General features: G+C 74.5%; 60 protein-coding genes and 1 tRNA gene (1 of these 61 running past the window's edge). 26 read left to right on the top strand and 35 right to left on the bottom strand.

Translation table 11 applies throughout. From position 1 onward, the window contains the following. Positions 1-152: 152 nt before the first annotated feature. Entirely contained in the window at positions 153-911 is a 759-nt protein-coding gene (locus AB0I11_RS15985; protein ID WP_357319936.1) for a hypothetical protein, read from the top strand. A 33-nt stretch (positions 912-944) separates the two neighbouring features. On the opposite strand, the gene AB0I11_RS15980 is transcribed toward AB0I11_RS15985, so the two are convergent. Further along, the gene (locus AB0I11_RS15980; protein WP_357319933.1) at positions 945-1,715 is read right to left on the bottom strand and encodes a GNAT family N-acetyltransferase; all 771 of its coding nucleotides are present in this window, start codon (positions 1,713-1,715) and stop codon (positions 945-947) included. Positions 1,716-1,778: 63 nt separating this feature from the next. Between AB0I11_RS15980 and AB0I11_RS15975 the strand changes: the two genes are divergently transcribed. Next, complete coding sequence (locus tag AB0I11_RS15975) at positions 1,779-2,561, top strand: methyltransferase domain-containing protein (RefSeq protein WP_357319930.1); 783 nt, start codon at positions 1,779-1,781, stop codon at positions 2,559-2,561. Positions 2,562-2,574: 13 nt separating this feature from the next. On the opposite strand, the gene AB0I11_RS15970 is transcribed toward AB0I11_RS15975, so the two are convergent. The 8 genes from AB0I11_RS15970 to AB0I11_RS15935 all read right to left on the bottom strand — a co-directional run bounded on the left by AB0I11_RS15970 (position 2,575) and on the right by AB0I11_RS15935 (position 10,027). Next, entirely contained in the window at positions 2,575-3,048 is a 474-nt protein-coding gene (locus AB0I11_RS15970; protein ID WP_357320078.1) for a DUF4279 domain-containing protein, read from the bottom strand. Positions 3,049-3,167: 119 nt separating this feature from the next. Then, a tRNA-Ala gene (locus AB0I11_RS15965) sits at positions 3,168-3,241 on the bottom strand. A 204-nt stretch (positions 3,242-3,445) separates the two neighbouring features. Next, complete coding sequence (locus tag AB0I11_RS15960) at positions 3,446-3,736, bottom strand: dihydrofolate reductase family protein (RefSeq protein ID WP_357319927.1); 291 nt, start codon at positions 3,734-3,736, stop codon at positions 3,446-3,448. A gap of 41 nt (positions 3,737-3,777) precedes the next feature. Then, positions 3,778-4,560, bottom strand: coding sequence for a hypothetical protein (locus tag AB0I11_RS15955; protein ID WP_357319924.1), 783 nt, complete (start codon positions 4,558-4,560; stop codon positions 3,778-3,780). Positions 4,561-4,738: 178 nt separating this feature from the next. Next, positions 4,739-5,377, bottom strand: coding sequence for a GNAT family protein (locus tag AB0I11_RS15950; RefSeq protein ID WP_357319921.1), 639 nt, complete (start codon positions 5,375-5,377; stop codon positions 4,739-4,741). A 55-nt stretch (positions 5,378-5,432) separates the two neighbouring features. Beyond that, a complete protein-coding gene (glp, locus tag AB0I11_RS15945; RefSeq protein WP_357319919.1) occupies positions 5,433-6,746 on the bottom strand; it encodes a gephyrin-like molybdotransferase Glp in 1,314 nt (437 codons plus the stop codon). After that, positions 6,743-7,738, bottom strand: coding sequence for a UTP--glucose-1-phosphate uridylyltransferase (locus AB0I11_RS15940; protein ID WP_357319914.1), 996 nt, complete (start codon positions 7,736-7,738; stop codon positions 6,743-6,745). Before AB0I11_RS15940 ends, glp begins: the two co-directional genes overlap by 4 nt. Before the next feature lie 9 nt (positions 7,739-7,747). After that, positions 7,748-10,027 carry a diguanylate cyclase gene (locus tag AB0I11_RS15935; protein WP_357319911.1) on the bottom strand — a complete coding sequence of 760 codons (2,280 nt, stop codon included), beginning with the start codon at positions 10,025-10,027 and terminating at the stop codon, positions 7,748-7,750. Positions 10,028-10,109: 82 nt separating this feature from the next. Between AB0I11_RS15935 and AB0I11_RS15930 the strand changes: the two genes are divergently transcribed. The 3 genes from AB0I11_RS15930 (at position 10,110) to AB0I11_RS15920 (ending at position 12,042) form a co-directional block, all read left to right on the top strand. Next, positions 10,110-10,766 carry a 5-formyltetrahydrofolate cyclo-ligase gene (locus AB0I11_RS15930; protein ID WP_357319908.1) on the top strand — a complete coding sequence of 219 codons (657 nt, stop codon included), beginning with the start codon at positions 10,110-10,112 and terminating at the stop codon, positions 10,764-10,766. Positions 10,767-10,806: 40 nt separating this feature from the next. Further along, positions 10,807-11,184: an FmdB family zinc ribbon protein gene (locus AB0I11_RS15925; protein ID WP_357319905.1), complete on the top strand. Its 378-nt coding sequence runs from the start codon at positions 10,807-10,809 to the stop codon at positions 11,182-11,184. Positions 11,185-11,511: 327 nt separating this feature from the next. Continuing rightward, positions 11,512-12,042: a flagellar biosynthesis protein FlgA gene (locus tag AB0I11_RS15920; protein ID WP_357319902.1), complete on the top strand. Its 531-nt coding sequence runs from the start codon at positions 11,512-11,514 to the stop codon at positions 12,040-12,042. 264 nt (positions 12,043-12,306) lie between these two features. On the opposite strand, the gene AB0I11_RS15915 is transcribed toward AB0I11_RS15920, so the two are convergent. Both AB0I11_RS15915 and AB0I11_RS15910 read right to left on the bottom strand, forming a co-directional pair. Then, a complete protein-coding gene (locus AB0I11_RS15915) occupies positions 12,307-12,474 on the bottom strand; it encodes a hypothetical protein (protein WP_156313036.1) in 168 nt (55 codons plus the stop codon). 1,240 nt (positions 12,475-13,714) lie between these two features. Then, entirely contained in the window at positions 13,715-14,197 is a 483-nt protein-coding gene (locus tag AB0I11_RS15910) for a DUF2231 domain-containing protein (protein ID WP_357319899.1), read from the bottom strand. A gap of 193 nt (positions 14,198-14,390) precedes the next feature. On the opposite strand from AB0I11_RS15910, the gene AB0I11_RS15905 reads away from it, so the two are divergent. Together AB0I11_RS15905 and AB0I11_RS15900 are read left to right on the top strand one after the other, a co-directional pair. After that, complete coding sequence (locus AB0I11_RS15905; protein WP_357319896.1) at positions 14,391-14,819, top strand: Fur family transcriptional regulator; 429 nt, start codon at positions 14,391-14,393, stop codon at positions 14,817-14,819. 31 nt (positions 14,820-14,850) lie between these two features. Beyond that, the gene (locus tag AB0I11_RS15900) at positions 14,851-15,705 is read left to right on the top strand and encodes an oxygenase MpaB family protein (RefSeq protein WP_357319893.1); all 855 of its coding nucleotides are present in this window, start codon (positions 14,851-14,853) and stop codon (positions 15,703-15,705) included. A gap of 63 nt (positions 15,706-15,768) precedes the next feature. On the opposite strand, the gene AB0I11_RS15895 is transcribed toward AB0I11_RS15900, so the two are convergent. From AB0I11_RS15895 to AB0I11_RS15845, 11 genes are all read right to left on the bottom strand, one after another. After that, entirely contained in the window at positions 15,769-16,614 is an 846-nt protein-coding gene (locus AB0I11_RS15895) for a PD-(D/E)XK nuclease family protein (RefSeq protein WP_357320075.1), read from the bottom strand. Between the two features lie 243 nt (positions 16,615-16,857). Then, positions 16,858-17,472 (bottom strand): MarC family protein, encoded by a 615-nt coding sequence (locus AB0I11_RS15890; protein ID WP_357319890.1) that lies wholly within the window; start codon positions 17,470-17,472, stop codon positions 16,858-16,860. A 31-nt stretch (positions 17,473-17,503) separates the two neighbouring features. Beyond that, entirely contained in the window at positions 17,504-18,364 is an 861-nt protein-coding gene (locus tag AB0I11_RS15885; protein ID WP_357319887.1) for a PHP domain-containing protein, read from the bottom strand. A 39-nt stretch (positions 18,365-18,403) separates the two neighbouring features. Further along, positions 18,404-19,600 (bottom strand): hypothetical protein, encoded by a 1,197-nt coding sequence (locus AB0I11_RS15880; protein WP_357319884.1) that lies wholly within the window; start codon positions 19,598-19,600, stop codon positions 18,404-18,406. Positions 19,601-19,659: 59 nt separating this feature from the next. Then, the gene (locus tag AB0I11_RS15875; RefSeq protein WP_357319881.1) at positions 19,660-20,424 is read right to left on the bottom strand and encodes a SigE family RNA polymerase sigma factor; all 765 of its coding nucleotides are present in this window, start codon (positions 20,422-20,424) and stop codon (positions 19,660-19,662) included. A gap of 105 nt (positions 20,425-20,529) precedes the next feature. Then, complete coding sequence (locus AB0I11_RS15870; protein ID WP_357319878.1) at positions 20,530-21,405, bottom strand: PH domain-containing protein; 876 nt, start codon at positions 21,403-21,405, stop codon at positions 20,530-20,532. A 6-nt stretch (positions 21,406-21,411) separates the two neighbouring features. Further along, entirely contained in the window at positions 21,412-21,570 is a 159-nt protein-coding gene (locus AB0I11_RS15865) for a hypothetical protein (protein ID WP_007455302.1), read from the bottom strand. Between the two features lie 117 nt (positions 21,571-21,687). Further along, complete coding sequence (locus AB0I11_RS15860) at positions 21,688-22,374, bottom strand: DUF6758 family protein (RefSeq protein WP_357320072.1); 687 nt, start codon at positions 22,372-22,374, stop codon at positions 21,688-21,690. Between the two features lie 140 nt (positions 22,375-22,514). After that, on the bottom strand, positions 22,515-23,138 hold the full coding sequence (locus tag AB0I11_RS15855; protein WP_357319876.1) for an RNA methyltransferase: 624 nt from the start codon (positions 23,136-23,138) through the stop codon (positions 22,515-22,517). A 49-nt stretch (positions 23,139-23,187) separates the two neighbouring features. Then, positions 23,188-23,676, bottom strand: coding sequence for a hypothetical protein (locus AB0I11_RS15850; RefSeq protein ID WP_357319873.1), 489 nt, complete (start codon positions 23,674-23,676; stop codon positions 23,188-23,190). A gap of 173 nt (positions 23,677-23,849) precedes the next feature. After that, complete coding sequence (locus tag AB0I11_RS15845) at positions 23,850-24,365, bottom strand: MaoC family dehydratase (protein WP_357319870.1); 516 nt, start codon at positions 24,363-24,365, stop codon at positions 23,850-23,852. Between the two features lie 548 nt (positions 24,366-24,913). On the opposite strand from AB0I11_RS15845, the gene trxA reads away from it, so the two are divergent. From trxA to AB0I11_RS15830, 3 genes are all read left to right on the top strand, one after another. Further along, positions 24,914-25,282 (top strand): thioredoxin, encoded by a 369-nt coding sequence (gene trxA, locus AB0I11_RS15840; RefSeq protein ID WP_046563145.1) that lies wholly within the window; start codon positions 24,914-24,916, stop codon positions 25,280-25,282. A 181-nt stretch (positions 25,283-25,463) separates the two neighbouring features. Further along, positions 25,464-25,904 (top strand): hypothetical protein, encoded by a 441-nt coding sequence (locus AB0I11_RS15835; RefSeq protein ID WP_046563146.1) that lies wholly within the window; start codon positions 25,464-25,466, stop codon positions 25,902-25,904. Further along, entirely contained in the window at positions 25,901-26,818 is a 918-nt protein-coding gene (locus AB0I11_RS15830) for an HTTM domain-containing protein (protein ID WP_357319865.1), read from the top strand. Before AB0I11_RS15835 ends, AB0I11_RS15830 begins: the two co-directional genes overlap by 4 nt. Before the next feature lie 73 nt (positions 26,819-26,891). On the opposite strand, the gene AB0I11_RS15825 is transcribed toward AB0I11_RS15830, so the two are convergent. Then, entirely contained in the window at positions 26,892-27,311 is a 420-nt protein-coding gene (locus AB0I11_RS15825; protein ID WP_357319860.1) for a DUF393 domain-containing protein, read from the bottom strand. Between the two features lie 83 nt (positions 27,312-27,394). On the opposite strand from AB0I11_RS15825, the gene AB0I11_RS15820 reads away from it, so the two are divergent. The 4 genes from AB0I11_RS15820 (at position 27,395) to AB0I11_RS15805 (ending at position 31,475) form a co-directional block, all read left to right on the top strand. After that, positions 27,395-29,443, top strand: coding sequence for an intein-containing Rv2578c family radical SAM protein (locus AB0I11_RS15820; protein ID WP_357319857.1), 2,049 nt, complete (start codon positions 27,395-27,397; stop codon positions 29,441-29,443). A gap of 23 nt (positions 29,444-29,466) precedes the next feature. Then, a complete protein-coding gene (locus AB0I11_RS15815) occupies positions 29,467-30,216 on the top strand; it encodes a hypothetical protein (protein ID WP_357319854.1) in 750 nt (249 codons plus the stop codon). 40 nt (positions 30,217-30,256) lie between these two features. Then, positions 30,257-30,664 carry a CoA-binding protein gene (locus AB0I11_RS15810; protein ID WP_357319851.1) on the top strand — a complete coding sequence of 136 codons (408 nt, stop codon included), beginning with the start codon at positions 30,257-30,259 and terminating at the stop codon, positions 30,662-30,664. Between the two features lie 91 nt (positions 30,665-30,755). Then, positions 30,756-31,475 (top strand): hypothetical protein, encoded by a 720-nt coding sequence (locus AB0I11_RS15805; protein WP_357319848.1) that lies wholly within the window; start codon positions 30,756-30,758, stop codon positions 31,473-31,475. Between the two features lie 145 nt (positions 31,476-31,620). Here the strand turns inward: AB0I11_RS15805 and AB0I11_RS15800 are convergent, their stop codons facing one another. Together AB0I11_RS15800 and AB0I11_RS15795 are read right to left on the bottom strand one after the other, a co-directional pair. After that, the gene (locus tag AB0I11_RS15800; RefSeq protein WP_357319845.1) at positions 31,621-33,555 is read right to left on the bottom strand and encodes a hypothetical protein; all 1,935 of its coding nucleotides are present in this window, start codon (positions 33,553-33,555) and stop codon (positions 31,621-31,623) included. Between the two features lie 83 nt (positions 33,556-33,638). Beyond that, entirely contained in the window at positions 33,639-34,835 is a 1,197-nt protein-coding gene (locus AB0I11_RS15795) for an acyl-CoA dehydrogenase family protein (protein ID WP_357319842.1), read from the bottom strand. 180 nt (positions 34,836-35,015) lie between these two features. Between AB0I11_RS15795 and AB0I11_RS15790 the strand changes: the two genes are divergently transcribed. Then, positions 35,016-35,453: a DUF4190 domain-containing protein gene (locus tag AB0I11_RS15790; protein ID WP_357319840.1), complete on the top strand. Its 438-nt coding sequence runs from the start codon at positions 35,016-35,018 to the stop codon at positions 35,451-35,453. 3 nt (positions 35,454-35,456) lie between these two features. Here the strand turns inward: AB0I11_RS15790 and AB0I11_RS15785 are convergent, their stop codons facing one another. Further along, positions 35,457-36,347 carry an SDR family NAD(P)-dependent oxidoreductase gene (locus AB0I11_RS15785; protein WP_357319837.1) on the bottom strand — a complete coding sequence of 297 codons (891 nt, stop codon included), beginning with the start codon at positions 36,345-36,347 and terminating at the stop codon, positions 35,457-35,459. A gap of 117 nt (positions 36,348-36,464) precedes the next feature. On the opposite strand from AB0I11_RS15785, the gene AB0I11_RS15780 reads away from it, so the two are divergent. Continuing rightward, entirely contained in the window at positions 36,465-37,049 is a 585-nt protein-coding gene (locus tag AB0I11_RS15780; RefSeq protein ID WP_357319833.1) for a DUF4190 domain-containing protein, read from the top strand. A gap of 43 nt (positions 37,050-37,092) precedes the next feature. On the opposite strand, the gene AB0I11_RS15775 is transcribed toward AB0I11_RS15780, so the two are convergent. Continuing rightward, a complete protein-coding gene (locus tag AB0I11_RS15775; RefSeq protein ID WP_357319830.1) occupies positions 37,093-38,049 on the bottom strand; it encodes a CoA ester lyase in 957 nt (318 codons plus the stop codon). A 127-nt stretch (positions 38,050-38,176) separates the two neighbouring features. Between AB0I11_RS15775 and AB0I11_RS15770 the strand changes: the two genes are divergently transcribed. The 3 genes from AB0I11_RS15770 (at position 38,177) to AB0I11_RS15760 (ending at position 40,495) form a co-directional block, all read left to right on the top strand. Further along, complete coding sequence (locus tag AB0I11_RS15770; protein WP_357319826.1) at positions 38,177-39,001, top strand: SDR family NAD(P)-dependent oxidoreductase; 825 nt, start codon at positions 38,177-38,179, stop codon at positions 38,999-39,001. 49 nt (positions 39,002-39,050) lie between these two features. After that, the gene (locus tag AB0I11_RS15765; RefSeq protein WP_357319823.1) at positions 39,051-39,767 is read left to right on the top strand and encodes a GNAT family N-acetyltransferase; all 717 of its coding nucleotides are present in this window, start codon (positions 39,051-39,053) and stop codon (positions 39,765-39,767) included. Positions 39,768-39,850: 83 nt separating this feature from the next. Then, positions 39,851-40,495 carry a hypothetical protein gene (locus AB0I11_RS15760; protein ID WP_357319820.1) on the top strand — a complete coding sequence of 215 codons (645 nt, stop codon included), beginning with the start codon at positions 39,851-39,853 and terminating at the stop codon, positions 40,493-40,495. A gap of 3 nt (positions 40,496-40,498) precedes the next feature. On the opposite strand, the gene AB0I11_RS15755 is transcribed toward AB0I11_RS15760, so the two are convergent. Both AB0I11_RS15755 and AB0I11_RS15750 read right to left on the bottom strand, forming a co-directional pair. Continuing rightward, positions 40,499-42,760, bottom strand: coding sequence for an APC family permease (locus tag AB0I11_RS15755; protein ID WP_357319817.1), 2,262 nt, complete (start codon positions 42,758-42,760; stop codon positions 40,499-40,501). Positions 42,761-42,837: 77 nt separating this feature from the next. Beyond that, positions 42,838-43,794, bottom strand: a complete 957-nt coding sequence (locus tag AB0I11_RS15750) for a DMT family transporter (protein WP_357319814.1) — start codon at positions 43,792-43,794, stop codon at positions 42,838-42,840. 103 nt (positions 43,795-43,897) lie between these two features. On the opposite strand from AB0I11_RS15750, the gene AB0I11_RS15745 reads away from it, so the two are divergent. Then, on the top strand, positions 43,898-44,599 hold the full coding sequence (locus AB0I11_RS15745; protein ID WP_357319811.1) for an HAD family hydrolase: 702 nt from the start codon (positions 43,898-43,900) through the stop codon (positions 44,597-44,599). Positions 44,600-44,689: 90 nt separating this feature from the next. Here AB0I11_RS15745 and AB0I11_RS15740 read toward each other — a convergent pair whose 3' ends face one another. Together AB0I11_RS15740 and AB0I11_RS15735 are read right to left on the bottom strand one after the other, a co-directional pair. After that, positions 44,690-45,223 (bottom strand): hypothetical protein, encoded by a 534-nt coding sequence (locus AB0I11_RS15740; RefSeq protein ID WP_357319808.1) that lies wholly within the window; start codon positions 45,221-45,223, stop codon positions 44,690-44,692. 49 nt (positions 45,224-45,272) lie between these two features. After that, a complete protein-coding gene (locus AB0I11_RS15735) occupies positions 45,273-46,142 on the bottom strand; it encodes a PhzF family phenazine biosynthesis protein (protein ID WP_357319805.1) in 870 nt (289 codons plus the stop codon). Between the two features lie 33 nt (positions 46,143-46,175). On the opposite strand from AB0I11_RS15735, the gene AB0I11_RS15730 reads away from it, so the two are divergent. The 3 genes from AB0I11_RS15730 (at position 46,176) to AB0I11_RS15720 (ending at position 49,386) form a co-directional block, all read left to right on the top strand. Further along, positions 46,176-47,462, top strand: coding sequence for a CBS domain-containing protein (locus tag AB0I11_RS15730; protein ID WP_357319802.1), 1,287 nt, complete (start codon positions 46,176-46,178; stop codon positions 47,460-47,462). Continuing rightward, on the top strand, positions 47,455-48,075 hold the full coding sequence (locus AB0I11_RS15725; RefSeq protein ID WP_357319799.1) for a DUF1003 domain-containing protein: 621 nt from the start codon (positions 47,455-47,457) through the stop codon (positions 48,073-48,075). Before AB0I11_RS15730 ends, AB0I11_RS15725 begins: the two co-directional genes overlap by 8 nt. Before the next feature lie 165 nt (positions 48,076-48,240). Next, positions 48,241-49,386, top strand: coding sequence for a P-loop NTPase (locus tag AB0I11_RS15720; protein ID WP_357319796.1), 1,146 nt, complete (start codon positions 48,241-48,243; stop codon positions 49,384-49,386). A gap of 193 nt (positions 49,387-49,579) precedes the next feature. Here the strand turns inward: AB0I11_RS15720 and AB0I11_RS15715 are convergent, their stop codons facing one another. Both AB0I11_RS15715 and AB0I11_RS15710 read right to left on the bottom strand, forming a co-directional pair. Then, on the bottom strand, positions 49,580-50,002 hold the full coding sequence (locus tag AB0I11_RS15715; RefSeq protein ID WP_357319793.1) for a preprotein translocase subunit TatB: 423 nt from the start codon (positions 50,000-50,002) through the stop codon (positions 49,580-49,582). A 72-nt stretch (positions 50,003-50,074) separates the two neighbouring features. Beyond that, positions 50,075-51,406, bottom strand: coding sequence for a trypsin-like peptidase domain-containing protein (locus tag AB0I11_RS15710; protein WP_357319790.1), 1,332 nt, complete (start codon positions 51,404-51,406; stop codon positions 50,075-50,077). A gap of 202 nt (positions 51,407-51,608) precedes the next feature. Here AB0I11_RS15710 and AB0I11_RS15705 point away from each other — a divergent pair, with 202 nt between their 5' ends. Further along, complete coding sequence (locus tag AB0I11_RS15705; protein WP_255352253.1) at positions 51,609-52,259, top strand: O-methyltransferase; 651 nt, start codon at positions 51,609-51,611, stop codon at positions 52,257-52,259. A gap of 124 nt (positions 52,260-52,383) precedes the next feature. On the opposite strand, the gene AB0I11_RS15700 is transcribed toward AB0I11_RS15705, so the two are convergent. Beyond that, positions 52,384-53,844: a leucyl aminopeptidase family protein gene (locus AB0I11_RS15700; RefSeq protein ID WP_357319787.1), complete on the bottom strand. Its 1,461-nt coding sequence runs from the start codon at positions 53,842-53,844 to the stop codon at positions 52,384-52,386. A gap of 145 nt (positions 53,845-53,989) precedes the next feature. Then, the gene (locus AB0I11_RS15695) at positions 53,990-54,157 is read right to left on the bottom strand and encodes a DUF3117 domain-containing protein (RefSeq protein WP_013283866.1); all 168 of its coding nucleotides are present in this window, start codon (positions 54,155-54,157) and stop codon (positions 53,990-53,992) included. Positions 54,158-54,346: 189 nt separating this feature from the next. Here AB0I11_RS15695 and AB0I11_RS15690 point away from each other — a divergent pair, with 189 nt between their 5' ends. Further along, positions 54,347-55,165 carry a PaaX family transcriptional regulator C-terminal domain-containing protein gene (locus tag AB0I11_RS15690; RefSeq protein WP_357319784.1) on the top strand — a complete coding sequence of 273 codons (819 nt, stop codon included), beginning with the start codon at positions 54,347-54,349 and terminating at the stop codon, positions 55,163-55,165. 4 nt (positions 55,166-55,169) lie between these two features. After that, positions 55,170-55,292: the start of an enoyl-CoA hydratase-related protein gene (locus AB0I11_RS15685; RefSeq protein WP_357319781.1), read on the top strand. Its footprint extends 669 nt past the window's final position; 123 of the gene's 792 nt are visible here — the first part of the coding sequence; the start codon lies at positions 55,170-55,172; its stop codon lies off the right edge, out of view.

The raw sequence follows: 55,292 nt of genomic DNA, 5'->3' as shown, positions 1-55,292 counted from the left end.
CCCGGTCCAGGACGCCGCGCCCGCCCCCGGATCGAGGACGGGCGCGGCGGGCCGACGACTGAGGCGTCGCTGCCGGCCTTTCCTCGGTCGGCCCTGGCCGCCACCGTCCTTTCCGGAGAGACTGAGGTCTCGCCATCGAACGGGGCCGCGCCATGACCGATCCAGCCGTTCCGCACACCCCCGGTGCGTCCACCGTCCACGCCCTGCGCCGCGCTGTCGGTACGCCGGCCCGCCGGGTCCTCCTCGCGGTCACCCTGCTGCTCGGGGCGCTGGCCGCCGCGGCGCTGGCCCTGGCCGGGCCGCCCGACGATCGCACGTTCGCGACCCTGTCCGATGCGGCGCAGAGCCTGATGTCCGTCGTGGTGCCGGCCTTCGGCATCCTGCTCGTCCACGACCTGGAGCGGCAGCCCGGGGTCGTCCGCCGCACGCCCACCCTGCTGGCCGCGGCGCTGCTCGCCGCCGTCGTTGCGCTGTTCGGCGTCCTGGTGTGCGGCGCGGCCCTCGCCCTGACCACGTCGAGCGCGCAGGATCCGTGGCAGCACCTCGGAACCGTCGTGCTGGGCAGCGTCCTGGTCCAGGTGGTGGCCCAGTTCGTCGGCACCGGGCTCGGCCTGCTGATCCGGCGGCCCGCCATCGCGTTCGTCGCCACCATCGTCCTGCCGCTCGGCCTGTGGTTCCTGCTGGGCGCCGTCGACGTCCTCCGGCCGGTCCAGGCCCTGACTCCCTACTCCTCGGTCCGGCACCTGCTCTCCGGTCAGATGACCGCGCTGAACTGGGTCCAGTGGCTCGGGGTCCTGCTCATCTGGGGGGTGGGTCTGAACGCGTTCGGCGTGGCACGGCGCCGGCAGCGGACATCTCACGGCCAGCCGGCCCCGGCTCCCGAGGAGCAGCGCGCGTCACTGGAGCCGTAGGCGATCGGCTGCGCTGACCTGACCGCCCGCCGGCTACGGCCGCCGGCCGCCCGGCTGGCCACGGTCACCGTTGCTGTCGACCTGGTGGGCCGCGATCCGGATGCTCACCTGGTCCCCGAGCTCACGGAAGCCGAGCTGGCGAGCGAGCCGCCGGGAGGGCTCGGGGCGGGCCCGCCATTGCGGCAGCAGCTGGCTCCGAAGCGCGTCCGCCACAGCAGCGGACGCCACAGCACGGGCCAGTCCGCGACCGCGAAGCCGGGCGCTGGTGAGCACGCAGAGGTGGGCGACCGAGCGTGGCCACCGGCGGTAACCCGCCGCCGCTGCCACTCCTGCGCCGTCCCGGACGACGAACACCGCTGAGGTGATCTCGTCGATCCCGCTCTCCCCGACGTCGTCCTCGGAGACGTCGGCGACCAACCGGGCAAGGGCTGGATGTCCGGTCGGCAAGCGGGCTATGCCGGCGTCCGACGTCGCCGGCCGGAACTCCGACTCGTCGAGGTACGCCAACGAGGCGGGACCGAGCACGTCCACGACGCCGCGCTCCCCGCTCCACCGCTCAGCCTCGACGGCCGACCGGAGCGGCCGTCCGGTGAGCGATTCGCGCAGGAACCCGGCAGTGGCAGCGTCCGGCGCGGTGGCGATGCCGGAGTCTCCCAGCACCACGATGCCGGCCCAGCACGGCGGGCAGAGCCGCGACTCGGGAGCGACCACCACCCGCACGCCGCCTGTCGGGAAGCCGGTGCCGACCCCGGCGAGGCTGACCCAGAGATCCTGCACCCGGTTCACCACCGCCGTTCGGACCATCGATGCATCCTGCCCGCCTGTCGTCCCGCCGGCCACCGACTTCACGCCGATAGGCTGACGATCATGCATGGGTTCACCGACGTCGACCGCCAGTCGGACCCGAACTCGTGGGTCGGCGTACTGGGCCGGCTCGCCGAGGAGCCCTTCTACCAGGCATACCAGCGGCGGGTCCGTGAGCTGCTCCATCCGGCGCCTGGTCGTCGCTACCTCGAGGTCGGCGCCGGAACCGGGGCAAGCGCAGCCCGGCTGGAGGACGAGCACGGTGTCAGCGTGGCAGCCCTCGACCGTGCACTCACCATGGCTGCCGCCATGCGGGCCCGCGGCCTGACCCGGACCGCCGTCGCGGACGCCCATCACCTGCCGTTCCTCGACAACTCATTCGACGGGGCCTGGGCCGATCGCACCGTGCAGCACCTGGCCGATCCCCACGCCGCGATCACGGAACTCGTCAGGGTGGTCCGGCCGGCTGGCCGCATCGTCCTCGCGGACCCCGACTACGACACTCAGGTACTCGACATCGCCGACCAGAGCCTGGCCCGGCGCGTGCTGAGATTTCGGGCCGACGTCCTCCTCCGCAACGGCACCCTGGCGCATCACCATGCCGGCCTTCTCGCCGCACACGGCCTGGTCGCCATCACCGTCGAACCCCGGACGCTGGTGGTCCGGGACCCGACCGCCGTCGACAACGTCCTCGGCCTGCGCAGTTGGGCCGCCACGGCCGCTCAACGCGGCGCACTCGACCCGGCCGAGGCGCGCGCGTTCGAAGACCAGTTCGACGAGGCCGTCGCCGCGCACCGGTTCACCTACGCGGTCACGTTTTTCCTCACCGCCGCAACGGTCATCTGAGGCAGCGCCGGCCTCATCCGTAGGCGTACTCGTCCACGTCGAGCTCCGCTCGGGCCAGTCGAAGGAAATCCAACACCCGAGCGTCGACATGCCAGCCCAGCAACTGGTGCTGACCGGGGAGCTTCTCCAGTCCTTCGACCGGGCCGGTCAGGTCTTCTTCCTCGCCGTCCGGATGCTCGAACACCCGCACGACCTGCAGCATGCTCGCGGCCGGCCCTCCATCGATGGCGTCCAGCTCTGCGGCAAGTTCGCCGATGCGTTCCGCGTGGTCGAAGAGCCGACTCACGACCTGGTTGATCTGCTCGTCCACCGTCAATCCAGGCTTGCGACAGGTGATCTTCCACCGATGGCTTGCGGGCCTGGCAGGGTTGGCCAGACGGCTGCCACGAACGGCAATCTCGTCTGGTTCGATGCCGAGCCGCGCCGTGATCTCGGCGGCCGGCATCCGGTTGGAACTCAGCGCGAAGTACACGTACTGGGAGATCATCACCGGCGGAACCTATCCAGGCAGGTGCCTTCGGCGCTGCGGGATTCTTCCTCCGCTTCGCTGCGGTACGAGATCGCGAAAGGCCGTCTCCGACGGGCGGAAACGGCCTTTGAACTGGGTGGAGCTGAGGGGATTTGAACCCCTGACCCCCTCGATGCGAACGAGGTGCGCTACCGGTCTGCGCCACAGCCCCTCCGCTGGCGTACCAGCGTCGGTCCCACCCGGCTTGCACCGGGCGGGCCGGCGACAAGGCTAACAGGTCCGCGCCCTCCGGTGCGAATCGCCCCACCGGACGAGGAGATCTTGGAAGGAGAAGGCCCCCAACGGGGCCCGAACCTTCCAAGATCTCCCCGCCGGCCCGGCCGAGGGGACAGACCGGCCTGGTCGAGGGGACAGATCAGGCGGGGGCGTAGGTCAGGTTCAGCACGCCGCTCTTGAGGGCGTCGTGGCTGACCAGCCGCAGCGGGTGGGTCGGGGTGTCCTCGAAGAGCCCGTGGCCGTGCCCCACCACGATCGGGTGCACCAGCAGCCGCAGCTCGTCCAGCAGCCCGTTGGCGAGCAGCCAACGGACCGTGGTGGCGCTGCCCGACATGGCGATCTCCCCGTCGCTCTGCTCCTTGAGCTCCCGCAGCCGCGCCGCGACCTGGTCAGAGTCCCCCGAGATCAGGTGCGAGTTCTGCCAGGTCATCTCGGTGAGGGTAGTGGAGATCGCCGGCCAAAAAGTTCCGCTCAAGCTCCCCGGCCGCTCTGGTAGGGCCGCCCCCGCAGGCCACCGGCCCGCCGGTAGGAGACCGAGCCGCCGCTCGCCGCAGGCGGCAGATCCGCCGGCCGGTCCAGGCCCATGGCCGTACGCCGGACCGCCTCGCGCTGGGCGGCCAGCCGGCGCTGCGCCTCCCGCCGGGCCGCGGCGCGGCGGGCCTGCTCGCGGCGGACCTCGGCCTGCCGGGCGGCCAGCCAGGCCGCCTCCCGGGCCTCCGCGCGCCGCCGCCGGCGCTCGAGCAGGGCCCGCTGCCGCAGGTGTACGACGTACGCCACGAGCAGGGCGCCGGTCACCGAGACGCTGATCCAGAACCCGGGACTGACCAGCACCACGCCGATCAACTCGACGAAGTTGAGCAGCAGCAGGGCGGCGAGCACCCGCCGACGGCGGTAGACCGTCGGGGTGTGGCGGCGCTTGGGCGGGTGCCGCCGGCGGGACCTGGCCGGGGTGGGCGGGACCGCGCGCAGGCGGCTCGAGCGGCGCGGCGCGGGCGGGGCGGAGACCGGTTTGGTCAGACTCCCCGTGGCGACACCCTCACTGAGGGTGACGACGAGGTGTCGCGGCGGGTGCAGCGGTCGCCGCCCGGGCACGGTACGCCGTCGACGGTGGCGCTGGAGCACCCGCGCCGTCGACTGCGCCCGCTCCGCCACCAGCCGCTCGGTGGCGTCGTACCGGCGGACCAGCGCCGGCGCGAGGGCGAGCAGGCCGGCGGCGGCGAGGACGGCGAGGAGCACCGAGGTCGGCACCCTCACCCCTCCCGTCACCGAATTCGGGGCAAGCGCCACATCGCCGCAACTTGTTCCGTCGCCCGTCGTTTACGACGCAGATCATGCGGTTCCGCAGCGCTTGCCACAGCTTGCAGTTACTTGAGGTTACGGGCCGCCGACCTCGTTCACCGGACGCCGCGCCGGGCGTGGCGGGTGGGACGGTTCACCCTCGACTGTCACGTACGCGGTGCCACCGCGCCAGCAGCCCGCCCTCGGCGACCACTTCCTCGCTCGTCATCGCGTATCCGATGTGGTCCCGCCAGGCGCCGTCGATGTGCATGTAGCGGACGTGATACGCCTCCTCGCGGAAGCCCAACTTCTCCACCACCCGCTTGGACGGCGTGTTCTCCGGCCGGATGTTCACCTCGACCCGGTGCAGCCCGCCGGGGCCGAAGGCGTGGTCGACGGCGAGGGCCACCGCGGTCGGCATCACCCCGCGACCGGCCACCCGGGAGTCCACCCAGTAGCCGATGTAGCCGGAGCAGAACGCCCGGCGCACGATGCTGCCCACGTTCAGGTGCCCGACCAGCCGCTCCCGGCCGTCCTCGCGCAGGCAGACCGCGAACGGCAGGCCCTCACCGGTCCGCGCGGAGCGGCGCTGGTCGGCGTGGACGAAGCGGAACGCGGTCGCCGAGTTCAGCTCGTCCCAACTGCCCGGGACGTGCGACTCCCAGGGCGACAGCCAGTCTCGGTTGGCGCGCCGGATCTCCGACCAGGCCACCGCGTCCGAGCGCCGGTACGGCCGCAGCACCACCGGACCGTCCATCAGCACCGCGGGCCATCCGGGCGGGCGCCGGAACATCACCGGGCTACCCGTCCGTTCGCGACTGCGGGGCTCGCAAGCTCACTCCTCGCGCTCACCGGCGCCGGTCCAGCAGCAGCACGTCCACGGTGGAGCCCGCCGCGGCGGTCGTCACCCGCTCGCCGAGGACCAGCAGGCCGTTCGCCTCGGCCAGGCCGGAGAGGGTGAACGGCCCGCCGGCGAGCGGCTGGACGGTGTACCCGCCGCCGCGCCGCTCGGCCACGTGCGCCGGGCGGAACTCGCGCAACCCCACCGGGGACGAGACCGTCTCCAGCAGGTGCGCCCGGACGCTGGGCCGGAACACCGGCTCGGCGCCGGCCAGCAGCTGGATGGCCGGCCGGGCCAGCACCTCGAAGCCGATCAGCGCCGCGCCGGGCTCACCGGGAAGACACACCACCGGCACCTCCTCGGCGCCGACCGTACCGAATCCGAGGGCCGTCCCGGGATAGAGCGCCACCTCTGTGAAGGTGACCGGCCCGGCCCGGCCGCCCTCCCGTCGGGACAGGATGCGGCGGACCATGTCACCCGGGCCGGTGCCGGTGCCGCCGGTGGTGATGATCAGGTCGGCGCGCAGGGTCTGGTCCTCCAGCAGGCCGCGCAACGCCTCCGGGTCGTCGTCGCAGATCCCCACCCGGTACGCGAGCGCGCCGGCCTCGGCCGCGGCGGCGGTCAGGGCGTGCGAGTTGGTGTCCACCACCTGGCCGGGCTGGCTGGCTCGGCCGACGTCGACCAGTTCGTCGCCGGTGGCCACGATGACCACCCGCGGGCTGGGCCGCACCACCACGTGCCCGATGCCGGTGGCCGCGAAGACGGCGACCAGGGCCGGCGAGACGTACGTGCCGGCCCGGGCGAGCAGGGTGCCGGCGGGCAGTTCCTCACCGGCGCGCCGCAGGCCGTACCCGCGCTTGGGGGCGCGGAAGATCTCCACGGCGGCCATGCCCTGGTCGGTCCACTCCACCGGGACCACCACGTCGGCGCCGATCGGCAGCGGGGCGCCCGCCGCCACCGAGAAGCAGGAGCCGGGGGTCAGCCGGACCGGTCGCCAGCTCGCCGCGCCGAGGTCGCCGACCACGTTCAGCCGGATGCTGCGCCCACCGGGGATACCGGAGGGGGCCGGGACGTAGCCCGGCCCCCGGCTCCCTCCGGAGATGTCCTCCCAGCGCGCGGCGTACCCGTCCACCGCCGCCTGGTCGAAGGCGGGATACGAGTGCGGCGTGACCACGTCCTCGGCGAGGACGTTGCCGTACGCCTGGGTGAGGTCGAGGTCGAGCGGAGGCAGCGCGCGTAACCTGCGCAGCACACTGCCCAGGTAGTCGGCGAGCGGCGTCAACTCGTTCGCGGCCGCCTCGGCGTCGGCCGTCGCGGTCATGTATTGGGACCGCCCGACGCGTTGCGCACCCCGTTCAGGATCGCGGAGGTGACCGTCTCGTCGCCGTGGTTGACGAACTCCGTCAGCCACTTGCGGAACTCGGCGCCCAGGTCGTCCCGCTCGCAGGCGATCTGCACGACGGTCTGCAGGTAGCCCAGCGGCATGCCGGTGTCGTAGCGGGTGCCCCGGTAGACGATGGCGTGCACCGGCACCCCCTCGTTGCGCAGGATCTCCATCGCGTCGGTCAGCTGGATCTCGCCGCCGCTGCCCGGCTCGGTGCGCCGGATCGCGTCGAAGATCCGCCCCGGGAGCACGTACCGGCCGAGCACCGCGAGGTTGCTGGGCGCCTCCTCCGGCTTGGGCTTCTCCACCATGCCGGTCACCTTGACGACCTCGGCGATGTCGTGGAACTCCGGCTCGGCCGGCGCCACCGAGGCGATGCCGTACCGCTTGGTCTCGGCCGGGTCGACCTCGAAGAACGCCAGGACGATGCCGCCGGTGCGGGCCTGCAGGTCCAGCATCGCCGGCAGCAGCGGCTCGTCCAGCTTGACGAACTCGTCGCCGAGCAGCACCGCGAAGGGCTGGTCGCCGACGTGCGACTCGGCGTACCCGACGGCGTGGCCGAGGCCGAGCTGCTCGGGCTGCCGGCAGGTGTAGATCTCGGCCAGCTCCTCGGGGCGGCGTACCGCCTCCAGCACCTCGGGCTTGCTCTCCAGCCGCGCCTCCAGGTCGGGCCGGCGGTCGAAGTGGTCCACCATCGACGTCTTGCCACGCCCGGTGATCAGCAGCACGTCGGTCAGGCCGGCCTGGGCGGCCTCCTCGACGATGTACTGCAGCACCGGCCGGTCCACGACCGGCAGCAGCTCCTTCGGAACCGCCTTGGTGGCCGGCAGGAACCGGGTGGCCAGGCCGGCGGCCGGGATGACGGCCTTGACCGCGCGAGCGCGACCGGTCGCGGCGGTCGCTGAGGGGTTCGATGAGTGCTCCGACATGCCGCGAGACTATCGGCCACGGCTCTGCCGCGGCGGGTGAGGACCGGAAGACGCGCCGCCCTGCCCCGCCGCGGCGGGGTCCGGCGCACCGGCCCGGGGCAGCCCGTCGGGCGGGCTGAGCGCCACCGCCACCACCGGAAGTTCCTCGGTGGGGGCCGGATCCGGCGGGCGGGCCAGCCGGTAGCCGTCCCGGCCGGCGGCCTTGGCCGCGTACAGGGCGTCGTCGGCGGCGTCGAGCACCTGCTGGCCGGTGGCGGCGTGGTCCGGGTAGACGGCGATGCCGATGGAGACCGTGACGGCCACCCGGACCGGCTCCCCGCCGTGCCCGTCCACCGGCACCGGCTGGTCCCGGACCACCGCGCCGAGCCGCTCGGCCACGATCGTGGCGCCCCGGGCGTCGGTCTCCGGCAGCAGCACCACGAACTCCTCGCCGCCGTGCCGGAACGCCAGGTCGACCTCGCGGATCTCCCCGCGTACCCGGCGGGCGAACTCGATCAGTACAGCGTCGCCGGCGGCGTGCCCCCAGGTGTCGTTGACGTGTTTGAACCGGTCCAGGTCGAGGGCCAGCACGCTGAGCATCCGGCCGAACCGGTTGGCCCGTTCCACCTCGCGCCGGATCGACTCGCGCAGGTAGCGGTAGTTCCACAGCCCGGTGAGCGGGTCGGTGAGGGACAGCCGCTGCGCCTCCTCGTGCACCCGGACGTTCTCCACGGCCACCGCCGCGTGGCCGGCGAAGGTGCGCAGGGTGACCAGGTCGTCCTCGTCGAATCCGGCGGCGCCCACCCGGTCGTAGAGGACCAGCACGCCGAGCGCGCCGGAGCCGGGCGGGTCGGGGTCGCCGAACGCCGGCGGGTGTCCCGGCCGCTCGGGCCCGCGCCCGCCCAGCTCGGTCACCCCCGGCGCGGCGAACGGCACCGCCACGTACGTCTCGCAGGCCGGCTCGCCGGTCGGGACGTCGTCCGGCGTCCACCGGCCGCAGAGCGGCTCCCCGGTGGCGGCCACCGTGCCGATCACGCCGGTCCCCACCGGCACCCGCAGCGTCGCCGGGTCGGCTGGGCCGGCCGGGCCGGTTGGATCGGCCAGGTCCGCCGGGTCGGCCGGGCCGGCTGGATCGGCCGGGTCGGCCGGGTCGGCTGGGTCGGCCCCGCCGAGGCCTTCGACGCAGCGGCCGACCAGCACGCCGTCGCCGTCGAGCAGCAGCACCGCCCCGGAGCGGGCACCGGTCGCGGCGATCGCGCTGTGCAGGATCACCCGCAGGATGCGTTGCAGGTCGTGGGTGCTGGCCAGGGTGTCGCCGAGCACCGCCAGGTGCCCGCGCAACTGGTCCCGGCTGGTGGTCAGCGCGGCCACATAGCTCCCGGTCTCCCGGGTCATCCGGTTGAACGCACCGGCCAGCCGGCCGATCTCGTCCCGGCTGCGCACCGGTACCCGGGCGGTCAGATCACCGTCGGTCACCCGGTCCACCGCGCCGGCCAGCTCGACCAGCGGGCGGGTGGTCGCCCGGGCCAGCCGCCAGGCGGCCGCCACGGCGAGCAGGGCGGCCAGCACCACCGCGCCGACCAGGGCCGCGTACAGGCCGGGCGGGCGCTCGTCGGGCACCGAGAGGACCAGCGGCAGGGGTTGCCCCGGGGACGGCCCGACCCGGCGCACGTACCGGCCGTCGCTGGTCGCCGTCACCTGATCCCCGTCGAGGCTGCGGGCGGCGGCCAGCACCGCCTCGCGTACCCCCGGGGTCTCGGTGGGGTGGCCGACCGGCTCGGCGCCGGCGGCGTCGTCGAGGAGGGTGACCCCCACGCCGGTCACCGCGGCGAGCCGGGCGACGAAGGCCGGGTCGACCGGTTGCGCGGCGGCGACCGTGCCCAGGTCCACGCCGGCCGGGTCGCGGCACTGGACCCGGACGGCGAGCGCGCGGACCGGCCCGCCGGCCGGCGCGGCCCCGGCGCAGTCCTGCCAGGGGGCGCCCGGGCCGCCGGGGGTGGCGTAGCTGGTCCGGCCGGCCGTGTCGGTGATCCGCACGGCCCCGGCCAGCCCTCGGCCGACCACCTGGTCGGCCGCACGGGCCCGGGCGGCCGGATCGGTGACCAGGGCGACCGCGTCGGCCGCCGCGCGCAGCTGCTGGCAGAGCGCGTCGACGGAGGTACGTACCGCGGCGGCGGCCAGCCCCAGCCGCTCGGTGGCCCGGCTGCGGTCCAGCGTGGTCATCGTGGAGCCGACGAAGAACGCGCCGAGCAGGACGGGGCCGAGCACCACCGCGAGGAAGGCTGCCGTCAACCGCCCGCGTAGCGTCAAGCTTCCCCCCGGAAGTTCCGCGCCCCTCCTGCGATGCTGGCACAGAGTGACCGGGAGGCAAGCGTTGCGTCAGGAGTGTTGCGTGCCGGAATTTTCTGATGGAGCGGATGTGACGCATGAGGCGAAACGGGATTTGCGTATCGTCGTGCTCGCCCGCCGCCGGTCGCTGACCGCACCGGCCCGCGCGGAGGCGGCGGCGCGCGTCCAGGCCACGCTGGTTTCTCTGGTACGCCGGCTCGCCCCGACCCGGATCACCGCGTACGTGCCGGTCTCCTCGGAGCCGGGCGGGGCTGACCTGCCGGCGGTGCTCCGGGCCGCCCTGCCGCCGGCGGCCGAGCTGCTGCTCCCGGTGCTCTGCGACGACCTGGACCTGGACTGGGCCGCCTACACCGACGCGGCGTCGCTGCGGGCGGCCGGTCGGGGCCTGCGCGAGCCGACCGGGCCCCGGCTGGGGCCGGCCGCGATCGGCAGCGCCGACCTCGTCGTGCTGCCAGCCCTCGCCGTGGACCGCCACGGCCGCCGGCTGGGCCGGGGCGGCGGCTCGTACGACCGGGCACTGGCCCGGGTGCCGACGGCCACCCCGACCGTGGCGCTGCTGCACGACGGCGAGCTGGTCGAGGCGGTACCCGCCGAGCCGCACGACCGGCCGGTCGGCGCCGCCGTCACGCCGGTCGATGGGCTGGTGACATTCCCAGATGTGGGACGAGGCTCTTCCGCTGGACGAACCCGGGTCCGATGACGCACCATTGGCACTCGGATAAGTCGAGTGCCAACCGGCCGTGCCAGATCCGGAGGAGAACGTGCCCACGTACCAGTACGCCTGCACCGCGTGCGGCCACCAGCTCGAGGCGGTGCAGTCGTTCTCTGACGAGCCGCTGACCGAGTGCCCGGCATGTGAGGGGCGGCTGCGCAAGCTGTTCAACTCCGTCGGCATCGTGTTCAAGGGCTCCGGCTTCTACCGCACGGACTCCCGTTCGTCCGGTTCCGACACGGCGGCGAGCACCACCGCCAAGCCGGCCGCCTCGGAGTCGTCGTCCGGCACCGGCTCGTCCGGTTCGTCCGGCTCGTCGTCGACCGGCGGTTCGTCCGGCTCGACCTCGACCAGCGGCTCGTCCGCCAAGGCCCCGGCGGCCAGCGGTTCCAGCAGCTCGTCCTGACTCGAAGCCCTCAGCGCTGACGAAAGTGGCCGTCCCGCCTGGGACGGCCACTTTCTGTGCGCCGTGCCCCGAGCCACCGCCCTGACCGGCGGTGGCCGTTCCGCCCGGGACGGCCGCTTCTGCACGCCGGACAACGCTGACCGACGGTGGCCGTTCCGCCCGGGACGGACAGTTCTGTGTGGCCGGCGCGGATAGCACGGCGGCACCCCTGGCGGGCGTTGTCCACAGGGTGCCGGGTTGTCCACAGGCCGTGGACGGTCGCGGGCGGGCTGACCCCGGGCGTGCCTAGCCTGCCGGCGTCGGACTCTGGCGGCGGAAGGGGCGCGGGTGGCGGGCGAGGGATCACTGCGGCCGGTGCGCTGGCGCGGCCTGCCCCGCGGCGGCACCCTGCTGCGGGTGGCGCTGGTCGCCGCGCTGCTCGGCCTGGCCGCCACCGTGCTCACCACCCCGGCCGGCTGCCCGCCGCCCGGCACCGCCCCGGGCGCCCCGGCCACGACACGTCGATCGCCGGAGCCGACGGCCCCCCGCGGCGGATCGGTTGCCCCCGGTCCCGGACAGCCGGGTGGGGCGCTGCCGCTGCCCAGCGGCTCGGTCGGCGTACCGGTCCGGCTCGCCGAGCCGGCCGCGCTCGCGGTGCTGCACCCGGGGGCCCGGGTGGACCTGCTGGTCGTGCCGGCCGGCGGGGCGCCGGGCGCGGCCACCCTGCTCGCCCCCCGGGCCCTGGTGCTCGACGTGGTCGGGGCCGCCGGGGCGGCCGACGGCTCCTCCGCCCTCTACCTGGCGCTCCGGCCCGAGCAGGCGCAGCGGGTTGTCGGTGTGCCCGAGGGCAGCCGCTTCGCCGTCGTGGTCCGCGGCTGACGCCATGGCCGGCCAGCCTCGGCACCGGCCGATCGTGGCCTCAGCCAGTCGCGCCGGTTGCGGCAGACCGGGGCATCACGGGTCGGTGAAGGGCCGGTTTGCGGCAACCCGAGTGGATCTCTGGCCGCCCGCCAGCCCGGAGCCCGGCCAGTCCGGAGCCCAGCCAGCCCGGAGCCCCGGCCAGCCCGGAGCCCCGGCCAGCCCGGAGCCCCGGCCAGCCCGGAGCCCCGGCCAGCCCGGAGCCCCGGCCAGTCCGGAGCCCGGTCAGTCCCAGTGCGGCGGGCGCTCGGCCAGCAGCCAGTCGTCGTTGCCGCCGGGGCGCTCGCCCCAGCCACGGTCGGTGTCGTCGGTGGTCTGCTCGGGCAGCACCACGAAGTCGTCGCTGAGGTCGACCACGCGGTCGTCGTCGTCACGCATGCCGGGATCGCTCACGAGCGGCAAGGATACCGGCGCGTGGCGGCCTGCCCGACGAACCGGCTCGGCTGGCAGTACGGCCAGGGCGGTGGGTGGGCCTGCGCCGGCCAGCCGGTGTGGCCGGTGTGCCAACGACTCCGACGGTGCCTGGATCTGGCGGATCGGCACCGAGGCCTTCTCGCACGACGGCGACCGGCGGCCCCGCCACGAGCGACTTGCCCGTCGCGTCCGGCGGGTCGGGTGGCGCGGGCGTTGGTAGCGTCGGTCGGCGTGACGACGCCGAGCGGTGGCAGCCCCGAGGACGAGATCTGGCGACGCCCGGCCCCGGACGAGCCGGCCGGTCTCGCCGGCGCCGCGAACCCGGCCCCGGGCCGGCCCGACAACGTGCCCGACCCGACCCTGCGCGGCGACGGCCCCGGCCCGGCCAACGGCCCCGTCCCAGCCACGGACCCCGGGCCGACCGACGGACCCGTTCCCGCCGCGAACCCCGGGCCGACCGGCGGACCCGGCCCGGCTGGAGTCCCCGGCCCGGCTGGAGGCCCCGGCCCGGCTGGAGGCCCCGGCCCGGCTGGAGGCCCTGGGCCGGCCGACGAGCCCGACCCGGGCCAGGGCCCCGCTGGCGGTCCCGACACTCGCTGGTCCCGTCCGGCGGAGGGCGCGCCACAGAACACTTCCCGTCCCGCCGGCCCGGCCGCCGCGGGTGCCGGAGCCACCGGCGGGCAGCCGCACCAGCCCTGGGTCGGCAGGTCCGGACCGGTGGACGAGGCCTGGGCCCGCGGCGCACAACCGCAGCCGCGCGGCTCCGGTGCGGCAACCGGCGACAGCGGATGGGCCCGGCCCGCGGCGAGCACCGGCCCGGCCGGTGCCTGGCCGGGCGGCGGGCAGCCGGGCGGAGGCGTTCCGGCCGGCAGCTGGGCGAGCAGCGGGCAGCCGAACGCGGGCTGGGCGAGCAGCGGGCAGCCCGACGGGGGTTGGGCCGGGGGCGGACAGGGAGGTCGTTACGCGGGGCCGCCGGCCAGCGTCCCGCCGCCGCCGGGCTGGCGGCCGCCGCTGTACGTGCAGCCCGCACCGCCCCGGCGGCTACCGCCGCAGGACATGGCCGCCATGGACCACGCCGAACAGCAGGCGCAACGGGTCACCTACGGCCTCGGCGGGTTCGCCGCGGTCGTGCTGGTGGTCCTGGTCTGCCTGCTCTGCTCGCGGGTGCTGTTCTGACGGCCACCCGACCGGCCGCCGCTCAGACGGAACGGCCGCCCGGTCAGACGATGTTGCTCCACACCATCTGGGCCCCGCTGTCACCGGTCAGGTAGACGTACACCAGGGCGAACACGGACAGCACCAGCACCACCGCGGTGACCAGCCAAGTCAGCCAGGAGGGCAGCCGGGTCATCCGGGGATTCCGGCTGGTCAGAGCCAGCAGCACCAGGGCCGCCACGGCGAGACCCACGGTGAACCAGAGCAGCGTGTCGCCGTACTCGGAATGCTCGTGGATCTTCTGGAGGCCCTCCGGCGGGTAGCCCCGGCCGCGCAGCACCTCCTCCAGTTCCTCGCCCGACTCGGTGGCCACCCAGGCCACGATCGGGGTCACCACGGACAGGGCCAGCACGGCCCAGCCCAGGCGCGGACGCCACCGCGGCACCAGCCCGTAGCCGGAGGCCAACAGCGCCAGCAGCGGGACGAGCACCACGACGGCGTGGATCACCAGGACGTGACCCGGCAGACCGTTGATCTCCTTGAACACCGACACCCTCCGGCAGTTGATGCGGCTTCCTGGCCAGTCAGCGTACGTCGATGTGATCGACAATCCGCTGACGCCCCATGACACGCACCGCCGGCCCGACCGGTTCACCGGCCGGCCGATCCGACCTGTGGTCGGGGCCACCCCGGGCCGCACGCCGCTTGTCGGTCGATGCGCCACGTGCTGTCATTGCTGCATGTCCAGGGGTGAGGAACTGCTCCGGTCGAGGGGCCTGCGGGTCACCCGACCGCGCCTCGCCGTGCTGGACGTGCTCGCCGCCGGTGGTCACCTCGAGGTCGACGAGATCACCCGCCGGGTGCGGGAACGCCTCGACTCGGTCTCCACCCAGGCGGTCTACGACGTGCTCGGCGCGCTGTCCCGGGCCGGGCTGTCGCGCCGCGTCGAACCGGCCGGCTCGCCGGCCCGCTACGAGGCCCGGGTCGGCGACAACCACCACCACGTGGTGTGCCGGGGCTGCGGCGTGATCGCCGACGTGGACTGCGCCACCGGCAGCGCCCCCTGCCTCGACCCGAACACCTCGCACGGCTTCGAGGTGGACGAGGCGGAAGTGACCTTCTGGGGCCTCTGCCCCACCTGCCAGGCCCGCCGCTCCGCCGACGACTGACTCCGCCCGACGGGCGTGGCACGCTTGGGCGGTGGACTCCTCCGATGACCTCGGTCTGTTCGGTCCGGGATCGGTCACGTGGAAGGTGCACGAGGAACCGATCCTGATCGTGGCCGGCCTTCGCTCGCTCTACCTCCAGGCGCTGCACCCGCGGGCGATGGCCGGTGTCGCCCAGAACAGCAACTACCGCACCGACGCGTGGGGGCGGCTGATCCGGACCGCCACCTACGTGGGCACGACGATCTACGGCACCAGCGCCGAGGCGGAGGCGGCCGGCCGCCGGCTGCGGACGCGGCACGCCCGGATGCGGGCCCGCGACCCGATCACCGGTGACGAGTTCCGGATCGACGACCCCGACCTGCTGCGCTGGGTGCACGTCGCCGAGGTGGAGTCGTTCGTCAGCACCGCGCGCCGGGCCGGGTTGGCCCTGACCGACGCCGAGGTGGACGGCTACTACACCGAGCAACGGCGGGCCGCGGCCCTGGTCGGGCTGGACCCGGCCGACGTGCCGGGCACCGCCGCCGAGGTGGCCGACTACTACCGGGACATCCAGGGCGAGCTGCGGATGACGAAGGAGGCGGCGGAGACCGCGCTGTTCCTCACCGCCCCGCCGATCCCCTGGAAGCTGAGCCTGCCGGTACGGCTGGGCCTGCACCTCGGGCCGCCGCGCTGGGCGTACCTGGGGATCGCCGCCACCGCCCTCGGCCTGCTGCCGCCCTGGGCCCGCCGGCTGTACGGCGGCCTCGGCCTGCCCACCACGGAGCTCTCCGCCGACCTGAGCGTGCGGGCGCTGCGGCTCGCCCTGGCGGCACTGCCGCGCCGCTACCGGGAGGGCCCGGTGCAGCAGGCCGCGAAGGAACGCGCCGCCCGTCTCACCGCCGCCTGAATCAGCCGGCACCTCGCCTGGGCGCGGCGGGGTCGGCGCTGGCCGGGGCGGCGGCCGGGCCGGTCAGCTCCCGTCGACGCGCGGCTCGGCGGGACGCTCGACGGCCGCCCACGGGTCCTTGCCCGGCGTCTGGGCCCCGGAGGGGCAGGTACGCCGGTAGTCGCACCAGCCGCAGCGCGGGCCGGGCTCGGCCGGGAAGGCCGTGTCGGGGTCGCCGCCGTCGGCCACCGCCCGCTCGGCGGCCATGATGTCCCGGGCGGTCTCCTCGGCCCGGGTGAGCTGCCGTTGCAGCGACTCGGGGCTGTGCTCGTGCGCGGCGACCGTGCCGGTGGGCAGGTGGTGCAGCTCGACCCGGCGGCACGGCCGGCGGAACACCCGCTCGGCCGCGTACGCGTAGAGGGCCAGCGCCTGCGAGCCCCGCGCGTCGTCGGCGTCCAGCCCGGTGCGGCCGGTCTTGTAGTCGACGATCACCAGCTCGGGCCGCCCGTCCGGGCCGGGCCGGGCGTCGATCCGGTCGGTGCGCCCGTTGAAGGCGAGCACCGCGGTCTTGACCGCGACCACCCGCTCCACCCCGACCGGCTCGTCGGCCGGGTCGAGGCCGGCCACGTACGTCTCCAGCCAGGACAGCGCCCGGCGGTAGGCCTCCCGCTCCTGCTCGTCGTCGCGGTAGCCCTCGCGCACCCAGGTGCCCTTGAGCAGCGTGGCCAGCACCTCGGGGCGGCGGCGGTCCGGGGCGAGCGCGTACCAGTTCTTCAGGGCGGTGTGCACGCTGGCGCCGAGCGAGTTGTGTGCCCACGGCGGCCCCTTGGGCGGGGCGGGCCGGTCCACGTACGAGTAGCGGTAGCGGCGGGGACAGTCCGCGTACGCGCCGAGCTTGCTGGGTGTGCAGACGAAGAGCCGCTCCGGCATCCCCTCGAAGCCGAGCTGCTCGGCCTGCTCGGCGCGGGGGCGGGGCGGCCGGCCACCGGTGGGTCGTCCGGTCGGGGAGGGTCGTCGCACGCCTGAGATCCTGCCACCCCGGTACGACAGCGCGCGCCCGGCAGGCCGCCGCCCGGCCCGCCATCGCCCCGGCAGGCCGCCGCCCGGCCCGCCATCGCCCCGGCAGGCCGCCGCCCGGCCCGTCGACCCACCGGGCGCACCGGCGGGCGTCGCTCAGCGCATGGTGACGTACTGGGTCACGAAGGCGGCCACCGCGTCGGCGATGAGCTGCACCGCGATGGCGGCCAGCAGCAGACCGGCGATCCGGGTCAGCACCTCGATGCCGCCCGGGCGGAGGACCTTGACGATGCCGCCGGAGAAGCGGAGCACCACCCAGACGGCGAGCATCACGGCGACGATCGCGGCGGCGATCGCCAGGTAGTCGGTGAGCCCGCCGGCGCGCTGCACGAAGAGCATGGTGGCCACGATGGCGCCCGGCCCGGCGAGCAGCGGGGTGCCCAGCGGCACCAGGGCGATGTTGGAGGTGGCCTGCTGGTTCGGGTCGTCGGACTTGCCGGTGAGCAGTTCCAGCGCGACGAGGATCAGCAGCAGCCCGCCGGCGGCCTGCAACGCGGGCAGGTCGACGTGCAGGTAGGCCAGGAGGGTCTGGCCGGCCACGGCGAAGACCACGATGACCCCGAGCGCCAGCGCGACGGCCTGCCAGGCGGCCCGGTTCCGGTCGCGCGCGGCCAGCGGCCCGGTGAGCGCGAGGAAGATGGGCATCATGCCGGGCGGGTCGACGATCACCAGCAGGGTCACGAAGACCTCGCCGAAGAGCTTGAGATCCACCCGGACACGGTAGCCGCGCGGGTCGGCGGGTTCAGCCTGAAGCGACCGGGGTCACCCCGGCGGCCACGATCGCCTCGTACGCGGCCGGGTCGGTGGTGAACGCGCCGAGGTGGACGGTCTTGTGCGTGCCGTGGAAGTCCGACGAGCCGGTGACCAGCAGGCCCAGCTCGGCGGCGAGCCGCCGGACGTGGGCCCGCTCGACCGGCGAGTGGTCCTCGTGGTCGGCCTCCAGCCCGGCCAGCCCGGCCGCCGCGAGGTCGACGATCAGCTCGTCCGGCACGATCCGGCCGCGCCGGCTGGCCTTCGGGTGGGCGAAGACCGGCACCCCGCCGGCGGCCCGGACCAGCGCCACCGCCCGGAACACGTCGACGTCCTCCTTGGGCAGCCGGTAGCGCTCGCCCAGCCACCGCGGCCCGAACGCCTCGGTGGTGCTGGCCACCAGCCCGGCCCGGATCAGCGCCTGCGCGATGTGCGGCCGGCCCACCACGCCACCGCCCGCGCCGGCCAGGATCTCCGGCCAGCTCACCTCGACGCCGTCGGCCCGGAGCAGCTCGACGATGCGCTCGGCGCGGACCTCCCGGGCCGCGCGGATCCGGGCCAGTTCGGCGGCCAGCGCCGGCTCGTCCGGGTCGAAGAGGTAGGCGAGCAGGTGCAGCGGGATCGCCGGTTCGACGCCGTACCAGCGGCAGGAGATCTCCGCGCCGCGCACCAGGGCGAGGCCGGGCGGCAGGGCCCGGACCGCGGCGTCCCAGCCGGCGGTGGTGTCGTGGTCGGTGATCGCCACGGTGTCCAGCCCGGCGTCGGCGGCGGCCCGGACCAGGTCGGCCGGGCTGAGCGTGCCGTCGCTGGCGGTGGAGTGGGCGTGCAGGTCGATCCGGGCCGGGGCGCTCATCCCGCCGACGCTACCGCCCGGTCCGGGTGGCCGCCGGGGTCACGCCCCGGCATCCGCCACCACGACCGGGCGGTCGCCGGGGGCGACCCCGTCGATGGTCGAGGCGGTGGGTCGCTCGCCGTCCAGCACCCGGTCCGGGCGTACCCGGACCAGCCCGCCGGTGGCGTCGACGTGCATGGCCACCCCGGCCGCGGTCCAGGCCACCCCGGCCACCACCGCCGGTCCGGCCGGGTGGGCGGTCACGGTGGCGCCGAGGGTACGCAGGTCGACCAGGAGCGCCGCCCGGCCGGCCCCGTTGAGCAGCAACCAGCGCTGGTCCCAGGAGATCGCCCCCAGACCGTCGACGGCCAGCTCCGGGCCGCAGCCGGTGCGGACCGGGGTGAGGCCGCGGGCCGGGTCGAGCAGCGCCACGCAGGGCCGCCCCGGCCTGCCGGCGGTGACCAGGCCGACCACCCGCCCGTCCGGCAGTTCCCCGTAGACGGCCAGCACGTTGGGGGCGGTCGGGCCGGGCCGGGCACCCGCGGTCCGCGACCAGGTCGCGAACCCGCTGCGGCCGGGTTGCCGGATCAGCACGGCGTCGCCGGCGAAGCCGACCGGCTCGGCACCCGCCGGCGCCGGGGTCTCGTTGGCGGCGATGAGCTGGCCTCCGACCAGGCCGGCGGCGTGCAGCTTGGGCCCGTCGCGCCAGGACACCTGGCGGCCGTTCGCGGCGACCGCGACGGCGTCGGCGCCGGCCAGCAGCACCTGCGGCGGGGTGCCGTTCGGCGGCAGCCACCAGAGGGTACGGCCGGCCGGGGTGGCCGAGGTCATCAGCCAGCCGCCGGCGTCGGGGAGGCGCTGGGCCCGCTCGACCGGGCCGACGTTGGTCAGCTCCTGCTGCTCGCCGCCGCTGGTCTCGAGCCGGGACCCGAGGATCAGGTCCAGCTCGGCGCGGACCGGGCCGGGGGACGGGGCGGTGGCCGTGGACAGCGGTGCGGGCGAGAACCCGCGCGGGTCGCCGAGCACCACGGTGGGGGTGCCGCGGTTGCCGCCGGGCTCGCCGAGCTGGGCCATGCCGGCGGTGACCAGGACGGTGGCCACGCCGGCCAGGGCCAGGCCGGTCAGCGCGCGGCGCCGGCCGCTGCGCCGGGCCCGCCGGAGCGCCACGGCGGCCGGGTCGGCGGCGAGCGGTTGCGGTGCGGCGACGCGACCCGCCAGGGTCTCGCGCAACGCCCGCTCCAGCTCGTCCTCGGTCACGCGGAATGGACGCTGCGGGGTGCCGGTTTGGTTGTCGCCGGGATTCGACGTGCGGTTCATCAGGTCTCCACCGGCACGACGCCGACCGGCCGGGCGGCGGGTCGCGCCGCCGCAGGTCGCGCGGGGCGCGGCGGCGGTGCGGACGACGGCGCGGGCGGCGGCACGGCCGGGGTGCGGGACGCGGCCGCCGTACCCGATACGACCGGGCCGCGCGGCACGGCGGCCGGGCGCGGCACGGGGGCCGGGGCGGACGAGCGTGGGGTGGCCGGGGTACCCGGCGCGGGCCGGGCCGGCGCCGCCTGCTCCGCGTCGGCGGGGAGCCCGAGAGCGCTCGCCGAGCCCAACCGGCGGCGCAGGGTGTTCAACGCCCGGGAGGTCTGGCTCTTCACGGTGCCCGGTGAGATCTCCAGCAGGGCCGCGGTCTGCGCCTCGGACATGTCCTCGTAGTAGCGGAGCACCAGCACGGCCCGCTGCCGGGCCGGGAGCGCCTGGAGGTGCCGCCAGAGGACGTCCCGGTCGAGTTGCTGCTCGATCTCGTCCACGCCGGCCCGCTCGGGCAGCACCTCGGTCGGGCGTTCACCGTGCCAGCGCCGCCGCCACCAACTCGTGGACGTGTTCACCATGACCCGGCGGGCGTACGGCTCGATGGCCTCGATCCCACCCAGCCGTTTCCAGGCCAGGTAGGTCTTGGTCAGCGCGGTCTGGAGCAGGTCCTCGGCCGTGGCCCAGTCCCCGGCGAGCAGGTACGCGGTGCGCAGCAGAGCACTGGAGCGGGCCGCGACGAACTCACGGAACTCCTCCTCCAGCGGGTCCCTGCCGGCCACCGATCACCTCCACGCCGCCCATTCTGCCTGGCAGGCTCCCATGCCGGAGCGGGCCGAGTCGACGGCAAGAGGTGCGAGACACATCCGATTTTCGGTCGGAAAGTTTCACGCCCCGTCGTCGGCCTTGGCCTCGTCGGCCTCCTTGCCCAGCCGGGCCTCGACGGCCTGCGGCTCGTACATCTCCTCGACCACGCGCAGGTAGAGCTCGTTCGGGTTGGGCAGATTCTTGATCTCGCGGAGAGCCTGCTCCTGGCCGGCGGACTCCAGCACGAAGGTGCCGTAGTTGAGCGCCCGGCCGGTCGGGGTCTGCTCGTACTTCATGTCGGTGACCCGGACCAGCGGCATCATCGCGACCCGGCGGGTGATGATCCCGTTGACCACCATCACCCGCTTGTTGGTGAGGATGAAGCGGTCGTACCACCAGTCGGCGACCCGCCAGGCGACCCAGCCCATCACGGCGAACCAGAGCAGCACCGCGACGGTGGTCAACGCCCCGACGTCCCGGCCGGCCAGGAAGCCGGAGAGGTAGCCGAGGACGAAGGTCGCCGCGACGCCGACGATGATCGGCGTGGAGAGGTGGATCCAGTGCCGCTTCCACTCGCCCCGGTAGCGCTCGGTGGGGAAGAGGTAGCGGGCCACCAGCGAGCTGGGCTCGTCCTCCAGCGGCAGCACCCGGCGCGGGCCGGCGCCGGCCGCGTCGGCGCGCAGCCCGGCCAGTTCGTCCTCGGAGATCTGCGGTGGCTGGTAGCCGGCCTCCGGATCCCGGATCCAGGCGCGCCCGGAGCGACCCTCGCCTGCGTAGCCGGGCCCGTCACCGAAGGCGGCGTCGTCCGATAGGGACGGCCCGGTGCCGTAGGCCGAGCCCGAACCGAAGCCGGGACCGTCATCGGGGTCGATCCTGGGGATCGGCTCGGTGTCGCGTTCCCGGCGCTCCCGGTCGGGGTCGTCCGGGTCGAAGGGTGGACCGGAGGGGCTGCCCATCGGTGGTTAGGCGACCAGGCTCGTGAAGAAGTCGCCGAAGCCCTGGGCGATGTCCATGATGCCGCCGCCGAGGGACTTGAACACGTCGGCGGCGGAGTTTGGCCGGTACGCAACAAAGAAGATCAAGAATGCGATGCCGGCCCAGGTGAGGACCTTCTTGACCATAGCGGGCCATCCTCTCGCGCGGCGCCGGGTCCGTTTACCGCAGCGGCACCCAGAGTATCAGCATGGTGTCGTACAGTGAATATCTGCGTTCGTCTCCGCTCCGCCGGTGCCGGCCGGTCAGGCCCGCCCGTGCAGGTACGGAGATGGTGCGCCGTACACGAGTTCGGGCGGTGTCCACTCGGTGAGGTCGTGCAGCACGACTTCTTCCGCGAGGAGGTGACCCGCACTCGCCGGCCAGGCTATCGCATGCAGCCACATTCCCCGAGCCTCGCCGGCGTACGCGCTTCGATCCGTCGGTGAATTCACCAGCCACAGTGGAGTCGGGTGGCCGCCCACCCTGATCTTGGCGTGCGGCACCCGCTCGGGATGACCAGGGCCGGGATCGGTCAGCGCCTCCGCGACCTGGGGTCCCGGGTCGGGTCCGGGCAGCGCGGCGAAGCGGGAGCCCAGTCCCACCCCCGGGTCCTCGGCGACGAAGAGGAGGTCGGCCGGTCCACCGTCGAGCGGGGCCGGCCCGGCGCAGGCCACCGCGGTGGCGCGGATCCCGCTCCGGTCGTCGCCGGCCCAGGCCACCCCGGTCAGGGTCCAGCCGGTGGGCAGCGGCCACGGGCACCAGAGCGGTACGCCCGCCCGCCCGGCGGGGCCGGCGGCGGCCGTCACCCGCTCCACCACGCTGGCCATGATCTCGGCGTTGATGTGCTCGGGCACGTGCAGCGGCGGCACCGGGCCACAGCGCAGGCAGCGCGATTCCCCGTGCATCAGGTCCGGCTCCCGGACCGGGCCCGCGCACCTCGGACAGCTCACCGCGACGCTCACGTTCCCACCGTCGTCCCGGACCGTCGGGCCGTCAAGCGAACCGCGCGGACCGGCTCGGGTATTTCCATCCGTCGGCGGAACCGACACCGGGAATCCCGCAAAGCGCGGCAGCATGGGGCAGCCCGGCTTCAGGCCGGCGGCGGGCCGGCGTACGCGCGGATCCAGGCGTGCATGGCGATCCCGCTGGCCACGCCCGCGTTGATGGACCGGGTCGAGCCGTACTGGGCGATCGAGAAGAGCTGGTCACAGGCCGTCCGGGCGGTGTCGGACAGCCCGGGCCCCTCCTGGCCGAAGAGGAGCACGCAGCGGCGGGGCAGGCTGCTCGTCTCCAGCGGCTTCGAGCCGGGCAGGTTGTCGATGCCCACCACCGGGAGCCGCTGCCCCGCGGCCCAGTCGACGAACTCCTCGATCGTCGGGTGGTGCCGGACGTGCTGGTAGCGGTCGGTCACCATGGCCCCCCGGCGGTTCCACCGCCGCCGCCCGACGATGTGCACCTCAGCGGCGAGGAAGGCGTTGGCGTTGCGGACCACCGTGCCGATGTTGAAGTCGTGCTGCCAGTTCTCGATCGCCACGTGGAAGTCGTGGCGGCGCCGGTCCAGGTCGGCCACCACGGCCTCCCGCCGCCAGTAGCGGTAGCGGTCCACCACGTTGCGCCGGTCGCCCTCGGCGAGCAGCTCCGGGTCGTACCGGGGGTCGTCCGGCGGGTCGCCGGGCCAGGGCCCCACCCCCACGTCGAACTGGTCGTCGGTCACGGTCTCCAGAGGGTACGGCCGCGGCCGGCGCCGCCCGCCGCCACCCCGCTCAGGGCAGGTCCAGCGCGCCGCCGAGCCGGTCGAGGAAGCGGCGGTCGGCCGGGCTCGACCCGTCGTCCCCGGTCCGGCAGACCCGGGCGGCCACGGACTGCACCCACTGCCGGTACGCCGCCGAGTCGGCCGGGTCGGCGCGGCGCCGCAGCACCCGTACCGTCGCTCGGCAGGCGGCGAGGAGGTCGACCAGGTCGGTGAGGCGCTCGTCCCGGGCGGCGCTGCCGTCGTGCCGGGCGTAGATGGCGGCGACCACGGCCCGGACCAGGTCGCTGTCGAAGGCCCGGCCGGCGGCGACCGCGTCCAGGCCGGCGAGGCCGGCGGCGACCCCGCGCGGCGGCCGTCCCGGGGCGGGCGAGGCGGCGGCCACCAGGACCCGGCCCGGCAGGTCGGTCAGCAGGTCCCACTCCGCCGCGGAGTAGACGGAGGTGGTCAGCGGTGCGGCGCGGCGCCCGGCGGAGGGCGGCTCGGCGGCGGAGGATCTCATGCCGCCACTCCGGCTCGCTCCGCGGCGCCGGGCGGCACCGACCCGCCGGACCTGGTGATGCGCGCGCTGCACTCGCTCATCGCGGGACCTCCGGCGTCAGCATATGCCCCGTGACGGCGGCCGGGCCCGCTCCCGGCGCGGAACGCCGCGGCGGGCCCGGCCGGACCGTCGGGTCAGCGCGGCTCGGGGAAGCTGGGCCGCTCCGGGTCCACGCCGGCGGGCACCGCGGCGGCCGCGTACTCCCGCTTGGGGACCATCACCTTGCGGCGGAAGACACAGACCAGGGTGCCGTCCTGGTTGTAGCCGCGGGTCTCCACGGCGACCACGCCGCGGTCCGGCTTCGAGGCGGACTCCCGCTTGTCCAGCACGGTGGTCTCGCCGTAGATGGTGTCGCCGTGGAAGGTCGGGGCCACGTGCCGCAGCGACTCGATCTCCAGGTTGGCGATGGCCTTGCCGCTGACGTCAGGCACGGACATGCCGAGCAGCAGGGAGTAGATGTAGTTGCCGACCACCACGTTGCGCTTGAACTGGCTCGCCGACTCGGCGTAGTGGGCGTCCAGGTGCAGCGGGTGGTGGTTCATGGTGAGCAGGCAGAAGAGGTGGTCGTCGTACTCGGTGACCGTCTTGCCCGGCCAGTGCCGGTAGACCGCGCCGACCTCGAACTCCTCGTAGTAGCGGCCGAACTGCATCCTTGTCCCCTTCGACGGGCGGCGATGGAGTTCGGCACAGCATGCCTTACCGCTTGTTAAGGCGGTGGCGGGGGCGCGCGCGATGCGGAAATGTCACACCCGGACCGAACCGGGGGGAGACGCAATGAGCGGCGGGGCCCTCCCCGGCACCCGCCGCCCACGCTCTGATGGGGAAGATTCTGCCGTACGCGGGTACTGCACCAACAGAGACCGGCATCACATTTATCTTTTCGTAACAATACGAAGCGTAACTGTGGATCAATCCCTAAGCGATCTCCATGACCGAATAGTCGCTCGTCAAGCGCCAAGTTACCGATACGTAGCAGGCACGGAACGTGATCTCCCTGGAAACGCTCCCATCACGTCGGGTCACGCAAGTGCGACATGCACATGCGATCAGCAGGGCCGGGAAAAACTGAGCCCTCTCGATGCATGCGGAGCGCCACCGCTACGCTCCGCAGCGTTTCGTCACCTGGCTCACGGGAATTCCAGGGCATCCACCCTGGTTCCACCGGACGTAGTCAATCCGCGCCGATCGGAGAGTTGCCATGGCAACCGTTGAGCTGACCACCGCCAACTTTGACGAGGTGACCGCGCAGGACGGCATCGTCCTGCTCGACTTCTGGGCCGACTGGTGCGGTCCCTGTAAGCGGTTCGCCCCGGTTTACGAGCGTTCCTCGGAGAAGCATCCGGACATCGTGTTCGGCAAGGTCGACACCGAGGCGCAGCAGGAACTGGCCGTCAAGTTCAACATCAGCTCCATCCCGACCGTGATGGCGATCAAGGACGGTGTCATCGTCTTCGCCCAGCCCGGCTCGCTGCCCGAGTCCGCTCTGGAGAACCTGATCGAGCAGGTCGAGCAGCTCGACATGGAGCAGGTCCGCAAGCAGTTGGCCGAGCACGGCCACCAGCACTGACCGACCGACCACCGGCCGGGCCCCCGCGACGGGGGCCCGGCCGTCGTCGTGCCCGGGCCCGGGAGGGTCCGGCCGTCGTCATACCGGGCCCAGGAGGGTCCGGACCAGCGACACGGCCAGCGAGGAATGGACGAGGGACCGACACCTTCCGCCCAGGTCGATCCCGTATCGTCCGGAGCCGATGGAGACCTTGACCACCCGCGGGCGCGCGGTCCGGCTCGGCGCCACCGCGCTCGGGCTGGCGCTGCTCCTCGCCGGCACCCTGCGCGGCGCCGACGACGACTTCCCGTTCGGCCCCTTCCGGATGTACTCCACCTCCGACCCGCCGGACGCACCGGCGCCGGACACCCGGGTCGAGGGCGTCGACGGCACCGGCGCGGTGGTCGCGCTCGGCCAGGACGCCACCGGCATCCGCCGGGCCGAGATCGAGGGCCAGCAGTCCCGGTACGCCGCCGACCCCGCCCTGCTGCGCCGGGTCGCCGACGCGTACGCCGAGCGGCACCCCGCCGCCCCCGCGCTGGTCGAGGTCCGCATCGTGATCCGCTGGTACGACATCCAGGGCGGCCGCCCCACCGGCCGCTGGACGGACCGCACCGCCGTACGTTGGCAGGCCGTCCCGTGACCGGCTGGCTGACCGAGGCGGTCCCCCGCGGCCGGGTGGCCGCCTTCCGCACCCTGGTCTACCTCTTCGTCGCCGCCGACCTGGTGATCTTCACGCCCTGGGTGCGCAGCCGGGTCGACGTGCCCGGAGACCTCTACCGGCCGCTGCTGATCGGCCGGCTGCTGCCGCTGCCCACCCCCACGCCGGTCCTGGTCGGCGTGATCTTCTGGGTGCTGCTGGTGCTCGCGCTGCTTGCCGCGACCGGGCGGGCGCCCCGGCTGCTCGGCTGGGCGGTCTTCGCGCTCTATTTCGAGTGGATGATCGTCGCGATGAGCTACGGCAAGGTCGACCACGACCGGTTCGGGCTCCTGGTGGCGCTCGCCGTCCTGCCCACGGCCGGGCGGGCGAGGCACGGCGACCCCACCCGTACGGAGGCCGGCGGCTGGGCACTGCGGGTCACCCAGATCGCGGTCATCTGCACGTACTTCCTGGCCGCCTGGGCGAAGTTCCGCTTCGGCGGCCTCGACTGGGCCACCGGCTCGGTGCTGGCCCGCGCGATCATCCGGCGCGGCACCGACCTGGCCGACCTGATCGCGCAGGTGCCCCACCTGCTGATCGTCGCCCAGTTCGGCATCCTGGCCTTCGAGCTGCTCAGCCCGCTGGTGTTCGTGCTGCCGGCCCGCTGGCGGCCGGCCGCGGTGGGCTTCTTCTACTCGTTCCACCTGGTCACCATCGCGACCATCACCATCTCGTTCGCGCCGCACCTGGTGGCGATGACCAGCTTCCTGCCGCTGGAGCGGATCCGGCCGGTGCTCTGGGCGCGGCGCCTGCTCACCCGCCGGCGCGACCCCGCCCGGGACCCCGACGGTGAGACCGCGTCGGCCGCACCGCCGGCCGGCGCGGATCCGGCGCCCGAGCCGGCCACCGGCGGCTGAACCGCCGGCCCGCGCGGAACCGCCGGCCGAGCTGGGAACCTGCGGCCGAACCGGGACGGCCGGCTGAACCGGGTCAGGCGCCGGCGGACGGGCGGCCGGTCGGGCCGTACAGGCGCTCCCGGGCCTCCTGCGGCAGCGCGCAGGCGGCCGTGCCGCCGGGCAGCCGGTGCCGGTTGCGGGCCACCCACCGGTACGCCGGCCAGGCGACCGCCCGCACCGGCGGGAAGCGCAGGCCGGCGCCGGCGGCCCGCCAGAGCGGCGCGCTCCCGCCGAGCAGTTTCGCGATGGCGTCGGGGCCGGCGGCGCGGGAGCCGTCGGCACCCACCCACTGCACCGCCTCCTCGCACTCGGCCTCCGTCAGGCCCAGCGCGGCCAGGTCGGCGAACTGCCAGGGCAGCACCCGGGCGCCGGTGGGGATCCGGCGCTCGATGAACTCCGCGCAGCGGGTGCAGAACGCGCAGTCGCCGTCGTAGACGAAGGTCGACGTCTCCATGCCCCCATCCTGCACCCGCCCGCCCCCTCCCGGACCGCCGGTGTCCGCCGCGTCACTTGCACAATCTTCGTACGCATGTTCGAATGAGGGCCATGCGCTGGGACAACCTCTCCGCTCCCCCGGACGAGGGGACTCCCGACGGGGCAGCGCCAGCGACTCCACCCCTGCCGCTGGCGCTCCCCGGCGCCGTCGCCCGCACCTTCGACACCCCCGGCTTCGCCGGCATGACGTTCTACGAGGTGCGGGCAAAGTCGATCATCAACCGGGTGCCCGGCCAGTCGCGCGTCCCGTTCGAGTGGACGATCAACCCCTACCGGGGTTGTTCCCATGCCTGCGTTTACTGCCTCGCCGGCGACACCCCGATCCTCATGGCAGACGGGCGCACGAAGCCGATCAGCGAGCTGGTGCCGGGTGACCGGATCTACGGCACCGAACGCCGGGGCGCCTACCGGCGCTACGTGATCACCACGGTCCTCGACACGTGGTCGACGGTGAAGCGGGCGCACCGGGTCACCCTGGCCGACGGCACCACGCTGGTGGCGAGCGGCGACCACCGGTTCCTCACCGAGCGCGGCTGGAAGCACGTGACCGGGGCGATGGGCGGGCCCGGCAAGCGGCCGTACCTGACCACCAGCAACCGCCTGATCGGCACCGGCCGCTTCGCGCCCGCGCCCAAGGACTCCGCCGACTACCGGCGGGGTTGGCTCCGCGGCACGGTCCGCGGCGACGGTAGCCCCGATCGCCCGTTCCGGCTGGCCGTTACCGACGACGAGGCGCTCGGCCGGGCGACGCGGTTCCTCGCCGACGCCGGGATCGACGCGCACCGGGCCCGATTCGTCCCGGTGACCTCGGCCCGCCGGGCCGGCACCGCAATCCGCACCGCCCGACAGCGGGACGTCGAGGCGATCGCCGAGCTGGTGGGCTGGCCGGAGGCGCCGACGGACGACTGGCGGCTGGGGTTCCTGGCCGGGGTCTTCGACGCGGAGGGCAGCTGCCACCGCGGCGTCTTCCGGATCGGCATGCGGGACGACGCGGCCCTCGACCGGGTCGCCGACGCCCTCGACCGGTTCGGCTTCCGCTGGGTCCTGGAGGATCCCGGCCATCCCAAGCGGGTCCGCCAGGTCCGGCTGACCGGCGGCCTCCCCACCCGGCTGCGGTTCTTCCACCTCACCGACCCGGCGATCACCGGCAAGCGGTCCATCGCGGGCGCGGCCCTGAAGTGCCAGGCGGAGCTGCGCGTGGTCGGCATCGAGGATCTCGGCCTGGAGCTGCCGCTGTGGGACATCACCACCGGCACCGGCGACTTCATCGCCAACGGGGTGGTCAGCCACAACTGCTTCGCCCGCAACACCCACACCTACCTCGACCTCGACGCCGGGGCGGACTTCGACCGCCGGGTGATTGTCAAGGTCAACGCGGGCGAGCTGGTCCGCCGGGACCTGGCCGCCCCGCGCTGGCGCGGCGCGCACATCGCCATGGGCACCAACGTGGACTGCTACCAGCGGGCCGAGGGGCGCTACCGGCTCATGCCGGCGATCCTCGAGGCGCTGCGGGATTTCGCCAACCCGTTCTCCATCCTGACCAAGGGCACCCTGCTCCTGCGGGATCTGCCGCTGCTGCGCCAGGCCGCCGAGGTCACCCGGGTCGGGCTGTCGTACTCGGTGGGCTTCGTCGACGAGGCGCTGTGGCGGGCGGTCGAGCCGGGCACGCCGAGCCCGCGCCGCCGGCTGGCGGCGGTACGCCAGCTCACCGACGCCGGCTTCCAGGTCGGGGTGCTGATGGCGCCGATCCTGCCCGGGCTCACCGACGACGACGAGTCGATCGACGCGACGGTGGCCGCGATCGCCGCCGCGGGGGCCACCAGCGTCACCCCGCTGGCCCTGCACCTGCGCCCCGGCGCCCGCGAGTGGTACGCGCACTGGCTGGCCCGGGAGTTCCCCCAACTGGTCCCCCGCTACCGCCAGCTCTACCGCGCCGGCTCGTACGCCCCGCAGGCCTACCAGCGGGAGCTGACCGCGCGGGTGCGGATCGCGGCCCGCCGGCACGGCCTGCACCGGGGCGAGGTCGGCGACAACCGCCGGCCGCCCGATCCGCCCCCGCCACCCGTGGCCGAACAGCTCTCCCTGTTGTAGCGCCGATCACCTACGCTCCGCCTGTGCAGGAGATCATCGATGCGGTGCTGCGCCGCCGCCGTCAGCTCGTCCTCCTCGGGTTGGCGCTGGGCGTGGGCCTCGCGCTCGCGGCGATCGGGCTACGGTCCGTCAGCGGGCCGGTGGCGGCCCTGACCCTGCTGCCCATCCTGTTCTTCCTCGGGATGGCCACCCGCGAGGTCGTGCGCCGGCCCGGCCGGGAAGGGCTGCGGGTCGACGAGACGGCCGGTGCCTTCTTCGCGCCCCCGCAGCGCGGTGTCCTCTACGGCCCGGCCCTCGGCGGATACTTCGTCTACTACGCGATCTACACCCTCACGGGGTCCGCCGTGGACGGCTGGGACCGGTCCTTCATGGCGGCGTACCTGCTGGTCGCCGCCGGGTTCGCCATCGGGTCCTGGTGGCTGGTGCCGTTCGTGACGCTGACCCCCGAGGGCGTGGCCTCCGGCGCGCCCCGACCGATGACCGTGGTGCCGTGGGAGGCGATCGGCGCGGGCGCGCCCACCGGGCCGGGCGCGGCCGGACGGTTCCTGCGGCTGCCGATCGCCCGCCCGGAGTTGGTCCGCCGCAGCCTCGGCTGGCCCCGCCGCGGCGCCTTCGTGGCGGTGCGGGACCTGACCGTCGCGCCGGACTTCCTGGCCGCCGCCATCCAGTACTACGTCGCCCACCCCGAACATCGGGCCGCGATCGGCACCGCGCAGGAGTACGACCGGCTCCGGCGGGAACTCGCCGGGGTGCCGCTGGCCGGCCAGGTCTGACCCGCAGGACTTGGGACGCTGGCGGAGTTAGGCTCGGCGGATGCGTTCCGCTCAGCAGATCCTCGCCGACTCCGCCGTGATCGCCGTCGTGGGCGCGTCCCGCGACCCGGGCAAGGCCGCGCACCGGGTGCCGCTGGAGATGCAGCGCCACGGCTGGCGGATCATCCCGGTCAACCCCACCGTGGACGAGCTCTTCGGCGAGAAGGCGTACCCGACGCTGGCCGACATCCCGCACCCGGTCGACCTGGTGGACGTGTTCCGGCCGGCCGCCGACGCGGTCGAGGTGGTCCGCCAGGCGGTGGCGATCGGCGCGCCGGCGGTGTGGCTGCAGCTCGGGATCTTCTCCGCCGAGGCGCGGCGGATCGCCGAGGAGGCGGGCATCGACTACGTCGAGGACCGCTGCCTGATCATCGAGCGGGCCGCCGGCGGCCTCACCCGGCTGGGCTGAGCCACCGCCGTCGGCGGTACGGCCGCTCGACCGCGCCGCCGTCGCAGCGCTGTCCGGACCGGTTCTGGCCGGCTCCGCGTACCCTGCGGGCGTGTTCTCCTCCGAGCCGTTGGCGGCGGCGCGGCCCGGTCGCGACGGTCTCTGGCCCCGGCGGTTGCTGTCCCTCGTGGTCGGCGGCGCGGTCGCCGTGGTGGCCGCCCGGGTCCTGCTCCCGCTGACCGCGTCCCAACTGGATGATGTCCGGGGCCTGGCGTGGGTGGCGGCGGGGGTGCACCTGGGGCAGCAGCGGTGGCGGCCCCGGCGGACCGGCCGGCTCGTCTGGCGCGCCCGGGTGTTCGGCCGGCACGGCGTGGAACCAGGCTTCGTCACCCGCCGGTCGGCTGCGGGCTGGGTGGAACTGATCGCGACGGCGGCCATGGTGACGACCCTGACGGTCGGCGTGGTCTCGCTCCTGCCGGACGGTGGGTCCTGGGCGGCCGCCCGACCGGTCCTGCTCGGCGTGGTGGCCCTGGGGCTGGGGGTCTGCGTCTACCAGGAGGTGCGGTTCCCGGACCGCGTGGCGCTGACCGCGAGCGGGTTGCGCGACGGCTGGCACCGGTACGCCTGGCCGGACATCGCCGGGGCCAGCCTGTGGGACGGCGGCGGTGTGCGGCTGCGCCTGGCCGTGCGGCAGATACCGCCACCGGTGGTCGGCGGCCGGGGCCTGGCGGTCCCGGACGAGCGGCTGCTCGCCGCGATCGACGAGGTCCGGTCGCGGCCCCACGTCCTGGCGGTCGGGCTGCCGATCACCGCGCCCGAGCCGACCGGCTGAGCGAGAGGCCGGGCCTCAGCCGGCGTCGGATGACCGGGGCGGGCTGGGCCCGCACCCGCTCGGCCTGCTCGAGGTGCTCCGGCCGGCCGGCGGCCCGCTCACACTGGTCCGGCGGGCGGCGGTCTCCCGGCCGCGACTCAGCGGCTCACGGCACCACGGTCACCACCTGTTCCGGCTGCGCCGACGCGGCCACGACCCGACCGTCCGGGGCCGCCGCGAGCAACCAGGGCTCCCCGGGGAGCCGACCCACCCGGACGGTCGACTCGTACGGGAGCGGGACCAGCGGGATACGCCGCGCCGGCCGCCGGCAGAACACGTCGGGGCAGCTCCACAGATACAGCCGTGGGGGCGTGGGCGCCGGCGTGCCGACCTGGATTCGGATCCCCTCGGCGGCGGGCCAGCCGACGGCCAGCCCGTAGACGCCGCCGCCTGGCCGGGCCGTGGTAGGCACCGGCTCGCTGCTGGCACAGCCGCCCGGGCGCAGGCAGTGGAGGATGTCGCCGAGGTGCAGCAGGGCCAGTGCCTCGTCGGTGGGCATCCCAGCGGGTCGCTCCGGGGCCGGTAGGCCGTGCGGCGCGACGTTTCCGGAGTCGCACCGGACGGTGGCGCACCAGGCGACCCAGGTGCCGGCCTGACCTTCCGGGCGGAAGGCGATCACCGCTCGGTCGTCGCCGCCGATCCGGATCGTCAGCTCGCCGCTGCCCAGGTCGCCTCCCGAATGGGGCACCCGGCCGAGAACTGCGGTCGTCGGCCGCTCGCACCGGGCGTCCGCGCAGCGCAGCAAGCCCAGCTCGATCATCGGCCGGTCCAGCCCGGGCTCGTCGTCGACGACGAGCCCGGGCTGGACCGGGGCTCCGCCGGCCCGCTGCGGTACGGGGGTCGCCGTGGCGACCAGGACGCCGCCGCCGGGCACCGGGGTGAGCGCCTCCGAGCGGCTGTCCCGCAGCACCTCTAGGATGCCGTCCGACCGCTGGCACGTCCGCGCCGGGTCGCACCGCTCCAACTGGTGCTGGGTGAGCACCCACACGGTGCCGTCATCGGCGACGGCCGTGCCGGACGGTTCCAGGGCGAGTCGCGCCAGCTCGGTGGGGTGGGACCGTCCGCACCGGTCATCGAGACAATCGTGGATGGTCGACTGGCTGACCAGCACCGGCGGGCGGCCCGCCGGCCAGCCGAGTGCGACGAGCCGGCCGGAGGCCGACCAGGACAGCACGTTGACGTCGGCCAGCACGCCGCTCTCGGCCAGCACGCCGGCCCCGGCACCGGGCAGCAGCAGCGCGGCGACGCCGAGCGGCACGGTGATCCGGGTGGCCGCCCGACGCCAGCGCGGCGGCGGCTCCGCGGGCACCCGGTCCGGGGGCGCCGCCGTCCGGCCGGGCTCGTGGACACTGAACCGACGGTGGGCGGCCAGCAGGGTCCAGGACTGCGTGACCGCGACGGCGACCAGGACGACGTCCCGCAGCACCCACACCGCGGCACCGCCGAGGTGGCCGGTGACCAGCTCCTCCGGTCGGCGGAACAGCCAGCCGTAAAGCTGGGCCGGCAGCGCCACCCCGAGCAGCAGCAACAGGGCGGCGTGCACCACGTGGCGGCCCACCGTCGAGGCGGCCGCGCGGATGGCTGCCGTCCCGTGGAGTCCGGTCAGCACCGCGATCGCGGGTACGAGTGCCAGCCGGACCAGGAGCACGGCCACCGGTACCGCGACCAGCGCAGCCAGCGCGCCCACCAGGAGCAGGTCCCCGGGGAGAGCCAGGGCGACGAGCGACATCCCGGCGACCACCGCCACGACGGCGGCAGCGAGGGCGAGGCAGACCGTCGGGAGCGCCCGTCGGGCCCGGCGTAGCGGGCGGTCCAGGCCGGCCAGTGCCGCCACTCCCGCGGTCACCGCCCAGCTCCAGATCACGGCGACGGCCAGCGCCTCCGGCCAGCCCGCCGGCGGCAGCACCAGCACGCCGTTGACGAGTCGCGGCGGGTCGGCCTCCGCGACGGGCAGCAGCCGCCACAGCGGCTGGACCAGCAGGAGCGGGGCGAGGAGCAGCAGGACGGGTCGCAGCGCCGCGCGGTGGGGTGGAAGAGGCACGCCGTACGGTACGACGGGCTGGGCCGGGGCTGTTGGCCCGTCGGATCAACCGGCCGGGTGAGCTGGCGAACCGGTTGGTCAGTTCAGAGCTTGTACTCCTTGAGCAGGCCGCGGGAGATGATGGTCTTCTGGATCTCCGAGGTGCCCTCGCCGATGAGCAGGAACGGGGCCTCCCGCATCAGCCGCTCGATCTCGTACTCCTTGGAGTAGCCGTAGCCGCCGTGGATGCGGAACGCCTCCTGGACCACCTCGGCGCAGTATTCCGAGGCGAGCAGCTTGGCCATGCCGGCCTCGACGTCGTTGCGCTGGCCGGCGTCCTTGAGCCGGGCGGCGTTGACCATGAGGGCGTGCGCGGCCTCGATCTTCGTACCCATCTCGGCGAGCTTGAAGGCGACGGCCTGGTGCTTGGCGAGCGGCTGGCCGAAGGTCTTGCGCTGCTGGGCGTACGCGACGGCCAACTCGAAGGCGCGGATGGAGATGCCGCAGGCGCGGGCGGCCACGTTGACCCGGCCGACCTCGATGCCGTCCATCATCTGGTAGAAGCCGCGGCCGACCTTCTCCGCACCGCCGAGCACGGCCGAGGCGGGCACGGTCACGCCGTCGAGCACCATCTCGGTGGTCTCGACGCCCTTGTAGCCCATCTTGTCGATCTTGCCGGGGATGGTCAGGCCGGGCGCGGTCTCGCCGAAGCCGGGCTCCTTCTCCAGCAGGAAGGTGCTCATGTTGCCGTAGACCGAGTCGGCGCCGGTGTCGGTCTTGACCAGGGTGGCCACCACCGACGAGTAGGCACCGTTGGTCAGCCACATCTTCTGGCCGTTGAGCACGTAGCTGTCGCCGTCGCGGACAGCCTTCGACTTGATCGCCGACACGTCCGAGCCGCACTCGGGCTCCGACATGGAGAAGGCACCGCGCACCTCGCCGGTGGCCATCCGGGGCAGCAGCCGGGCCTTCTGGTCCGCCGAGCCGTGCTGAGAGATCAGGTACGCCACGATGAAGTGGGTGTTGACGATGCCGGAGATCGACATCCAGCCCCGGGACAGCTCCTCGACCACCAGGGCGTACGTCAGCAGGGACTCGCCCAGGCCGCCGTACTCCTCGTCGATGGTGAGGCCGAACAGCCCCATCTCCCGCATCCCGTCGAGGATGTCGGTGGGGTACTCGTCGGCGTGCTCCAGCCGCTGGGCGTGCGGAATGATCTCCTTGTCGGCGAACTCCCGGACGGTTTCCAGGATCGACCGCTGCACGTCGGTCAGGCCGGGCGTCTGGGCGAGTCGGGCCATCTCAGCCTCCGGGGGATCGGCGCATTACTCATGGGTAACTGAACGCTCGGTCAGTATCGACCTCAGGCCGGGCGAGGCCAAGGTGACCAGTCCACACAACCGCTGTGAAAAGGTTCACCGCTGCGGGTAGCGTCCGCAAGAGAGAAGGCCGTTGGCCTGCGACGGAAGGGGCAAGGAGGCGTGAGTCAACCACCCGGTGAGCCGGAGCAGCCGCCGTCGCCGTACGAGCCACCGGCCTACGGACAGTCGCACGAACCACCGGCCTACGGCCAGCCCTACGGGCACCCGCAGCAGCCGCCCTGGGGGCAGCAACCCCCGTACGCCCCGCAGCCCCCGTACGGGCAGTACGGGCCGCCCGGCCCGGGACCACGACCGGGCGGCGGGCCGAACGTGCTCGCCATCCTGTCGCTGGTCTTCGCCTTCGTCTTCGCCCCCGTCGGGATCGTCCTCGGCCACCTGGCCAAGCGGCAGATCCGGCAGACCGGCGAGGAGGGCAACCAGCTCGCCACCTGGGGGCTGGTGCTCAGCTACGTCTTCACCGCCCTCGGCCTGCTCTTCTGCTGCGGCTGGATCGGCCTCTCGATCTGGGCGAACTCCGACAACGGCGGCTACCGCTGACGCTCAGCGGAACTGCGCCTCGCGCACGCTGTTGCCGCCGTCCACCACCAGCATCTGCCCGGTGATGTACGAGGCGGCCGGTGAGCAGAGGAAGGCGATCGCGGCCGCCACCTCGTCCGGCGTGCCCGGCCGGCCGACGGGGGTGCCCAGCCCCTGCTTGATCTCGGCGGCCGTCGACGCCGCGGTGTAGATGGTGCCGGGTGCGACCGCGTTCACCGTGACCCCGTCGGCGATCATCTCCATCGCCAGCGCCCGGGTCAGCCCGACCACGCCCGCCTTCGCCGCCGCGTACGCGGCCTCGGTGGGCAGCGCGTTGACCGGGCCGGCGGTGGCGGAGAGATTCACGATCCGCCCCCAGCCCCGCTCGGCCATCCCGCCGATGAAGGCACGGCTGCACAGGAACGCCGTGGTGAGGTTCCGGTCGATCTCGCCGCGCCACTCGTCGTAGCTGAGCTGGGCGACCGGGCGCAGCACCTCCGGGCTGGCTCGGCTGGCCAGGCCCGCGTTGTTGACCAGCACCTCGACGTCGCCGAGCTGCTCGGCCACCGCGTCGGCGAGCGCGCCCACTTCGGACTCGTCGGTGAGGTCGGCGACGAAGCCGGTCACCCCCAGCTCACCGGCGCGGTCGTGGATCCGCCGGGTGGTGGAGACGATCGCCACCCGGGCGCCCAGGTCGGCGAGGCGGCGCGCGGTGGCGTACCCGATGCCGTCGGCGCTGCCGGCCCCGGTGACCAGCGCGACCCGGCCGTCCAGCCGCATGGTGACCGGCTCGGCCAGCGGCGCCGGCTGGTCCTGGTCGGCTGAACCGGCGGCCGGCCCACCGCGGGAGCGTCGTACCAGGCCGGGTCGGCTCACGTCCCGTCGCGACCGACCGCCGCGCGCGTCAAGTGCCATGCCGCGATCCTGCCCGCTGGGGACGTTCCGGGCAACGCGGCACCCGGAAAGCCGGTCCTCGGTCTTGCCTCCCGCTGGCTACCCTGACGGCACCCGAAGACCTTACGGAGATGACCGATGAGCTATCCCCCACCGTCCGGTGGCTGGCAGGACCCCTCGGCGCCGGGCCCGCAGTCGGCCCCACCGGCCGACCCGACGCTACCGATGAGCGGCAGCCCGATCCCGACCCAGCCAAACCCCGCCGACCCGTACGCGGCACCGGGCTACCCACCACCCGCCGGCCCCTACGCGGCACCGGGCTACCCACCACCCGGCGACCCGTACGCGGCGGCCGGCTACCCACCACCCGGCGACCCGTACGCGGCACCGGGCTACCCACCACCCGGCGACCCGTACGCGGCGGCCGGCTACCCGCCGCCGGGCTACCCCGGGTACCCGCCGCCGGCGACCAAGACCAACGGCCTGGCCATCGCGGCGATGGCGCTCGCGCTGCTCGGCTTCACCTCGTGCATCACCGCCCCGATCGGCGCGATCCTCGGGCACGTGGCGCTGAAGCAGATCCGGGAGCGGGGCGAGCAGGGCGAGGGGATGGCGAAGGCCGGCGTCATCATCGGCTGGATCCTCACCGGCCTGATGGTGGTGCTGATCGCCGCCTACATCGTGGCGATCGTGATCGCCGTCAACAACGACAGCAGCTACTGACGGATCGGGCCGCCCCGGTCAGCCGCGGCGGCCCGATCCGCGCTCACTCCGCGGGCGGGGTGAACGACGAGGTACGGCTCATCCCGGCCGCCCGGCCCTTGGCCGCGATCACCAGCGCCATCTTGCGGGACGCCTCGTCGATCATCTCGTCGCCGAGCATCACGGCGCCGAGCTTCCCACCCGCCTCCGAGGTGTAGTAGTCGTACGCGTCGAGGATCAACTCGGCGTGGTCGTAGTCGGCCTGCGCCGGCGAGTAGACCTCGTTGGCCGCGTCGATCTGGCCGGGGTGCAGCACCCACTTGCCGTCGAAGCCCAGCGCCGCCGAACGCCTGGCCACCTCGCGGAACCCGTCGACGTCGCGGATCTGCAGGAACGGGCCGTCGATGGCCTGCTTGTCGTGCATCCGCGCGGCCATCAGGATGCGCATCAGGATGTAGTGGTAGGGGTCGCCCGGGTAGTCCGCGATCAGCCCGCCCACCACCAGCGACTTCATGTTGATCGACGCCATGAAGTCGGCGGGCCCGAAGATGATGGTCTCGACCCGGGGCGAGGCGGCCGCGATGGCGTCCACGTTGACCAGGCCGGCCGCGTTCTCGATCTGCGCCTCGATGCCGATCCGGCCCACCTCGAGGCCGAGGGTCTTCTCGATCTGGGTGAGCAGCAGGTCCAGCCAGTGCACCTGCTCGGCGTTCTGCACCTTCGGCAGCATGATGCAGTCCAGGTTGGCGCCGGCGCCCTCCACCACCTCGATCACGTCCCGGTAGGTCCAGGGCGTGGTCAGGTCGTTCACCCGTACCACCCGGGCCTTGCCGGACCAGTCGCCCTCGTTCAGCGCGGCGACGATGTTCTTGCGGGCGTCCGGCTTCGCCAGCGGGGCGACCGCGTCCTCCAGGTCCAGGAAGACCTGGTCCGCGGGGAGGCCCTGGGCCTTGCCCAGCATCTTGACGCTGGAACCGGGTACCGCGAGGCAGGACCGGCGGGGGCGACCGACAGCGGCCATGGATGCGCTCCTTCCAGCGTCCGGCGGGCAGGCCGACGCCTCCAGGTGAAAGACGAGAACTTAACGATCCCAAAGGGCCGTTGTGACGCCACGGTAACCTCGTCCCGTGACCGGGGTGAATGGACCTGTGGAAGATCTCACTGAGCGTCGGATCGTGGTGGTGACCGGTGCCAGTTCGGGCATCGGGCTGGCCGCCGCGGTCGACCTGGCCCGCCGCGGCGACCACGTGGTGCTGGTCGGGCGGGACCCGGCCCGGCTCCAGATCGCCGGCGACCGGGTACGCGAGGCCAGCGGGGAGCGCCCCGAACTGTTCCGCGCCGACTTCGCCGTGCTCGACGACGTACGCCGGCTCGCCGAGCAGTTGCGCGCCGGGTACGACCGGATCGACGTGCTGGCCAACAACGCCGGCGCGATCGTGCTCCAACCGGTCACCACGGTCGACGGCTTCGAGCTGAGCATGCAGGCCAACCACCTCGCCCCGTTCCTGCTCAGCACGCTGCTGCGGGACCGGATCGGGCGGCTGGTGGTGACCGCCTCCGACGCGCACCGCAGCGGCATCCTCGACCCCGACGACCTGAACGCGGCGCTGCGCCGGTACCGGCCGTTCCAGGCGTACGGCACCAGCAAGCAGGCGAACATCCTCTTCACCGCCGAGGCGGCCCGGCGCTGGTCGGAGGTGCCGGCGTACGCGTTCCACCCCGGCGTGGTGCGGACCCGGTTCGGCAACGAGAGCCGGGTGGTCGCCCTGGGCATGCGGCTGCTGCCGTTCCGCAGCCCGGAGAAGGGCGCGGAAACCCTGGTCTGGCTGGCCAACCAGGACCCGTCCCGGCTGGTCACCGGCGGCTACTACGCCGATCGGAAGGCGCACCGGCCGCGCGCCAAGGCGGGCGACCCGGCGCTGGCCGCCCGGCTCTGGACGGCGAGCGCGCGGGCCGTCGGCGTGCCCGCCTGAGCCGTTTTCCGGTTGCCACCGCGCTGCGGTCCGCTGCGATACTGCGCCGATGACCGAGCACGAGGCGACGACCCTGCACGTCGGTGGCGACGATCCGGAGCTGACCGCCCGGATCGAGCGGGAGCTGACCGCATTCAACAACGCCGCCACCGGCGCCGACGACGAGGCCGGCCTCTCGGTGCGGGCGGTGGACCCCGACGGCACGCTGGCGGCCGGGCTGACCGGCTGGACCTGGGGCGGGCGCGCCGGGATCAACACCGTCTGGGTACGCGACGACCGGCGGCGCGCCGGCTGGGGCGGGCGGCTGCTGCGGGCCGCCGAGGAGGAGGCCCGGCGGCGCGGCTGCACCGAGATCTCGGTGGCGTCGTTCTCGTTCCAGGCCCCGGACTTCTACCGGCGGCACGGCTACTCCGACACCGGGATCCGGGACGGCATCCCCGGCGGCCACGTCGACCACCAGTTCTGGAAGTCGCTGGTCACGGAGCCGGCCGGGGTGCTGCGGGTGGTCGCGCTGGTCGACCTGGGCGCCGACGCCGAGGCCGGCCGGCGCTACGAGGACGCCGTGCTGGCCCTGCTCGGGCGGCACGGCGGGCGGCTGGAGCGGCGGCTGCGGACCGGGGACGGGGGGACCGAGGTGCACGTGATCCGGTTCGCCGCGCGGGCCGGCTACGACGCGTTCCTGGTCGACCCCGAGCGCGTCGCGCTGCGGGCCGCGCTGGGCGACGCCGCCCCCCGCACCGAGGTGCTGGAGGTCCGGGACGTCTGACCGCCCTCTCCCCCTCACTTCATCACCCGGAGCGGGAAAGAACAAGACTTGATCTTGGACGGCCGGACGTCCAGGGTCGAGGCATGGACTTCGATCCCTTGGCCACCGCCCGGCGGGCACTCTGGATCGGCGGGGCCCAGTGGGCCGGCAAGACCACCCTCGCCGTCACCCTGGCCCTGCGGCACGGCCTGACCGCGTACCTCTACGACCGGCACGACGCCCGGGGCCACGACGACCGGCGGATCGCCGACCGGATCCGGCGCGGCGCACCACCCGGCGGCCCCGACCCGGACACGGTCTGGGTCGACACCGACCCGCGGCGGATGGCGGCCGAGACGCTGGCCGGCTTCCCCCGCCGCTTCGAGTGGGTGCTGGACGACCTGGGCGCGCTGGTCAGCGCCCGCCGGGTGGTCGCCGAGGGCTGGGGGCTGCGGCCGGAACTGGTCGCCCCGGTCGTCGAGTCGACCCGGCAGATGGTGGTGCTGGTGCCGAGCGCCGAGTTCCGGGCGTACCAGCTGGCCCGGCTGCCCCGGGCGAGCGCCCGGCACCCCGGGGTGAGCGACCCCGAGCGGGCGCTGCGCAACCGCGTCGCCCGCGACGAACTGGTCGCCGCCGACGCCGTGGCCCAGGCCCGGGAGCTGGGCGTACGGGTGGTCGAGGTGGACGGCAGCCGGGACGCCGAGGCGATCGCCGGGCTGGTGACCGAGCACTTCGCGGCGTACCTGTGAGGGTCACTCCGCGATGTGCACCGGGACGCTGGTGACCACCACGCCGGGCAGCGCCCGCAGGGCGGCCCGCAGCCGCTGCTCGGCGCGGCTGTGCAGCGGGCGGTGCCAGGGCCGGCGCAGGACCACCTCCGGCACGATCACCGTCAGGGTCAGCTCCGGCCGGCTGGTGTGCAGCGCCTCCAGGTAGTGCGCGAGCGGCCCGATCACCGCCCGGTACGGCGACACGATGGTCTCCAGCCGCAGGTGGTCGCCCCAGGCCCGCCACTGCTCGCGGAACCGGTCCGCCTCGGCGTCCTCCGGCGCGAGGTGCACGGCCAGCGTCGGTTGGCCCAGCGAGGCGGCGTACGCCAGGGCGCGCAGCGAGGCCCGGTTCAGCCGGGCCACTGGGACGACCACCAGGTGGCGTACCTCCTGGGGCAGTTCCTCGCCCTCGGCGGACCCGGCGGGTCCGGGCGGCGCGGGCGGCGCGGACGGCGCGGGCGGCGCGGACGGCGCGGGCGGCGCGGGCGGCGCGGACGGCGCGGGCGGCGCGGACGGCGCGGGCGGCGCGGGCGGCGCGGGCGGCGCGGGCGGATGCAACGCCAGGGCACGGTGCAACGTGGCGTAGTGCCGGTGGATCCGCCGGAAGAGCAGCACCAGCAGCGGCACCGCGAGCACCACCACCCAGGCGCCCTCGGTGAACTTCGACCCGGCCGCGGTCAGCAGCACCAGCCCGGACAGGGTCGCGCCGACCGCGTTGAACAGCAGCTTGCGCCGCCAGCCCGGCCCGCGACGGCGCCGCCAGTGCACCACCATCCCGGTCTGCGACAGGGTGAAGGCGAGGAAGACCCCGACCGCGTAGAGCGGGATCAGCGCCTCGGTGTGCCCGCCGAACACGGTGAAGACCAGCGCCGCCGTGGCCGCCAGCGCCGCCATCCCGTTGCCGAACGCGAGCCGGTCCCCCATGTGCAGGAACCGGCGCGGCGCGTGGCCGGCCCGGGCCATGAAGAAGAGCAACCGGGGAAACCCGTTGAACGCGGTGTTCGCCGCCAGCAGCAGGATCAGCGTGGTCGCCACCTGGAGCAGCGCGTACCAGGGTCCGGTCGGGAAGGTGACCCGACCGAGCTGGGAGAGCAGCGTCTCGCCGGGCACCGGGACCAGGCCGTCCAGCCGGATCAGCAGGGTCAGCCCGGCGAAGAGCAGCACCAGCAGCGCCACCATCCAGCCGAGCGTGGTCCGGGCGTTGCGCCACTCCGTCGGCCGGAACGCCGGCACCGCGTTCGACACCGCCTCGATGCCGGTCATCGACACCGCGCCGGAGGAGAACGCGCGCAGCACGAGCAGCAGACCCAGCCCTTCGGTGGCCGGCACCGCCGGCGGCGGCACCGGCGCGAAACCCCGGCCCGCGGTCCGCGCGTAGCCGACCAGCAGCACCGCGAGGACCGCGACCAGGAAGGCGTACGTGGGCAGCACGAAGAGGTTGCCGGCGCTGCGCACCCCGCGCAGGTTCCCGGCGAACAGCACGGCGATCACCAGCAGGCCGAGCGGCACCGTGGCCGGGGCCAGCCCGGGCAGCGCCGAGGTGACCGCGTGCACGCCCGCCGCCACCGACACCGCGACGGTGAGCACGTAGTCGACCATCAGCCCGGCCGCCGCCGCGAGGCCGGCGAGGGCGCCGAGGTTGTCCCCCGCCACCACGTACGAGCCGGCACCGTGCGGGTACGCCTGGATGGTCTGCCGGTACGACGCGCCGACCGCCACCATGAGCACCACCAGGCCGACGGCCAGCGGCAGGGCGAGCCCGAGGGCGGCGCTGCCGGCCAGCACCAGCACGGTCAGCATCGCCTCCGGCCCGTACGCCACCGAGCTGAGCAGGTCGGAGGAGAGCACGGGCAGGGCGATCAGCTTGCGCATCCGCTCGTACAGCACGGCGGCGCTGGACAGCGGGGGTCCGAGGACGACCCGACGCAGCCGGGTCCGCGCCCGCCCCCACCGGGACGCGGGCACGCTGGCCGGCTCGGTGGCGACCAGTTCGTCCGGCTGCGCCACGGTGAACAGGTCGAAGGGCGCCAGCCGGCCCAACCGGCTCGGCGCGGGCCGCCGCCCGCTGCGGCCGAGGGTCGGGTCGACGGGCAACGCGCCGTCAGCGTGCGGGGGACGCCACCGCTCCCCGATCCGGCCGAGCGCCGCCCGCTCCGCCGGATCGAGCGGCGGGAACTCGGCCGAGGGCGTGACGACGGTCCCCTGCTCGACCTCGTCGTCGCGCCGCTCGCCTCGCGCTCCCACCCCCTGCACTCTCAGCCAAAGCCGCCGGCCGGGAAGCCGAATCGGCACACTCGGGCGGAATGGGGGACCCCGCCGGCTCAGTCGGCGATCGGGGCCGCGTCGGCGGGCACCGGAACCGGCTCGGTCCGGCGGCCGGAGCGGGCCCCGCCGACGACGACAACCGCGACGCCGGCCAGCAGCAGGGCCAGCCCGGGCAGGGCGAGCACGCGGGGCAGCTGGCCGAGCCAGACCCAGGCGAGCAGGGCCGCGCCGGGCGCCTCCAGCAGGATCAGCACGCTGACCGTGGTGGCCGACACCCGATGCAGGGCGTAGTTGAACATCGAATGGCCGAGCAGTTGGGCGCCGGCCACCAGACCGAGGACCGCCAGCCAGGTGGTCGGCGGGTAGCCGTGCAGGCGCACCCCGCCGAGCAGGCAGACCACCAGCAGGATCGCCGCGCACACCCCGTAGCAGATGGTGGTGTAGGTGGCGGTGCTGACGGTGGCCCGGGCCCGCTCGCCGAGCGCGGTGTAGACGGCGGCGAACATGCCACCGGCGACCGCGAGCAGATCGCCGGCGAAGGCCCGGCCGGAGACGTCGACGTCCGCGCCGGTGGCCAGCGCCGCGCCGGCCACGGCGATCCCGATGCCGGCCCACACCGCCACCGGCAGCCGCCGGCCCTGCCAGCGGGCGATCAGCCCCTGCCACACCGGCTGGGTGGCGCCCAGCGCGGTGGCCGCGGCCACCGAGGTGAGCTGCGCGCTCGGCATCCAGGTGGCGAAGTGCGCGGCCAGCGCCACGCCGGACAGCACGCAGTACCACCCCTCCCGCCGGCCGGCCCCGACGGTCAGCGCGCGGAACTCCACCCGCCGGCGGGCCAGCGAGAACGGGCCGAGCACGGCCAGCGAGAGCAGGTTGCGCCAGAAGGCGATGGCGAGGGCCGGAGCGGCGGCGAAGGCGACCAGCGGCGCGGACGAGGAGACGGCGGCGACGGCCAGCCCGAGCGCACCCAGGGTCAGCGGGTCGAGCGGCGGGCGGGGCGCGGCGGAGGACACGGAGGAATCTTCACACGACGCCGAAGAGCACGGACCGTCAGCGTTCCGTTACGATCATGCGCGTCCCGGCGGTCTCCCCCTCGGCGCCCGGAGGCACCTTCCCATGCCCAGGTATCAGGCGGTGCTGTTCGACTTCTTCGGCACGCTGACCCGATGCGTGCGGCGCGGCGCCGCCCACCAGGACACCGCCGACCTGCTCGGTTGCCCGGCCGACACGCTGGCCGAGGTGCTCGACCGCACCTACTACCAGCGCGCCAGCGGCGGGCTCGGCAACGCCGAGGCGACCCTGCGCTGGGTCTGCGACCAGGCCGGGGTGTGTCCCTCCGACCGGGCGGTCCGGGCCGCCGTCGCCTCCCGCCACCGGGCGGTACGCGCCGACACCCGGCTGCGGGACGAGGCGGTGCCGGTGCTGGCCGCGCTGCGCCAGCGGGGCGTCCGCACCGGGCTGATCAGCGACTGCACGCACGAGCTGCCGGCGTTCCTGCCCCAGCTCGCGGTCGCGCCGCTGCTCGACGTACGGGTCTTCTCGGTGCAGGTGGGGCGCTGCAAGCCGGACCGGGCGCTCTACCTGGCCGCGTGCCGCCGGCTCCACCTCACCCCGGCCGACTGCCTGTACGTGGGCGACGGCGGCAGCCAGGAGTTGACCGGCGCGGACCGGGCCGGCATGACGGCGGTCCGGCTCGCCGCCCCGGACCTGGCCGAGCACATGGCGTTCAACGTGGACCGGGGCTGGGACGGCCCGGTGCTGACCTCGCTGGCCCAGGTACTCGACCTGCTCGATCCCCTTCCCGCCGGCCGGGGGTGAGGACGGGGCCTGGTGCGGTCACCGGCCCGTCGGGACGCCAGGTTCCCGCCGGCGGCGCGGACGCCTCAGCGGCGACGGACCGGGGACGGCTCAGCGGCGACGGACCTTGTGCAGCCGGAACGGCTTCCGGGTGGCCCGCACCACCGGGGTCGGCCGGGGCGGCTCGGCCTGCGCGTCGGCCGGCAGGTCGGCGCCGGCCACCGGCGTGCCCGCCGGGGACAGCCGGTTGAGCGCGCAGCCCCGCTCGGCCCAGCGGGTCACCAGGTCGGTGGCCGGACCGGAGGCGTTGAGCCGCTTCGCCGCGACCAGCGGCGCGGCGGCCTCCCACTCCTCGGTGCCCGGCCGCAACCGGGTCACCCGGGCCGGCCAGGAGACGATCCGGCCGCCGTGGTCGCCGCGCAGGATCACCTCGGCCGCCGCCGCGTCGGCCAGGCCGGGCGCGGACTGCTCCCCGGGGCCGGTGACCACCAGGAGCGCGCCGTCGAGCGGCAGGCACCACAGCCCGTACGCCGGGCCGCCGTCGACGCTCACCCAGGCCACGGCCGCCTTCTTCACCGCCTCGTCCACCAGGGGCGTGGTGATCCGCTCGTCCACCTCGTCGCTCACGCCGCCATTCTCCCGCACCGCGGCCCGGCGGGGACCCCGGCACCAGGTCCGGGATTGCGCCGACCCCTCAGCCGACGAACGGCGGGACGGCGATCTCGCCGCGGGCCACCGGCATCACCTGACCGGTGACGGTGGTGCCGACGGCCACCCCGGCGGCGGCGGTCACCGTGCAGGCCAGCGCGGAGGGGCGGTGGATCTCGACGCCCTGGCGGATCGCGTACTCGGAGCGGCCCTCGCCGGGCAGCAGCCCGCTGGCGACCAGCCAGACACCCAGGCCGAGCGCGGCCGAGCCGGTCGCCGGGTCCTCCGGCACGCCGAGTCCCGGCACGAAGACCCGGGCGTGCGCGGTTTGCGTGGCGGCGTCCCAGGAGAAGACGCTGACGTGCTCCACCCCGTACCGCTCCGCCGCCGCCGCGTTCACCCGGGCGCGGGCCACCGCGTCCGGACGCACCGGAAGGTACGGGAACTCCAGCCCGCAGCCGGCCACCCGGGGCGCCGGGCCGGCGTGGTCGGCGGCGGTGAGTCCCGCCATCTCCAGCAGCGGCTCCGGGTCCAGTTCGGGACCGAGGGTGGGGGTGCCGCCGGTGAGGGTGGCCCCGGTGGTGGTGACCTCGATCGGCAGCACTCCGGCGCCGCACTCCTGGGCGACCCGGCCCACCTCGAACATGCCCCGGCGGCTCGCGGTCACCGCGGCGCCGACGCTGGGGTGCCCGGCGAAGGGCAGCTCCGCGGCCGGGGTGAAGATCCGCGCCCGGTACGTCGCGCCGACCTGGGTGGGCGGCAGCACGAACACCGTCTCCGACAGGTTGAACTCGACTGCCAGCGCCTGCATCTGCTCGGTGGCCAGCCCTTCCGCGCCGAACACCACGGCCAGCGGGTTACCGGCGAAGGGGCGATCGGTGAAGACGTCCACGATCTCGTAGGCCAAGGTCGACATGTTGATAAACACTAGGCCCTTAGGCTGGTGCCCGTGAGCACGCCGAACCGGGTCTACATCGCTCGACTCGCCGGAGTCGCCGTCTTCGACCCGAACGGCGACCAGGTGGGCCGGGTCCGGGACGCGGTCGCCCGGATGCGGCCGACCCAGCGCCCGCCCGAGGTGGTGGGATTGGTCGCCGAGATGCCGATGCGGCGGCGCATCTTCCTCTCCCTCAACCGGATCACCTCGATCGAGGCGGACGCGGTGGTGCTGGGCAGCGGCACCCTCAACCTGCGCCGGTTCGAGAAGCGCCCCAACGAGGTGCTGGTGCTCCAGGAGCTGCTGGACCGGCGGGTCCAGCTGGAGACCGGCCAGGCCGGCTCGGTGGTCGACGTGGCGATGGAGTGCAGCCGCAGCGGCGAGTGGTCGCTGACCCGGGTCGCGGTCCGCGAGCAGACCGGCCGGCTCACCCGCCGCGGCCACCTGCACCAGGTCGAATGGGACCGGGTACGCGGCCTGGGCGGCCTCGGCGACGCCCGCGGCACGGCCAACCTGCTCGCCGTGCTGGAGGACATGCGCCCGGCCGACCTGGCCAACGCGTTGCAGGACCTGCCCGACGCCCGGCGCAACGAGGTGGCCGCGGCGCTGGACGACGAACGCCTCGCCGACGTGCTCGGCGAGCTGCCCGAGCGCGACCAGGTGGAGATCCTCGCCGCCCTGGACCGGGAACGCGCCGCGGACGTGCTGGAGGAGATGGACCCGGACGACGCGGCCGACCTGCTCAACGAGCTGCCCCCACCGGAGCAGGACGTGCTGCTCGACCTGATGGAGCCGGACGAGGCCACCCCGGTCCGTCAGCTGCTGCGGTACGCGTCCGGCACCGCCGGCAGCGTGATGACCTCGGAGCCGGTGATCCTGCCGCCGGACGCCACCGTCGCCGAGGCCCTGGCGCGCATCCGCGAGCCGCAGCTCTCCCCGGCGGTGGCCGCGCAGGTCTTCGTGACCCGCGCCCCGCTGACCACCCCGACCGGGCGCTACCTGGGCATGGTGCACTTCCAGCGGCTGCTCCGCGAGCCGCCGGCCGACCTGCTCGGCGGGGTCGTGGTCAACGACATCGACCCGCTCCGGCCGACCACCCCGCTGCCCGAGATCACCCGGCGGATGGCCACCTACGACCTGGTCGCCATGCCGGTGGTGGACCGCAGCATGCGGCTGGTCGGCGCGGTGACCGTGGACGACGTGCTGGACCACTCGCTGCCGCCGGACTGGCGGGACCGGGACGCGCCGCCGACCACGGCCGGCGCCGACCAGGAGCCGCTGGAGGAGACCGATGGCTGACCAGCGACGGGCCGAGCGGCTCGACCAGCCGCGCGCGCCCCGGGGCCTCCGGCTGCCCCGGATCGACGCGGAGACCTTCGGCCGCTGGTCGGAGGGGATCGCCCGGGGCATGGGTACGGCGAACTTCATCGCCTACATGACGCTGGTGATCGCCGCCTGGTTCGGCTGGAACACGCTCGCCCCGGCGAACCTGCGCTTCGACCCGTACACGTTCACCTTCCTCACCCTGGTGCTCTCGCTCCAGGCGTCGTACGCGGCCCCGCTGATCCTGCTCGCCCAGAACCGGCAGGCCGACCGGGACCGGATCGCGCTGGAGGAGGACCGGCGGCGGGCCACCGCGCAGAAGGCGGACACCGAGTACCTGGCCCGGGAGATCGCCGCGCTGCGCATCGCGCTGGGCGAGGTGGCCACCCGGGACTTCCTCCGCTCCGAGCTGGCCCGGCTGGCCGAGGAGCTGGACGAGGCGGCGGACCGCCGGCGGAAGCTGGAGCGGCGCCAGCAGGAGCGGGAGATCCGGCGGGAGGCCCGCCGGCAGAGCGGCGGCGAGCCGCTCGACGAGCCCCGCGACGATCTGGACGGCGACTACGCCCACGAGGGGCGCGGCGAGAGCTGAACGTATTGAACGCCGCGCGCCTCAAGGGGCCAGGCGAGCGGCGTTCGTCTCGATCGTCCCACTTCGCGGCACGACCCGTCCACCCCTCGGGCGGGGCCATCGATTCGCTCACACCGCCCCCCGCCAGCGGCGGCCACCGATGACCAGCGACGTAGCATGGCGGACATGTCAGCACCCGTCAGCACCGTCTCCGACGCGATCCAGGCCGCGCTGGCCACCGTCAACGACCCGGAGATCCGCCGGCCGATCACCGAGCTGGGCATGGTCCGCTCGGCCGTGGCCGGCGAGGACGGCGTGGTCCGGGTGGAGCTGCTGCTCACCGTGGCCGGCTGCCCGCTGAAGGACAAGCTGCGTACCGACATCACCGCCGCCGTGGCCGCGGTGCCGGGGGTGACCGGCGTCGAGGTCTCCTTCGGCGTGATGAGCCCCGAGCAGCGCCAGGAACTCCAGACCAAGCTGCGCGGCGGGGGCACCGCCGAACCGGTCATCCCGTTCGCCCAGCCCGGTTCCCGCACCCGGGTCTACGCGGTCGCCAGCGGCAAGGGCGGCGTGGGCAAGTCCAGCGTCACGGTCAACCTGGCCGCCGCGCTGGCCGCCCGGGGTCTCGCGGTCGGCGTGGTCGACGCGGACATCTACGGCCACTCGGTGCCCCGGATGCTCGGCGCCGACGGCGCCCCCACCCGGGTCGAAGACATGATCATGCCGCCGCAGGCGCACGGCGTGAAGGTCATCTCGATCGGCATGTTCACCCCGGGCAACGCGGCCGTCGTCTGGCGCGGCCCGATGCTGCACCGGGCGTTGCAGCAGTTCCTCGCCGACGTCTACTGGGGTGACCTGGACGTCCTCCTGCTCGACCTGCCCCCGGGCACCGGCGACATCGCCATCTCGGTGGCCCAGTTGCTGCCGAACGCGGAGATCCTGGTCGTCACCACCCCGCAGGCGGCGGCCGCCGAGGTCGCCGAGCGGGCCGGCGCGATCGCGCTGCAGACCCACCAGCGGGTGGTCGGCGTCATCGAGAACATGTCCTGGCTGGAGCTGCCGGACGGCTCCCGGATGGAGGTGTTCGGCGCGGGCGGCGGCGCGGCGGTCGCCGAGTCGCTGACCCGCACCATCGGCGCGCAGGTGCCGGTGCTGGGGCAGATCCCGATGGACACCCGGGTACGCGAGGGCGGCGACGCCGGCACCCCGATCGTGCTGGCCCAGCCGGACGCCCCGGCCGCGAAGGCCCTGGTCCAGGTCGCCGACCGGCTGGCGGTGCGCCGCGAGTCCCTGCTCGGCAAGCCCCTGGGCCTCAAGCCGGCCGGACGCTGACCCCGGCTTCCGCCCCGGCGTACCCCACCCTCCCGACCCCACACCACCCGCCCCGCGCCGCGCCTTCCTGGACGGCGAGGACAATTTTGGTGCGATCTGCCGCTCAGGCAAAAATATGCCTCTGCGGCATATCGCTCCCGAGCGGTGTGCCGCCCCGTCCGCGTCGCGGAGAGGGTCCTGCGGGGGCCGGGGATCAGGTGGCGTCGTCGTAGCTGGGGCGCGGGGCCGGGGCGGCGGCACCGCCGGTCGCGGTGGCCGGGCGGGCGCCGTTGGTACGCAGGTCGGCCGCCTTCGCGACGTCCTTGAGCTCGTCGTGCACGCCGCTGACGTCGGAGCGGATGTTGTCGTACATGCTCTGCAACGGCTTCCGGATGGCCTGCTCGTCCTCTTCGCTGAGCAGATGCTTCCGGATGAACGCCTTCGGGTGCAGATCCTCCAGCTGGATGTCGGTGCCCAGCTCGCGGCTGAGGTCACCGGTGGCGTTCCGGGCCATGTTGCGCAGGTTCCGGATCATCCGGAGGCCGTCATTGATCACTACGGGCAGCCGGTCGCCGAAGATCAGCAGCGCCAGCATCAGCAGCGCGCCGATCTCCCACCAGTTGAGGTTCTCGAACACACCGGCCTCCTCGTCCGTGTCAGGGCAAGACTACGCACGTCGTGGGGGTGTCCGGGAGGGGGTGAGGGCCGCTCACTTCGCGTCTGCGGCGAGCGTCACCGACGTGCTCTGCCGGGCCGACCCGCGCCGGTACTCGACCGTCACCACCGAGCCCGGTGCGTACTTGCGCACCAGCGCCACCAGGTCGATGGGCTCGGTGAGCGGGTGCCCGTCCAGCCGCAGCACCACGTCACCGGTCTTCAGCCCGGCCGCGGCCGCCGGGCCGGCGGGTTCCACCGCGTTGAGGCGTACGCCGGCGCCCGGCGCCACGGCGGTGCCGCCCACCTGGGCGCCGATCACCGTACGGCGGGCCTTGCCGGTGCCGATGATGTCCTCGGTCACCCGCTTCGCCTGGTTGATCGGGATGGCGAAGGCCAACCCGATGTTGCCCGCCTCCTGCCCGTCGGCGACCAGCGACTTGATCGTCGAGTTCACCCCGACCACCCGCCCGGCGCCGTCGACCAGCGGGCCGCCGGAGTTGCCGTGGTTGACCGCCGCGTCGGTCTGGATCGCCGCGTAGTAGCGGGTGGGTCCGCCCGGCTCACCGGCCTGCATGGTCCGGTCCAGGGCGCTGACGATGCCCGCGGTGACCGTGTTGGCCAGGGAGAGCGGGGAGCCGACGGCGAGCACCGGGTCGCCGACGGCCAGCGCGTCCGAATCGCCGAACTCCACCGGCTTCAACCCCGACTTCGCCACCTTGATCACCGCGATGTCCGACTCCGGGTCCTGCCCGACCACGGTGCCCGGCGCGGTGCTGCCGTCGTTGAAGATCACCGTGGCCTTCCCGGGGCCGTCGGCGACCACGTGGTCGTTGGTGATGATGTGCCCGTCGGCGCTGACCACGAAGCCGGAGCCCTCGCTGGTGCCGCCGAGGCTGGCCACCCGGACGGTGACCACGCTGGGCAGCACCTTCTCCGCGACCCCGGCCAGGGAGTCCGGCTTGCGCTGCGCGAGCGCCGGGGCCTGGCCCGCCTGCGCGCCGAGGGTGGGCACGCTGCCCCCGCCCCGCAGCAGCGCGTACGTCAGGGCGCTGCCCAGCGAGCCGGCGAGCAGGGCGGTGATCAGCGAGATCAGCACCACCTGCCGGATCCCCGGCCGGTGCGGCGCGTCCGGGTCGACCACCGGCTCGGGCTCGGTGCCGGGGCCGGTCGGGGCGGGCGCGGGAACCACCACGGCGGCGGGCGCGTACGGGTCCCGCCACGGGTCGGCCAGCGCATCGGACCACCAGGGCGAGTTTTCGCCCCCGGCGCCCTGTGGCGGACCGCCGGGCGCCGGCCGTCCCGGCCCCCGCGCCGGATCGCCGGGCACCGGGGTCCCGCCGGGCCGGCGCCAGTCCCAGCCGTCGGTCACGTCCGTGCCTCCCACTCCGTCCCGCGTGCCCCGCGCCGGCGCCGTCCGGCCGGGCACAGGGACACGTCCAGGATTGCACGGATGCCCCGGAACCGGTCAGGGTTGCCCGGTCGTGATCGTCTCGAGGGTGACTCGCGGCTGCGCGTCTCGGGGCACGCCTCTAGGCTCATAGCGCCAACCGACCCCTCGCACCACTCCCGCCGCCCGGAGGTGTCCCATCGCCACGGTCGCCAGCTCCGGCAACTCGACGGCCCAGGCGCTCCAGTTCGCCGAGTCGTACGTCACGGAGGATCTCGTGCTGCGCACGGCCCGCAGTCTCGCCCGGGAGGTGGGCCTGGAGGCCGTCACCCCGGGCGCGGGCGCGGCGCTGCGGCTGCTCGCCGCCGCCGGCAACGCCCGGGCGGTGGTGGAGATCGGCACCGGCACCGGCGTCAGCGGCGTCTGGCTGCTGCGCGGGATGCGCCCGGACGGGGTGCTCACCACCATCGACGTGGAGGTGGAGCACCAGCGGATCGCCCGGCGCATCTTCCTGGAGGCCGGCTTCCCCGCGGGGCGTACCCGGATCATCACCGGCCGGGCCCTCGACGTGCTGCCGCGGCTCGCGGACGGCGCCTACGACCTGGTCTTCGTCGACGCCGAGTCGGCGGGCTTCACCGCCTGCGTGGACGCCGCGCTGCGGCTGCTCCGGCCGGGCGGGGTGCTCGCGCTCAACGGCGCGCTGGCCGGCGGCCGGATCGGTGACCCGGCCGCCCGCGACGTGGAGACGGTCACCGTCCGGGAGACGATCAAGGCGATCCGCGAGTCCGAGCACTGGATCGCCGCGTTGCTCCCGGTCGGGCACGGCCTGCTCGCCGCCGTGAAGGGCTGACCCGGGCCGGCGGCCGAAGGGCCCGGCCCGGCCGCCAGCCGCCCGGCACGCGCCGTTCGCCGCCCGGCACACGCCGCCAGCCGCCCGGCACACGCCGCTCGGCGCATCGGGCGGCGGCGCATCGTCAGCGCAGCGTGTCCAGCCAGCGGAGCAGTCCGCGGACGCCCCAGCCGGTGGCGCCCTTGGTCAGCTCGGCGTGCACGTCGTCGGACCAGGAGGGGGCGGACATGTCCACGTGCACCCAGCGGTCCCGCAGGTCGCCGGTGAACTCGCGGAGGAAGAGCGCGGCCACCACCGAGCCGGCGCCCCGGTCCGGGGAGCTGTGCAGGTCGGCGATGTCGCTGCCGAGGAACTCGACGTAGTCGGCGGGGAGCGGCATCCGCCAGGCCCGCTCCCCGGCCGCCTCGATGGCCGCGAGCAGGTCGGCGGCGAGCTGGTCGTTGTCGCTGTAGAGGGCGCCGTGCCGCTTGCCCAACGCCACCGCGTTCGCGCCGGTCAGGGTGGCCAGGTCGACCAGCAGGTCGGGCTTCAGCTCGCGCACCGCGTACGCCAGCGCGTCGGCGAGCACCAGCCGCCCCTCGGCGTCGGAGTTGGTGGTCTCGCTGGTGGTGCCGCCGTAGTGGCGTACCACGTCGCCGGGGCGGAAGGCGGCGCCACTGACCATGTTCTCGGCGAGCGGCGCGAGCGTGGTGACCCGGACCGGCAGCCGCAGCGCGGCGGCGCCCAGCGTGGCGGCGATCACGGCGGCCGCCCCGGCCATGTCCTTGCGCATCAGCTTCATGGCCGGCACCGGCTTGATCGAGATGCCGCCGGTGTCGAAGGTGATCCCCTTGCCGACCAGGACCACGTGGGTGCGGGCGTCGGCGGGCCGCCAGTCCAGCTCGACCAGGCGGGGCCCGCTGGCCGAGCCGCCGCCGACGGCGAGGATGCCGCCGAAGCCCTCGGTGGCCAGTTCCTCGGGTTCGCGTACCCGCAGGTGCAGGTCGGGGTGGTCGGCCGCGGCGGCCGCGACCTGGCCGGCGAACCACTCCGGGTTCTTCACCGACGACGGGGTGTTGGTGAGATCGCGGGCCAGCCGGGTCATCTCGGCGGTGGTCCGCGCGGTGGCCAGCACGCCGGCGAGGCCCTCCGGGTCGTCCACCACGACGTCCACCTCGGCCAGCGCGGGCGCCCCGCCGGCCTCGGTCATCCGGAACCGGTACGAGCCGAGCAGCAGCCCTTCGACCAGGCCGCGCAGCGCGACCGCGTCACCGGCCGGCAGCACGACTGTGATCCGTGTCTCATCCTTGCCCGCCCGGGCCAGGGCGGCCCCGGCGCGACGCCAGTCGGGCTCGTCGCCCGCCCCCACGCCGAGCAGTACCAGCCGGGCGCGCGTGCCACCGGGACGCAGGTGCTCGCGGACCTCGCCGGCCTCGCCGGTGAGCCGGGCGACCGGGAGCAGCGCGGCCGCCTCGGCGCGCACCTCGTCGTTGGGCGGAGGAGCGGTGGGCACCAGGGTGGCCGGGCGGTCCGGCCCTTCGGGATGAACGGGCAGGACGAGGGTGTCGGGCCGCTCGGGCCCGGACACCAGACGGATGGCCAGCACGCTGGACCGCACCTCCGAGAAATCTTCGCAAAGCGGCATGATTCGCCGCCCCTGAGCCGATGAAGGCCCTGAGCCACCGGCAGAGCCGGTGGCTCAGGGAATCACGAACCGTACGCGCGGCGCACGCCACGCGGACCGTTCTCGATCAGCCGGCGGCCGCCTTCAGCGCGTCACCCAGCGCGGTGGCCTCGTCGGGAGTCATCTCGACGACGAGCCGGCCACCACCCTCCAGCGGGACCCGCATGACGATGCCCCGGCCCTCCTTGGTGACCTCCAGCGGACCGTCGCCCGTCCGCGGCTTCATCGCCGCCATGTTGTCTCCCCTCAGACCTACACCAGGGTCGGTGGGTTGCCCCACAGCCACTTCTCCTGACCACCCGCAGCCTTCGCGGGGGTCGCCGCCAACGATTTTCCCTGATGAACACCGCCGGACCCAAACCGAAGCAGCATTGATGTAACAGCATCTAGCTTATCTTGGATAGGCCTGTCACAATGTGCGGTCATGCAGGCACGGTCGGCACTCTTCGACCTGTACGGCGACCACCTCCGCGCGAGGGGTGGGCGCGCACCGGTCGCCGCCCTGGTCAAGCTGCTGGCGCCGCTCGGGATCGCCCCTCCGGCGGTACGCACCGCGGTCTCCCGGATGGTCCGCCAGGGCTGGCTCGAACCCCTCCGGCTCGTCTCCGGGCCGGGTTATTCGATCACACCGAAGGCGGCCCGCCGACTCGACGAGGCCGCCTCCCGCATCTACCGCACCGGCCGGCACAGCTGGGACGGCCGCTTCGACCTGCTGGTCCTGGAGGCGCCCGCCTCCCGGCGGGACCGGCAGCGGCTCGCCGCCAACCTGACCTTCCTCGGCTACGGCACGCTCGACGACTGCACCTGGGTGGCCACCCGGCCCGGTGAGGACCTCGACGTTCTGCTGGCCGAGGCGGGCGTGCGCTACGAGCGGTTCACCGCGGCGCACGCCGCCGGCACGCCCGGCGCGATGGGAGTGGTCCGCCGCGCCTGGGACCTGGCCGAGATCGGCCGGGCGTACGAGCGGTTCGTGGCCGAGCAGAAGCCGCTGCTCTCCGGGATCACCGTGCGCAGCAGCGACGAGGAGGCGTACGCGGCCCGGTTCCGGCTGGTGCACGCGTGGCGTACCTTCCTCTTCCGGGATCCGCAGCTGCCCCCCGCGCTGCTCCCCGAGCGCTGGCCGGGCACCAGCGCGGCCAGTTTCTTCGACCGGCACGCGGCCCGGCTCCGGCCCGCCGCCGACCGGTACGTCGAGCACTGCCTCGACGCCAGCAACCGCCTCGCCCGACAGAAGGGTCGTTAGACACGTGACCGAGCCGCTGCTCGTCGACCGCACCGACGCCGTCGTCACCCTGACGCTGAACCGCCCGACGGCGATGAACTCGCTCGACGTGGCGCTCAAGGAGGCGCTCCGGGACACCCTGGCCGAG

Source organism: Micromonospora sp. NPDC050495 (assembly GCF_040655175.1).
GTDB lineage: Bacteria > Actinomycetota > Actinomycetes > Mycobacteriales > Micromonosporaceae > Micromonospora.
The sequence above is the reverse complement of the archived record's forward strand: the minus strand, read 5'-3'. Positions and strand labels throughout refer to the sequence as shown.

Coding starts and splice junctions, on each gene's coding strand:
- AB0I11_RS15780 (WP_357319833.1), top strand. CDS start 36,465: ATGAGCTATCCCCCACCGTCCGGTGGCTGGCAGGACCCCTCGGCGCCG.
- AB0I11_RS15725 (WP_357319799.1), top strand. CDS start 47,455: ATGGCTGACCAGCGACGGGCCGAGCGGCTCGACCAGCCGCGCGCGCCC.
- AB0I11_RS15820 (WP_357319857.1), top strand. CDS start 27,395: ATGAGGGCCATGCGCTGGGACAACCTCTCCGCTCCCCCGGACGAGGGG.
- AB0I11_RS15960 (WP_357319927.1), bottom strand. CDS start 3,736: ATGACCTGGCAGAACTCGCACCTGATCTCGGGGGACTCTGACCAGGTC.
- AB0I11_RS15720 (WP_357319796.1), top strand. CDS start 48,241: ATGTCAGCACCCGTCAGCACCGTCTCCGACGCGATCCAGGCCGCGCTG.
- AB0I11_RS15775 (WP_357319830.1), bottom strand. CDS start 38,049: ATGGCCGCTGTCGGTCGCCCCCGCCGGTCCTGCCTCGCGGTACCCGGT.
- AB0I11_RS15835 (WP_046563146.1), top strand. CDS start 25,464: ATGGAGACCTTGACCACCCGCGGGCGCGCGGTCCGGCTCGGCGCCACC.
- AB0I11_RS15885 (WP_357319887.1), bottom strand. CDS start 18,364: ATGAGCGCCCCGGCCCGGATCGACCTGCACGCCCACTCCACCGCCAGC.
- AB0I11_RS15845 (WP_357319870.1), bottom strand. CDS start 24,365: ATGCAGTTCGGCCGCTACTACGAGGAGTTCGAGGTCGGCGCGGTCTAC.
- AB0I11_RS15795 (WP_357319842.1), bottom strand. CDS start 34,835: ATGGCCCGACTCGCCCAGACGCCCGGCCTGACCGACGTGCAGCGGTCG.
- AB0I11_RS15905 (WP_357319896.1), top strand. CDS start 14,391: ATGTCCAGGGGTGAGGAACTGCTCCGGTCGAGGGGCCTGCGGGTCACC.
- AB0I11_RS15810 (WP_357319851.1), top strand. CDS start 30,257: ATGCGTTCCGCTCAGCAGATCCTCGCCGACTCCGCCGTGATCGCCGTC.
- glp (WP_357319919.1), bottom strand. CDS start 6,746: ATGACCGCGACGGCCGACGCCGAGGCGGCCGCGAACGAGTTGACGCCG.
- AB0I11_RS15760 (WP_357319820.1), top strand. CDS start 39,851: ATGGACTTCGATCCCTTGGCCACCGCCCGGCGGGCACTCTGGATCGGC.
- AB0I11_RS15870 (WP_357319878.1), bottom strand. CDS start 21,405: ATGGGCAGCCCCTCCGGTCCACCCTTCGACCCGGACGACCCCGACCGG.
- AB0I11_RS15975 (WP_357319930.1), top strand. CDS start 1,779: ATGCATGGGTTCACCGACGTCGACCGCCAGTCGGACCCGAACTCGTGG.
- AB0I11_RS15850 (WP_357319873.1), bottom strand. CDS start 23,676: ATGAGATCCTCCGCCGCCGAGCCGCCCTCCGCCGGGCGCCGCGCCGCA.
- AB0I11_RS15695 (WP_013283866.1), bottom strand. CDS start 54,157: ATGGCGGCGATGAAGCCGCGGACGGGCGACGGTCCGCTGGAGGTCACC.
- AB0I11_RS15765 (WP_357319823.1), top strand. CDS start 39,051: ATGACCGAGCACGAGGCGACGACCCTGCACGTCGGTGGCGACGATCCG.
- AB0I11_RS15980 (WP_357319933.1), bottom strand. CDS start 1,715: ATGGTCCGAACGGCGGTGGTGAACCGGGTGCAGGATCTCTGGGTCAGC.
- AB0I11_RS15895 (WP_357320075.1), bottom strand. CDS start 16,614: ATGCCGGAGCGGCTCTTCGTCTGCACACCCAGCAAGCTCGGCGCGTAC.
- AB0I11_RS15950 (WP_357319921.1), bottom strand. CDS start 5,377: ATGTTCCGGCGCCCGCCCGGATGGCCCGCGGTGCTGATGGACGGTCCG.
- AB0I11_RS15865 (WP_007455302.1), bottom strand. CDS start 21,570: ATGGTCAAGAAGGTCCTCACCTGGGCCGGCATCGCATTCTTGATCTTC.
- trxA (WP_046563145.1), top strand. CDS start 24,914: ATGGCAACCGTTGAGCTGACCACCGCCAACTTTGACGAGGTGACCGCG.
- AB0I11_RS15690 (WP_357319784.1), top strand. CDS start 54,347: ATGCAGGCACGGTCGGCACTCTTCGACCTGTACGGCGACCACCTCCGC.
- AB0I11_RS15985 (WP_357319936.1), top strand. CDS start 153: ATGACCGATCCAGCCGTTCCGCACACCCCCGGTGCGTCCACCGTCCAC.
- AB0I11_RS15785 (WP_357319837.1), bottom strand. CDS start 36,347: ATGGCACTTGACGCGCGCGGCGGTCGGTCGCGACGGGACGTGAGCCGA.
- AB0I11_RS15825 (WP_357319860.1), bottom strand. CDS start 27,311: ATGGAGACGTCGACCTTCGTCTACGACGGCGACTGCGCGTTCTGCACC.
- AB0I11_RS15940 (WP_357319914.1), bottom strand. CDS start 7,738: ATGTCGGAGCACTCATCGAACCCCTCAGCGACCGCCGCGACCGGTCGC.
- AB0I11_RS15735 (WP_357319805.1), bottom strand. CDS start 46,142: ATGTCGACCTTGGCCTACGAGATCGTGGACGTCTTCACCGATCGCCCC.
- AB0I11_RS15745 (WP_357319811.1), top strand. CDS start 43,898: ATGCCCAGGTATCAGGCGGTGCTGTTCGACTTCTTCGGCACGCTGACC.
- AB0I11_RS15970 (WP_357320078.1), bottom strand. CDS start 3,048: ATGATCTCCCAGTACGTGTACTTCGCGCTGAGTTCCAACCGGATGCCG.